Source organism: Streptomyces sp. NPDC020801 (genome assembly GCF_044334385.1).
In the GTDB taxonomy this organism is placed as follows: domain Bacteria; phylum Actinomycetota; class Actinomycetes; order Streptomycetales; family Streptomycetaceae; genus Streptomyces.
This window is the reverse complement of sequence record NZ_JBIRST010000012.1, coordinates 56,454-113,472: the sequence shown is the minus strand read 5'-3', so window position 1 is coordinate 113,472 and position 57,019 is coordinate 56,454. Positions and strand designations below refer to the sequence as shown.

The 57,019-nt window shown below is 71.6% G+C and carries 53 protein-coding genes, 1 pseudogene and 1 riboswitch (2 of these 55 only partly in view); of the genes and pseudogenes, 45 read left to right on the top strand and 9 right to left on the bottom strand.

Going from position 1 to position 57,019, the window contains the following annotated elements:
- Positions 1-632, bottom strand: the 5' portion of a protein-coding gene (locus ACH4UM_RS24725; RefSeq protein WP_398183194.1) for an HSP90 family protein. Its footprint begins 1,207 nt before the window's first position; 632 of the gene's 1,839 nt are visible here — the first part of the coding sequence; it begins with the start codon at positions 630-632; the stop codon falls past the left edge of the window.
- Positions 633-800: 168 nt separating this feature from the next.
- On the opposite strand from ACH4UM_RS24725, the gene recG reads away from it, so the two are divergent.
- The 9 genes from recG to ACH4UM_RS24680 all read left to right on the top strand — a co-directional run bounded on the left by recG (position 801) and on the right by ACH4UM_RS24680 (position 8,884).
- The gene (gene recG / locus ACH4UM_RS24720; protein ID WP_398183191.1) at positions 801-3,044 is read left to right on the top strand and encodes an ATP-dependent DNA helicase RecG; all 2,244 of its coding nucleotides are present in this window, start codon (positions 801-803) and stop codon (positions 3,042-3,044) included.
- 218 nt (positions 3,045-3,262) lie between these two features.
- Positions 3,263-3,850: a 16S rRNA (guanine(966)-N(2))-methyltransferase RsmD gene (gene rsmD / locus ACH4UM_RS24715; protein ID WP_398183188.1), complete on the top strand. Its 588-nt coding sequence runs from the start codon at positions 3,263-3,265 to the stop codon at positions 3,848-3,850.
- Between the two features lie 26 nt (positions 3,851-3,876).
- Positions 3,877-4,356, top strand: coding sequence for a pantetheine-phosphate adenylyltransferase (gene coaD / locus ACH4UM_RS24710; protein ID WP_398183578.1), 480 nt, complete (start codon positions 3,877-3,879; stop codon positions 4,354-4,356).
- 99 nt (positions 4,357-4,455) lie between these two features.
- Complete coding sequence (locus tag ACH4UM_RS24705) at positions 4,456-5,550, top strand: cell division initiation protein (protein WP_398183185.1); 1,095 nt, start codon at positions 4,456-4,458, stop codon at positions 5,548-5,550.
- Between the two features lie 131 nt (positions 5,551-5,681).
- A complete protein-coding gene (locus ACH4UM_RS24700; protein WP_398183182.1) occupies positions 5,682-6,326 on the top strand; it encodes a YceD family protein in 645 nt (214 codons plus the stop codon).
- 2 nt (positions 6,327-6,328) lie between these two features.
- Positions 6,329-6,502, top strand: coding sequence for a 50S ribosomal protein L32 (gene rpmF / locus ACH4UM_RS24695; protein WP_003951102.1), 174 nt, complete (start codon positions 6,329-6,331; stop codon positions 6,500-6,502).
- A 7-nt stretch (positions 6,503-6,509) separates the two neighbouring features.
- Positions 6,510-7,406, top strand: a complete 897-nt coding sequence (rnc, locus tag ACH4UM_RS24690; protein ID WP_398183179.1) for a ribonuclease III — start codon at positions 6,510-6,512, stop codon at positions 7,404-7,406.
- 303 nt (positions 7,407-7,709) lie between these two features.
- Positions 7,710-8,573: a bifunctional DNA-formamidopyrimidine glycosylase/DNA-(apurinic or apyrimidinic site) lyase gene (gene mutM, locus ACH4UM_RS24685; RefSeq protein WP_398183176.1), complete on the top strand. Its 864-nt coding sequence runs from the start codon at positions 7,710-7,712 to the stop codon at positions 8,571-8,573.
- Positions 8,574-8,605: 32 nt separating this feature from the next.
- Complete coding sequence (locus tag ACH4UM_RS24680) at positions 8,606-8,884, top strand: DUF6924 domain-containing protein (RefSeq protein WP_398183173.1); 279 nt, start codon at positions 8,606-8,608, stop codon at positions 8,882-8,884.
- A gap of 102 nt (positions 8,885-8,986) precedes the next feature.
- Here the strand turns inward: ACH4UM_RS24680 and ACH4UM_RS24675 are convergent, their stop codons facing one another.
- A complete protein-coding gene (locus ACH4UM_RS24675) occupies positions 8,987-9,382 on the bottom strand; it encodes a winged helix-turn-helix transcriptional regulator (RefSeq protein WP_398183170.1) in 396 nt (131 codons plus the stop codon).
- Positions 9,383-9,516: 134 nt separating this feature from the next.
- Here ACH4UM_RS24675 and ACH4UM_RS24670 point away from each other — a divergent pair, with 134 nt between their 5' ends.
- Positions 9,517-10,101 carry a flavodoxin family protein gene (locus ACH4UM_RS24670; RefSeq protein WP_398183167.1) on the top strand — a complete coding sequence of 195 codons (585 nt, stop codon included), beginning with the start codon at positions 9,517-9,519 and terminating at the stop codon, positions 10,099-10,101.
- A gap of 33 nt (positions 10,102-10,134) precedes the next feature.
- Here ACH4UM_RS24670 and ACH4UM_RS24665 read toward each other — a convergent pair whose 3' ends face one another.
- Positions 10,135-11,274, bottom strand: a complete 1,140-nt coding sequence (locus ACH4UM_RS24665; protein ID WP_398183164.1) for a CAP domain-containing protein — start codon at positions 11,272-11,274, stop codon at positions 10,135-10,137.
- A 168-nt stretch (positions 11,275-11,442) separates the two neighbouring features.
- On the opposite strand from ACH4UM_RS24665, the gene ACH4UM_RS24660 reads away from it, so the two are divergent.
- The 4 genes from ACH4UM_RS24660 to ACH4UM_RS24645 all read left to right on the top strand — a co-directional run bounded on the left by ACH4UM_RS24660 (position 11,443) and on the right by ACH4UM_RS24645 (position 18,315).
- Positions 11,443-11,724 (top strand): acylphosphatase, encoded by a 282-nt coding sequence (locus ACH4UM_RS24660; RefSeq protein WP_398183161.1) that lies wholly within the window; start codon positions 11,443-11,445, stop codon positions 11,722-11,724.
- Between the two features lie 379 nt (positions 11,725-12,103).
- Entirely contained in the window at positions 12,104-12,307 is a 204-nt protein-coding gene (locus tag ACH4UM_RS24655; protein WP_058922942.1) for a hypothetical protein, read from the top strand.
- A gap of 216 nt (positions 12,308-12,523) precedes the next feature.
- Entirely contained in the window at positions 12,524-16,456 is a 3,933-nt protein-coding gene (locus ACH4UM_RS24650) for an AAA family ATPase (protein ID WP_398183158.1), read from the top strand.
- Positions 16,457-16,896: 440 nt separating this feature from the next.
- Positions 16,897-18,315, top strand: coding sequence for a sugar porter family MFS transporter (locus tag ACH4UM_RS24645; protein WP_398183155.1), 1,419 nt, complete (start codon positions 16,897-16,899; stop codon positions 18,313-18,315).
- A gap of 81 nt (positions 18,316-18,396) precedes the next feature.
- On the opposite strand, the gene ACH4UM_RS24640 is transcribed toward ACH4UM_RS24645, so the two are convergent.
- A complete protein-coding gene (locus ACH4UM_RS24640) occupies positions 18,397-19,368 on the bottom strand; it encodes an LLM class flavin-dependent oxidoreductase (protein ID WP_398183152.1) in 972 nt (323 codons plus the stop codon).
- Positions 19,369-19,510: 142 nt separating this feature from the next.
- Positions 19,511-20,101, bottom strand: a pseudogene (locus ACH4UM_RS24635) (cytosine permease); the annotation flags it as partial.
- Here ACH4UM_RS24635 and ftsY point away from each other — a divergent pair.
- Positions 20,073-21,284 carry a signal recognition particle-docking protein FtsY gene (ftsY, locus tag ACH4UM_RS24630; RefSeq protein WP_398183149.1) on the top strand — a complete coding sequence of 404 codons (1,212 nt, stop codon included), beginning with the start codon at positions 20,073-20,075 and terminating at the stop codon, positions 21,282-21,284. The pseudogene ACH4UM_RS24635 and the gene ftsY sit on opposite strands and share 29 nt — an antisense overlap.
- A gap of 360 nt (positions 21,285-21,644) precedes the next feature.
- Here the strand turns inward: ftsY and ACH4UM_RS24625 are convergent, their stop codons facing one another.
- Positions 21,645-22,307 carry a bifunctional DNA primase/polymerase gene (locus tag ACH4UM_RS24625; protein WP_398183146.1) on the bottom strand — a complete coding sequence of 221 codons (663 nt, stop codon included), beginning with the start codon at positions 22,305-22,307 and terminating at the stop codon, positions 21,645-21,647.
- Between the two features lie 446 nt (positions 22,308-22,753).
- On the opposite strand from ACH4UM_RS24625, the gene ACH4UM_RS24620 reads away from it, so the two are divergent.
- From ACH4UM_RS24620 to ftsH, 6 genes are all read left to right on the top strand, one after another.
- On the top strand, positions 22,754-24,238 hold the full coding sequence (locus ACH4UM_RS24620; protein WP_398183143.1) for a hypothetical protein: 1,485 nt from the start codon (positions 22,754-22,756) through the stop codon (positions 24,236-24,238).
- A 290-nt stretch (positions 24,239-24,528) separates the two neighbouring features.
- A complete protein-coding gene (locus ACH4UM_RS24615) occupies positions 24,529-25,872 on the top strand; it encodes an ammonium transporter (protein WP_398183141.1) in 1,344 nt (447 codons plus the stop codon).
- Entirely contained in the window at positions 25,869-26,207 is a 339-nt protein-coding gene (locus ACH4UM_RS24610; protein ID WP_030990174.1) for a P-II family nitrogen regulator, read from the top strand. Before ACH4UM_RS24615 ends, ACH4UM_RS24610 begins: the two co-directional genes overlap by 4 nt.
- A 26-nt stretch (positions 26,208-26,233) precedes the next feature.
- Positions 26,234-28,720 carry a [protein-PII] uridylyltransferase gene (locus tag ACH4UM_RS24605; protein ID WP_398183138.1) on the top strand — a complete coding sequence of 829 codons (2,487 nt, stop codon included), beginning with the start codon at positions 26,234-26,236 and terminating at the stop codon, positions 28,718-28,720.
- Between the two features lie 81 nt (positions 28,721-28,801).
- Positions 28,802-30,352: a signal recognition particle protein gene (gene ffh / locus ACH4UM_RS24600; RefSeq protein WP_398183135.1), complete on the top strand. Its 1,551-nt coding sequence runs from the start codon at positions 28,802-28,804 to the stop codon at positions 30,350-30,352.
- 251 nt (positions 30,353-30,603) lie between these two features.
- Positions 30,604-32,547, top strand: a complete 1,944-nt coding sequence (ftsH, locus tag ACH4UM_RS24595) for an ATP-dependent zinc metalloprotease FtsH (protein ID WP_398183132.1) — start codon at positions 30,604-30,606, stop codon at positions 32,545-32,547.
- 57 nt (positions 32,548-32,604) lie between these two features.
- Here ftsH and ACH4UM_RS24590 read toward each other — a convergent pair whose 3' ends face one another.
- Positions 32,605-33,459 carry a methyltransferase domain-containing protein gene (locus tag ACH4UM_RS24590; protein WP_398183129.1) on the bottom strand — a complete coding sequence of 285 codons (855 nt, stop codon included), beginning with the start codon at positions 33,457-33,459 and terminating at the stop codon, positions 32,605-32,607.
- 610 nt (positions 33,460-34,069) lie between these two features.
- On the opposite strand from ACH4UM_RS24590, the gene ACH4UM_RS24585 reads away from it, so the two are divergent.
- From ACH4UM_RS24585 to ACH4UM_RS24505, 17 genes are all read left to right on the top strand, one after another.
- Complete coding sequence (locus ACH4UM_RS24585) at positions 34,070-34,666, top strand: hypothetical protein (RefSeq protein ID WP_398183126.1); 597 nt, start codon at positions 34,070-34,072, stop codon at positions 34,664-34,666.
- Positions 34,667-34,934: 268 nt separating this feature from the next.
- Entirely contained in the window at positions 34,935-35,357 is a 423-nt protein-coding gene (gene rpsP, locus ACH4UM_RS24580; protein ID WP_398183123.1) for a 30S ribosomal protein S16, read from the top strand.
- A gap of 5 nt (positions 35,358-35,362) precedes the next feature.
- Positions 35,363-35,602, top strand: a complete 240-nt coding sequence (locus tag ACH4UM_RS24575) for an RNA-binding protein (protein ID WP_003973401.1) — start codon at positions 35,363-35,365, stop codon at positions 35,600-35,602.
- Positions 35,603-35,685: 83 nt separating this feature from the next.
- The gene (gene rimM, locus ACH4UM_RS24570) at positions 35,686-36,240 is read left to right on the top strand and encodes a ribosome maturation factor RimM (protein ID WP_398183120.1); all 555 of its coding nucleotides are present in this window, start codon (positions 35,686-35,688) and stop codon (positions 36,238-36,240) included.
- Entirely contained in the window at positions 36,240-37,073 is an 834-nt protein-coding gene (gene trmD, locus ACH4UM_RS24565; RefSeq protein WP_398183117.1) for a tRNA (guanosine(37)-N1)-methyltransferase TrmD, read from the top strand. Before rimM ends, trmD begins: the two co-directional genes overlap by 1 nt.
- Positions 37,074-37,209: 136 nt before the next feature.
- Entirely contained in the window at positions 37,210-37,560 is a 351-nt protein-coding gene (gene rplS, locus ACH4UM_RS24560; protein ID WP_398183114.1) for a 50S ribosomal protein L19, read from the top strand.
- Positions 37,561-37,607: 47 nt separating this feature from the next.
- Positions 37,608-38,348 (top strand): signal peptidase I, encoded by a 741-nt coding sequence (gene lepB, locus ACH4UM_RS24555; RefSeq protein ID WP_398183111.1) that lies wholly within the window; start codon positions 37,608-37,610, stop codon positions 38,346-38,348.
- Complete coding sequence (gene lepB / locus ACH4UM_RS24550; RefSeq protein WP_398183108.1) at positions 38,341-39,435, top strand: signal peptidase I; 1,095 nt, start codon at positions 38,341-38,343, stop codon at positions 39,433-39,435. Before lepB (ACH4UM_RS24555) ends, lepB (ACH4UM_RS24550) begins: the two co-directional genes overlap by 8 nt.
- A complete protein-coding gene (gene lepB, locus ACH4UM_RS24545) occupies positions 39,323-40,333 on the top strand; it encodes a signal peptidase I (RefSeq protein WP_398183105.1) in 1,011 nt (336 codons plus the stop codon). Before lepB (ACH4UM_RS24550) ends, lepB (ACH4UM_RS24545) begins: the two co-directional genes overlap by 113 nt.
- Positions 40,334-40,520: 187 nt before the next feature.
- Positions 40,521-41,297 (top strand): signal peptidase I, encoded by a 777-nt coding sequence (gene lepB, locus ACH4UM_RS24540; RefSeq protein WP_398183102.1) that lies wholly within the window; start codon positions 40,521-40,523, stop codon positions 41,295-41,297.
- Positions 41,287-41,787, top strand: coding sequence for an NUDIX hydrolase (locus ACH4UM_RS24535; RefSeq protein ID WP_398183099.1), 501 nt, complete (start codon positions 41,287-41,289; stop codon positions 41,785-41,787). The genes lepB (ACH4UM_RS24540) and ACH4UM_RS24535 overlap by 11 nt, the downstream gene beginning before the upstream one ends.
- 56 nt (positions 41,788-41,843) lie before the next feature.
- Positions 41,844-42,152 (top strand): DUF2469 domain-containing protein, encoded by a 309-nt coding sequence (locus ACH4UM_RS24530; RefSeq protein WP_018102380.1) that lies wholly within the window; start codon positions 41,844-41,846, stop codon positions 42,150-42,152.
- Between the two features lie 134 nt (positions 42,153-42,286).
- Positions 42,287-42,688: a YraN family protein gene (locus tag ACH4UM_RS24525; protein WP_398183096.1), complete on the top strand. Its 402-nt coding sequence runs from the start codon at positions 42,287-42,289 to the stop codon at positions 42,686-42,688.
- Complete coding sequence (locus tag ACH4UM_RS24520; protein ID WP_398183093.1) at positions 42,688-44,313, top strand: YifB family Mg chelatase-like AAA ATPase; 1,626 nt, start codon at positions 42,688-42,690, stop codon at positions 44,311-44,313. Before ACH4UM_RS24525 ends, ACH4UM_RS24520 begins: the two co-directional genes overlap by 1 nt.
- Entirely contained in the window at positions 44,310-45,470 is a 1,161-nt protein-coding gene (gene dprA / locus ACH4UM_RS24515) for a DNA-processing protein DprA (protein WP_398183090.1), read from the top strand. Before ACH4UM_RS24520 ends, dprA begins: the two co-directional genes overlap by 4 nt.
- A 271-nt stretch (positions 45,471-45,741) precedes the next feature.
- Complete coding sequence (gene whiG, locus ACH4UM_RS24510; RefSeq protein ID WP_398183087.1) at positions 45,742-46,584, top strand: RNA polymerase sigma factor WhiG; 843 nt, start codon at positions 45,742-45,744, stop codon at positions 46,582-46,584.
- Positions 46,585-46,691: 107 nt separating this feature from the next.
- Positions 46,692-47,249 carry a TetR/AcrR family transcriptional regulator gene (locus ACH4UM_RS24505; protein ID WP_398183575.1) on the top strand — a complete coding sequence of 186 codons (558 nt, stop codon included), beginning with the start codon at positions 46,692-46,694 and terminating at the stop codon, positions 47,247-47,249.
- A 27-nt stretch (positions 47,250-47,276) separates the two neighbouring features.
- Here the strand turns inward: ACH4UM_RS24505 and ACH4UM_RS24500 are convergent, their stop codons facing one another.
- The gene (locus ACH4UM_RS24500; protein WP_398183084.1) at positions 47,277-47,732 is read right to left on the bottom strand and encodes a murein hydrolase activator EnvC family protein; all 456 of its coding nucleotides are present in this window, start codon (positions 47,730-47,732) and stop codon (positions 47,277-47,279) included.
- Between the two features lie 517 nt (positions 47,733-48,249).
- On the opposite strand from ACH4UM_RS24500, the gene rpsB reads away from it, so the two are divergent.
- From rpsB to ACH4UM_RS24475, 5 genes are all read left to right on the top strand, one after another.
- Positions 48,250-49,164, top strand: a complete 915-nt coding sequence (rpsB, locus tag ACH4UM_RS24495) for a 30S ribosomal protein S2 (protein WP_398183080.1) — start codon at positions 48,250-48,252, stop codon at positions 49,162-49,164.
- 187 nt (positions 49,165-49,351) lie between these two features.
- The gene (tsf, locus tag ACH4UM_RS24490; protein ID WP_398183077.1) at positions 49,352-50,197 is read left to right on the top strand and encodes a translation elongation factor Ts; all 846 of its coding nucleotides are present in this window, start codon (positions 49,352-49,354) and stop codon (positions 50,195-50,197) included.
- 200 nt (positions 50,198-50,397) lie between these two features.
- Positions 50,398-51,156, top strand: a complete 759-nt coding sequence (gene pyrH, locus ACH4UM_RS24485) for a UMP kinase (RefSeq protein WP_398183074.1) — start codon at positions 50,398-50,400, stop codon at positions 51,154-51,156.
- A 190-nt stretch (positions 51,157-51,346) separates the two neighbouring features.
- Entirely contained in the window at positions 51,347-51,904 is a 558-nt protein-coding gene (gene frr / locus ACH4UM_RS24480) for a ribosome recycling factor (RefSeq protein ID WP_014675285.1), read from the top strand.
- Positions 51,904-53,196: a phosphatidate cytidylyltransferase gene (locus ACH4UM_RS24475; RefSeq protein ID WP_398183071.1), complete on the top strand. Its 1,293-nt coding sequence runs from the start codon at positions 51,904-51,906 to the stop codon at positions 53,194-53,196. The genes frr and ACH4UM_RS24475 overlap by 1 nt, the downstream gene beginning before the upstream one ends.
- 82 nt (positions 53,197-53,278) lie before the next feature.
- Here ACH4UM_RS24475 and ACH4UM_RS24470 read toward each other — a convergent pair whose 3' ends face one another.
- Positions 53,279-54,469 carry a PP2C family protein-serine/threonine phosphatase gene (locus tag ACH4UM_RS24470; RefSeq protein ID WP_398183068.1) on the bottom strand — a complete coding sequence of 397 codons (1,191 nt, stop codon included), beginning with the start codon at positions 54,467-54,469 and terminating at the stop codon, positions 53,279-53,281.
- A 306-nt stretch (positions 54,470-54,775) separates the two neighbouring features.
- On the opposite strand from ACH4UM_RS24470, the gene rlmN reads away from it, so the two are divergent.
- On the top strand, positions 54,776-55,882 hold the full coding sequence (gene rlmN, locus ACH4UM_RS24465) for a 23S rRNA (adenine(2503)-C(2))-methyltransferase RlmN (protein WP_398183065.1): 1,107 nt from the start codon (positions 54,776-54,778) through the stop codon (positions 55,880-55,882).
- 34 nt (positions 55,883-55,916) lie between these two features.
- Positions 55,917-56,024, top strand: a riboswitch (TPP riboswitch).
- Positions 56,025-56,109: 85 nt separating this feature from the next.
- Positions 56,110-57,019 carry the 5' portion of a thiamine ABC transporter substrate binding subunit gene (locus ACH4UM_RS24460; protein WP_398183063.1) on the top strand. It continues 206 nt past the right edge of the window, so only the first 910 of its 1,116 coding nucleotides appear in the window; its start codon is at positions 56,110-56,112; the stop codon falls past the right edge of the window.

Sequence of the window (57,019 nt, the reverse complement as noted above, 5' to 3'; positions counted from 1 at the left end):
CCGACCCGGACGTCGTACGGCAGCAGTGACCCGAAGTCCCGCGCCAGCGCGAGCACCCGCTGCTCGGCCAGCCACTCGCCCGCCCCGGCCCGCGCCTGCAGGTGCACGGTGGTGCCGGGCTCCGGGCGGGCCGAGTCGGGCAGGGTTCGCACCGTGTACGAGCCGTCGTCGCGCGCCGTCCACTCCACGGGCGGCGCCTGCGGAGTGCGGGCGCTGCGGCTGACCACCCGTATCCGATCGGCGACCACGAAACAGGCCAGCAGGCCGATGCCGAACTGCCCGAGGAAGTCCGAGCGGGCCTCGCGCAGCCCGTCCGCGCGCTTGGAGCTGCGGCCGATGGTCGCCAGCAGGTCGTGCACGTCGGACTCGGTGAGACCGACGCCGGTGTCCTCCACGCGCAGTGTGCCGCCGTCCGCCAGCAGCCGTACCCGGGCGGGCGCGTCGGGCTCCTCGGCCCGCCGGGCGGTGATGGCGTCCACGGCGTTCTGCAACAGCTCGCGCAGATAGACCCTGGGGCTGGAGTACAGGTGGTGCGAGAGCAGGTCCACCAGACCGCGCAGGTCGACCTGGAAGGTGTGGGCCGGCTGGGGTGCCGGGGATGACGTTGAGGTCTTGGAGGTCTGGGAGTCCATCGTCACAGCGCCGGTGGGGGGAGGGGCGACGGCGCGGGGTCGGGCGGTCCCTGATGGGGCGGTGACCGCGGAAGGGATGGCCGGAGCGCGTCATCCTAGAGCCGGGACGACCCGTCTGACCAGGGGTTTCCCGGGACGTATACGGCAATGTCAGCGCGGTGGTGTGCAATGGATCTCGTGCCCGCACTGGAAGAACCGCTCAAGAAGGTGCTCGGCCCCGCCACCGCGAAGGTGATGGCCGAGCATCTCGGCCTGCACACCGTGGGCGACCTCCTCCACCACTACCCGCGCAGATACGAGGAGCGCGGCCAGCTCACCCACCTCGCCGACCTGCCCATGGACGAGCACGTCACGGTGGTCGCCCAGGTCGCCGACGCCCGCCTGCACAGCTTCGCCTCCGCCCGGGCGCCCCGCGGCAAGGGCCAGCGCCTGGAGGTCACGATCACCGACGGCAGCGGCCGGCTCCAACTGGTCTTCTTCGGCAACGGCGTGCACAAGCCCCACAAGGAACTCCTGCCGGGCACGCGCGCGCTGTTCGCGGGCAAGGTTTCCGTCTTCAACCGCCGGCTCCAACTGGCCCACCCGGCCTACGAACTGCTGCGCGCGGACGGCGACGGCGCGGAGGAGACGGTGGAGACCTGGGCCGGCGCCCTGATCCCGCTCTACCCCGCCACCGCCAAGCTGGAGTCCTGGAAGATCGGCAAGGCCGTCCAGACCGTCCTGCCCAGCGTCCGGGAGGCCGTCGACCCGCTGCCCGAGTCGCTCCGCGCGGGCCGTGGCCTGGTCGCCCTTCCCGAGGCCCTGCTCAAGATCCACCGCCCGCACACCAGGGCGGACATCGCCGACGCCCGTGCCCGCCTGAAGTGGGACGAGGCCTTCGTCCTGCAGGTCGCCCTCGCCCGCCGCCGCCACGCGGACGCCCAACTCCCCGCCGTCGCGCGCGAACCCCGCCCGGACGGTCTCCTCGCGGCCTTCGACGACCGCCTCCCCTTCACCCTCACCGACGGCCAGCGGAAGGTCTCCGCGGAGATCTTCGCCGACCTGGGGACCGAACACCCGATGCACCGGCTGCTCCAGGGCGAGGTCGGCAGCGGCAAGACGCTCGTCGCCCTGCGCGCCATGCTCGCCGTCGTCGACGCGGGCGGGCAGGCCGCGATGCTCGCCCCCACCGAGGTGCTGGCCCAGCAGCACCACCGGTCGGTCACCGAGATGATGGGCGAGCTCGCCGAGCAGGGCATGCTGGGCGGGGCCGAGCACGCCACCAGGGTGGTGCTGCTCACCGGCTCCATGGGCGCCGCCGCCCGCCGCCGGGCGCTGCTCGACCTGGCCACCGGCGAGGCCGGGATCGTGATCGGCACCCATGCGCTGATCGAGGACAAGGTGCAGTTCCACGACCTCGGACTGGTCGTCGTCGACGAGCAGCACCGCTTCGGCGTCGAGCAGCGCGACGCGCTGCGCGGCAAGGGAGACTCCTCCCTGGGGGAGAGGCGGACCCCGCACCTGCTGGTCATGACAGCCACGCCCATTCCGCGCACGGTGGCGATGACGGTCTTCGGCGACCTGGAGACCTCCGTCCTCGACCAGCTCCCGGCGGGACGCTCGCCCATCGCCAGCCATGTCGTCCCGGCCGCCGACAAGCCGCACTTCCTCGCGCGCGCCTGGGAGCGGGTGCGCGAGGAGGTGGCCAAGGGCCACCAGGCGTACGTGGTCTGCCCGCGCATCGGGGACGACGCCGACGAAGCCGGCGGCCAGGGGAAGGCCACCAGCAGGAAGTCGCCCGAGGACGAGGCCGAGAAGCGCCCGCCGCTCGCCGTCCTGGACGTCGCCGAGCAGTTGGCGAAGGGCCCGCTGCACGGTCTGACGGTCGAGGTGCTGCACGGCCGTATGCACCCCGACGACAAGGACGCGGTCATGCGCCGCTTCGCCGCCGGGGAGACCGACGTCCTGGTCGCCACCACGGTCATCGAGGTCGGCGTCAACGTCCCCAACGCCACCGTCATGGTGATCATGGACGCCGACCGCTTCGGCGTCTCCCAGCTGCACCAGCTGCGCGGCCGCGTCGGCCGCGGCTCGGCGCCCGGCCTGTGCCTGCTGGTCACCGAGATGCCGGAGGCGAGCGCGGCCCGCCAGCGGCTGAACGCGGTGGCCTCCACCCTCGACGGCTTCGAACTCTCCCGCATCGACCTCGAACAGCGCCGCGAGGGCGACGTCCTCGGCCAGGCACAGTCCGGCGCCCGCTCCAGCCTGCGGGTGCTCGCCGTCATCGACGACGAGGAGATCATCACCGAGGCCCGGGAGGAGGCCGCCGCGGTGGTGGCCGCCGACCCGGACCTGGAGCGTCTGCCCGGTCTGCGCACGGCTCTGGACGCCCTGCTGGACGACGAGCGGGAGCAGTACCTGGAGAAGGGCTGACAGACTGGGAGCGAGGGCCACCCGAGCCGAGGCGAACCGACAACCGAGGCGAACCCGCACCCGCGCCGTACCCAGGCGGCGCCGCCACCCGAGCCGAACCGCACCCCGAGCCGAACCGGCACACGCGCCGCACCGACGACTGATCCGCACCGACGACTGATCCGCACCGACGACCGAGCCGCACCGACGACCGAGCCCACCGACAAGGACCCAAGGACATGACCCGCGTGATCGCCGGCCGGGCCGGCGGACGCCGTCTCGCCGTACCCCCGGGCAGTGGGACCCGGCCCACCTCCGACCGGGCGCGCGAGGGACTCTTCTCCACCTGGCAGTCACTCCTCGGCGGCCCGCTCGACGGCGAACGGGTCCTGGACCTGTACGCCGGATCGGGCGCCGTCGGCCTGGAGGCCCTGTCCCGCGGCGCCGGGCACACCCTGCTGGTCGAGGCCGACGCCCGCGCGGCGCGCACCGTCCGGGAGAACGTGAAGTCGCTCGGCCTGCCCGGCGCCGAGGTACGGGCGGCCAAAGCGGAACAGATCGTCCAGTCACCGCCCCCGGCCCAGCCGTACGACATCGTCTTCCTGGACCCGCCGTACGCCGTCTCCGACGACGATCTTCGCGAGATTCTGCTCACACTCCGCACTCAGGGCTGGCTCGCGGAGGAAGCCCTCGTCACCGTGGAGCGCAGCACCAGAGGCGGCGAATTCCGTTGGCCGCCCGGGTTCGACGCGATCCGGGCCCGTCGCTACGGCGAGGGAACGTTTTGGTACGGTCGCGCCGCCTCTACGTGCGAAGACGCACGATGACCGGACCGGAGAGCGAGGGATCTCAAGTGCGCCGCGCCGTCTGTCCCGGGTCGTTCGACCCGATCACCAACGGACACCTCGACATCATTGCCCGCGCCTCCCGCCTGTACGACGAGGTCTACGTGGCGGTGATGATCAACCAGTCCAAGAAGGGCCTGTTCGAGATCGAGGAGCGGATCGAGCTCATCCGCCAGGTCACCGCCGAGTACGGCAACGTCCGGGTCGAGGCCTTCCACGGCCTCCTCGTCGACTTCTGCAAGCAGCGCGACATCCCCGCCATCGTCAAGGGGCTGCGCGCCGTCAGCGACTTCGACTACGAGCTGCAGATGGCCCAGATGAACATCGGGCTATCCGGCGTCGAGACCCTCTTCGTGCCCACGAACCCCACCTACAGCTTCCTGTCCTCCTCCCTGGTCAAGGAGGTCGCGGCCTGGGGCGGAGACGTCTCCCACCTGGTGCCGCCAACGGTCTTCAAGGCGCTCACCCGGCGCCTGAAGAAGGACTGAGCCGCTGACAGTCCGTCACCCGCTGTCCGGCGATCACCTCATGGCCGTACAGTCGTCCCGTCCGTCTCCAACACATCGGTAGAGAGTGGCGAGCACACGGTGGACGTGCAGAAGAAGCTCGACGAGATCGTGGCCGCGGTCTCCAGTGCCCGGTCCATGCCCATGTCGGCGTCGTGCGTGGTCAACCGCGCCGAGCTGCTCGCGCTGCTCGACGAGGTGCGCCAGGCGCTGCCCGGCTCGCTCGCCCAGGCACAGGAGCTGATCGGCGACCGTGAGCAGATGGTCGAGGAGGCCCGGCTCGAGGCCGAGCGGATCATCGGGGCCGCGCACGCCGAGCGCGGCTCGCTGATCTCCGACACCGAGGTCGCCCGCCGCTCCCAGAACGAGGCCGACCGGATCCTCGCCGAGGCCCGCAAGGAGGCCGAGGAGGTCCGCGCCGAGGCCGACGACTACGTCGACTCCAAGCTCGCCAACTTCGAGGTCGTCCTCACCAAGACCCTCGGTTCCGTCGGCCGTGGCCGCGAGAAGCTGCTGGGCACCGGACCGGGCCTGGACGAGAACGGCTACGAGGACGAGGACGCCCCCGAGCGCAGCCAGGACCCGGAGACCCTGCGCCACAACGCCGACGCGTACGTCGACGCCAAGCTCGGCGCCTTCGAGGCGGTCCTCGCCAAGACCCTGGACGCCGTGGGCCGCGGCCGGCAGAAGCTGCACGGCCGCATCGCCAGCGACGACCTCGGCGCCCTCGCCGACGACAGCTCGACCGTCCAGCACTCCAGCGACGCCGACTACCTCGCCGGCCTCGCCGCCGTCGCGGACACCCCGGCGGCCCCGGCATCCGCCCCGGCCGCGCCCGTCGAGCCCCCCGCCCAGCCGCAGTACGAGCCGCAGCCGGCCTACGGCTACCAGCAGCCCGCCCAGGCCGATCCGTACGCCGGCTACCAGCAGGCCTACGGCCAGCAGGACCCCTACGGCGGCTACCAGCAGGCCGATCCGTACGCCTACCAGGGCTACGAGGCCCAGCAGGCCGCGTACGACCCCAACCAGGCCCAGCAGGGGCACCAGGCCCAGCAGGGGCACCAGAGTCAGCAGGGGCACCAGCAGGGCTACGCGCTCGACGAGACCAGCCTCTTCGACACCGGCATGATCAGCGCCGAGCAACTGCGGGCCTACGAACAGGGCCGGGGTCTGTAGCCGGGCCACCGGATTGGGCCGAGAGCGAAAGGTCAAGTATCCTGGCTCTTCGGTCGCGCGTACGTCCGCGATCAACGCTGCCCCGGGACACCGACGGGCGGCGTCCCCGAGCTTGGAAACCGAAAGCAGGAATGGCCCTGAACGCCCGCCTCGACCACCGCAACCCTCTCGTGTTCGACACACACGAGCTGGGGCGGCGTCCTGGCGCGCTGCAGCGCCTGACCCGCACGGTCTCCGCTCCCCGGGACTTCGGTATCCAGGGAGTGGTCGGAGTGCCGGAAGGCGCCCCGGTGGAGCTCGAACTCCGGCTCGAGTCGGTCATGGAAGGTGTGCTTGTCACCGGCACCGCCCGTGCACAGGCCGAGGGGGAGTGCGTAAGGTGTCTGGAGCCGCTCGAGCTCGAGCTCGAAGCGGACTTCCAGGAGATGTTCTCGTACCCTGACGCCGACGACCGGGGCCGTGTGATCGCGGAACCGGGCGACGACGCCGAGGACGACGAGGACAGGCTCTTTGTCGAGGACGGTCTCATCGGCCTCGAGCCCGTGCTGCGCGATGCGGTGGTGCTCGCACTGCCGATGCAGCCGGTGTGCCAGGAAGACTGCCCGGGTCTGTGCTCCGAGTGCGGAGCACGGCTCGCGGACGACCCGGACCACCACCACGACGCCGTCGACATCCGTTGGGCGGCTTTGCAGGGACTCGCCGGCACCATGTCGGACGGCGAGAAGGACGAGATGAGCGGCGCCGAAGCGGGCGTCGACGAGAAGCAGGAGAAGTAGCCGTGGCTGTTCCGAAGCGGAAGATGTCGCGCAGCAACACGCGCCACCGCCGGTCGCAGTGGAAGGCTGCGGTCCCCACCCTGGTTGCGTGCGAGCGCTGCCACGAGCCCAAGCAGCAGCACATTGCGTGCCCGTCTTGCGGCACCTACAACAAGCGCCAGGTCCTCGAGGTCTGAGCGGCTGGTGAGAGGCACCGTGTCCACTGCCAAGAAGGCGGCTGACGCCGACGCCACCAGTCCCCGCCGGCGCGGGGGCGTTTCGTCGGACAACACGGCCTCGTCCCACACGCTTCTGGAAGGGCGGCTCGGCTACAAGCTCGAGTCCGCCCTTCTGGTGCGCGCGCTGACCCACCGTTCCTACGCGTACGAGAACGGCGGTCTGCCGACGAACGAGCGGCTGGAGTTCCTCGGTGACTCCGTCCTCGGCCTCGTCGTCACGGACACGCTGTACCGCACCCACCCGGACCTGCCCGAGGGCCAGCTGGCCAAGCTGCGGGCCGCGGTGGTCAACTCTCGTGCGCTGGCGGAGGTGGGCCGTGGGCTCGACCTGGGTTCCTTCATCCGGCTCGGCCGCGGTGAAGAGGGCACGGGCGGCCGGGACAAGGCGTCCATCCTCGCCGACACCCTGGAAGCGGTGATCGGCGCGGTCTATCTCGACCAGGGCCTCGACGCGGCCTCCGAACTGGTGCACCGCCTGTTCGACCCGCTGATCGAGAAGTCCTCGAACCTCGGAGCCGGCCTGGACTGGAAGACATCCCTCCAGGAGCTCACCGCGACCGAGGGGCTCGGTGTGCCCGAGTACCTGGTCACGGAGACCGGCCCCGACCACGAGAAGACCTTCACTGCTGCCGCCCGCGTCGGAGGCGTCTCGTACGGCACCGGCACCGGCCGCAGCAAGAAGGAGGCGGAGCAGCAGGCTGCCGAGTCCGCATGGCGGTCCATCCGGGCCGCGGCGGACGAGCGTGCCAAGGCGGCCGAGCGTGCCGAGGCTGCCGAGGCCGCCGAGAACGCAGAGGCTGCCGAGGCCGCCGAGAACGCAGAGGCTGCCGAGAACGCCGACGAGGCGTCGGCCTCCGCCTGACCGACAGCACGATTCGAGCGCCCGTCCCTGCCCGGGGCGGGCGCTCGGCCCTTGCGGCGGCCGGCGGCTGTCCGGACCTCGCGGGCCCGGGCCGGCCGTGCCGGGCGTCCCGAGGCCGGGCGGCTGTTCGGCCCACCCGGGCCCGCGGGCCCGGCCCGGCAGGACGGCCGGTGGCCGTCGACCCGCACGGGCCGGCGGCGGCCGTGTCCGCCCATGTCCGACTGTTGCGACTGTCCGGCGGCCGACAGCGGCCGCTCGGCCCATACGACGGCCCGTCGCGGGCCGCGGAGATACGGGGGAGCCATGCCCGAGTTGCCCGAGGTCGAGGTCGTGCGGCGCGGTCTGGAACGGTGGGTGGCCCACCGGACCGTCGCAGAGGTGGAGGTGCTGCACCCGCGCGCGGTCCGGCGTCACCTCGCCGGACCGGACGACTTCGCGCACCGCCTCAAGGGCCACCGCGTCGGCGTGCCCAGCCGCCGCGGCAAGTATCTGTGGCTGCCCCTTGAGGACGGCGGCCAGGCGATCCTGGCCCACCTGGGCATGAGCGGCCAGCTGCTGGTCCAGCCGCACGAGGTGCCCCGCGAGAAGCACCTGCGCATCCGCATCGGCTTCGCGGACGCCCTCGGCACCGAACTCCGCTTCGTCGACCAGCGCACCTTCGGCGGCCTGTCGCTGCACGAGACCGGGCCCGACGGCCTGCCGGACGTCATCGCGCACATCGCCCGCGACCCCCTCGACCCCCTGTTCGACGACGAGGCCTTCCACCAGGCACTGCGCCGCAAGCGGACCACCATCAAACGGGCCCTGCTCGACCAGTCGCTGATCAGCGGGGTCGGCAACATCTACGCGGATGAGGCGCTGTGGCGGGCGCGGCTGCACTACGACCGCCCCACCGCCACCCTCACCCGCCCGCGCACGGCCGAACTCCTCACCCACATCAGGGACGTGATGAACGCGGCCCTCGCCGTGGGCGGCACCAGCTTCGACAGCCTGTACGTCAACGTCAACGGCGAGTCCGGCTACTTCGACCGCTCCCTGGACGCCTACGGCCGCGAGGGCCTGCCCTGCCGCCGCTGCGCCACCCCGATGCGCCGCCGCCCCTGGATGAACCGCTCCAGCTACTACTGCCCGCAGTGCCAGCGGGCGCCGCGGGCGCGTACCGCCTGAGCCGGCCGGCCCCCGGCGAGCGGAGTATCGCCATGGCCCTGCCCCAGCCGGGCGATGATCGAGGAGGACACCGCCGCGGAGGGCGACGCGCAGGTCCTCCAGGTGTTCCTCGCGGACGCGACCACCATGGCCGACCCGAGCGGAGGCTGCTGGCCGTCGACCTGCACGACGAGCCCGGCCGGACCTTCCGTCTGCCGCCGCGGTGGTTTCCGGGGATCTCCGCGAACCTCAGCATCGCGAACATGGACTTCGCCGAGTCCGCCGACGCCACCGACGGCTCGGGCACGTACCGCGGCATCGGGGCCGGGTGACGCGCCGGGCCGGACGGGCGGGAAGGGTTGGGCAGGCGGACCGGCGGGAAGGGCGGGGCTGGCCGAACGGGTGGGAGTGGCCGGGACCGGGGAAACGGTCCCTCAGACCTGACGGGTGTCGTACGCCTCGCGGGCAGCGAGGACGTCGTCCATCCGGCCCTCCACACAGTGGATGAGGGCCAGCAGGCGCTCGGCGACCTCGTGGCCGAGCGGGGTGAGTTCGTAGTCCACGCGGGGCGGGTTCGTCGGCTGGGCCTCGCGGTGCACCAGGCCGTCGCGCTCCAGCGCGTGGAGGGTCTGGGACAGCATCTTCTCGCTCACGCCGTCGACACGGCGGCGCAGCTCGTTGAAGCGGAGGGAGCCCACGTGCAGGGCGCCCAGGGTGAGCGCGCCCCAGCGTCCGGTGACGTGCTCCAGCGTGCCGCGCGAGGGACAGGCCTTGGCGAACACGTTGTACGGGAGGTCCTGCTCCTCCGTGCGCTCCTGCGTGATGCTCATGTCTCAAGCGTACTCGAACGCAGCGCTAGCCCGCAGCTTGCGCTAACCAAAAGTTAGTGCTTTCCTTCTCTCATCGCCGGTGAGCTGCATCCCCTGCGGCTCCCGTCCGCGCTGACTTCTGAGGAGAACGAACCGTGACCACCCCTGTTGTCTCCATCGCCTACCACTCCGGCTACGGCCACACCGCCGTCCTGGCCGAGGCCGTCCGGGCGGGTGCCGTCGAGGCCGGTGCCGAGGTGCATCTGATCAAGGTGGACGAGATCACCGACGAGCAGTGGGCGGCGCTCGACGCCTCCGACGTGATCGTCTTCGGCTCGCCGACCTACATGGGCACCGCGTCCGGCGCCTTCCACGTCTTCGCGGAGGCGTCCTCCAAGCGCTGGTTCGGGCAGGACTGGAAGGACAAGCTGGCCGCGGGCTTCACCAACTCCGGCTCCAAGAGCGGCGACAAGCTGCACACCCTGCAGTTCTTCCAGGTCCTCGCCGGGCAGCACGGCATGCACTGGGTCAACCTCGGCCTGCACCCGGGCTGGAACAACAGCGCCGGCTCCGAGCACGACCTCAACCGCCTCGGCGTATTCGCCGGCGCCGCCGCCCAGACCAACGTCGACGAGGGCCCGGAGGGCGTGCACAAGGCGGACATCGCGACCGCCGAGCACCTCGGCCGCCGGGTCACCGAGACGGCGAGGACCTTCCTGCTCGGCCACGCGGCCGCCTGATCCGAGGGCCGCTCACGGCCGCTCGGACCGGATTCAGTACCCGAAGTCCTGCGTCCACCAGGGGCCGCCGGAGCCGAGGTGGACGCCGACACCCAGGGTCTTGAAGTCGCAGTTCAGTATGTTGGCGCGGTGGCCGGGGCTGTTCATCCATGCGTCCATCACCGCCGCCGCGTCGGCCTGGCCGCGGGCTATGTTCTCGCCGCCCAGGCCGGTTATGCCGAGCTTCGCCGCCCGGTCCCACGGCGAGGCGCCGCTGGGGTCGGTGTGGTCGAAGAAGTCCTGCGTGGCCATGGCCGAGCTGAAGTTCTCGGCCAGGCCGGTGAGCGCGCTGTTCGCGGCCACCGGGCTGCAGCCCACCTTCGCCCGCTCCTGGTTGACCAGCTTGAGCACCTCCGCCTCGGCGGCGGCCTCGGCGGAGACGGCCGCCGGGGCGGGCTGGCTCTTGTGCGGCGCCTTGGCGGCCGCGTGGCCCGGCGTGGTCTTCGGCTTCTTCGTCTTCTCCGGGGCCGACGTCGGCCCCGTGCCGGCCGGCTTCGTGGGCGTGGCCGACGGCGCGGCGGAGGCGGAAGCCGAGACGGAGCCCGAGGCCGGGGCGGACTGCGCCGGTGATGTCGACCGGTCCGCGTCGCGGCTCGTGGACGAGCCCCCCGACCGGCCGCCCGCCTGCGCACTGCCCGACGTGCCGCCCTGCTCGCTCGCGCTGTTCGTGGGGGAACCCGCGGCCTGCACCTTGTCCGCGCCGCTGCTGCTGGAGCCGCCCAGCTTGTAGTTCTGCAGTCCGGGCACCGCGCCGGTGGCGACCGCGACGGTACCGATGGCGACCGCGGCCGAGACTCCGAGCAGGCCGGTGCGGACCGGCGTCGCGGCCTTCCTCTTCCGGCGGTGCCCGCGCTCGCGGTGCGGACCGACCGCGGGGCTGAAGCCCCCGGCCGGGAAGGTCACGGTGTCGGTCGCCCGGGCGTAGTCGTCGTCCGTCGCGAAGAGGTACTCCTGGGCCCTGGTGTAGGCGTCGCCGTACAGCTCCGGGTTGAGGTAGGGCGCGATGCCCATGCGGTCTCCGGCGTACGAGTCCAGCGGGTCGTGGCGCTGCGTGTACGAGCCGTGCGCTTCTGTGACCCCCGTGGCACGGTCCGTGGCGGCGCGGCCGGCGTCCGAGCGTCGGTGGCGTCCCATGTCCTGGCCTTCCTCGTCCCTGCGGTCGACGCGCGCCCTGAGCCGTGGCGGTCAACCTGACCCACTCGATCGAGTGAGTTTCATATGAGATTCATTGGGTGGGGACGGTACCGCATGGCGCGAGGGGAGGAAGTGTCCCGAGAGACATTGGCCGGTTAGGTTGCACCCATGAGCGAGGATGTGCGACTGGTCGCCTGGGTGCGCGGACGCGTCCAGGGTGTGGGTTTCCGCTGGTTCACACGGGCAAGGGCGCTGGAGATCGGCGGCCTGAGTGGTTTTGCTCTCAATCTGGGCGACGGACGCGTGCAGGTGGTCGCCGAGGGGACACGCGAGGCCTGCCAGAAACTGCTGGACTGGCTCCAGGGCGGCGACACGCCCGGACGCGTGGAGGGTGTCACCGAGATCTGGGACACACCGCGCGGGGGATACGAGGGCTTTGCGGTCCGCTGAGCCCGTCGCGCCCCGCCCCCGGACGAGGGCGCGGGAATCTGCCACCGGCAACTGCCCCGAGTGAAAAGGAGCAGGTGGTTGCCAAGAACCGCTTGCCGTGGCAGGCTCCGCACGGCAGGATGATCGCCACGCCCCCAGGGGCCCGCAGGAGTCGCAGTGCCACCGCTTTCCGGTCGCGCGCCCCCGGGACACCCGCTGATACGGGGTGTGATCGTGTTGACCGTCAAACTTTTTGGTGAGACGCTGAAAACCCGCGCACCTTAGCTGTTTGGCATGGATGAACGGCAGCACAAACTCAACAGTGCCAAGCACCACGGGTGCGAATCCCTCACGACCCACACCGCTTCGGTCGGTCACTCAGTGTGGAGGACCATCCATCATGGCAAAGGCGCTTCTCGGTTACGTCGGCGGCTCCGACCCTCGACTCCTCGCCGAGATGCGACGGCTCCAGCAGCGCGTACAGGACCTGGAATCCGAGCTCGTACGGATCCAGGCGGAGAACGACGCGCTGACGGCTGCCGCTTCTCACGACAGGATCATGGAGAGCATCGACGCACACCAGGCGGAGCCTGCGCTCACCTGATCACTGCATCGCACAACGGCACAGTGGTTGGGCCCGCCCGTATCAACCGCTCAGTTGTCAGAGTTGCAAGGGACGCTTCGGCGTCCCTTCTTTCTTGCCCCCGCGCATCCTTTCACCTTCTTTAACGTCTGGTGTGCCCTTCATGTTCATGCGTGAAACCGCGCGGTTGCGAAGGTTCATGGAGTGAGATAGCGGCGGCGGGTAGAGTCCGACGCCGTGCACCTCAAGGCCCTGACCCTCCGCGGGTTCAAGTCGTTCGCCTCGGCGACCACGCTCCGGTTCGAACCGGGCATCACGTGCGTCGTCGGTCCGAACGGCTCGGGCAAGTCCAACGTCGTGGACGCGCTCAGCTGGGTCATGGGCGAGCAGGGCGCCAAGTCGCTGCGCGGCGGCAAGATGGAGGACGTCATCTTCGCCGGCACCACCGGGCGTCCCCCGCTCGGCCGCGCCGAGGTGTCCCTGACCATCGACAACTCCGACGGCGCCCTGCCCATCGAGTACGCCGAGGTCACCATCACGCGGATCATGTTCCGCAACGGGGGCAGCGAGTACCAGATCAACGGCGACACCTGCCGCCTGCTGGACATCCAGGAACTGCTGTCCGACTCCGGCATCGGCCGCGAGATGCACGTCATCGTCGGCCAGGGCCAGCTCGACTCCGTCCTGCACGCCGACCCGACGGGCCGCCGCGCCTTCATCGAGGAGGCCGCGGGCGTCCTCAAGCACCGCAAGCGCAAGGAGAAGGCGCTCAGGAAGCTGGACGCGATGCAGGCGAACCTCGCCCGCGTCCAGGACCTCACCGACGAACTGCGCCGCCAGCTCAAGCCGCTCGGCCGCCAGGCCGCCGTCGCCCGCCGCGCCGCCGTCATCCAGGCCGACCTGAGGGACGCGCGCCTGCGCCTCCTGGCCGACGACCTCGTACGGCTGCGGGAGGCACTGAAGACGGAGGTCGCCGACGAGGCGGCCCTGAAGGAGCGCAAGGAAGCCGCCGAGCAGGAGCTGCGCAAGGCCCTCCAGCGCGAGGCGCTCCTGGAGGACGAGGTACGCCGGCTCGCCCCGCGCCTCCAGCGCGCCCAGCAGACCTGGTACGAGCTGTCCCAGCTCGCCGAGCGCGTCCGCGGCACGATCTCGCTCGCCGAGGCCCGCGTGAAGAGCGCCACCTCCGCTCCCCCGGAGGAGCGGCGCGGCCGCGACCCCGAGGACCTGGAGCGCGAGGCCGCCCGCGTCCGCGAGCAGGAGGCCGAGCTGGAGGCGGCCCTGGAGGCGGCGCAGCGGGCGCTCGACGACACGGTCGCCCACCGCGCCGAACTGGAACGTGAACTCGCAGTCGAGGAACGCCGCCTGAAGGACGCGGCACGCGCCATCGCCGACCGCCGTGAGGGCCTGGCCCGGCTCAGCGGCCAAGTGGGCGCGGCCCGTTCGCGCGCGGCCGCCGCCCAGGCCGAGATCGACCGCCTGGCCGCCGCCCGGGACGAGGCCCAGGAGCGGGCCGTCCACGCCCAGGAGGAGTACGAGGCACTCAAGGCCGAGGTCGACGGCCTCGACGCGGGCGACGAGGAACTGGCCGTTCGGCACGAGGCGGCCAAGAGCGCGCTGGCCGAGGCGGAGAGCGCCCTCACCACTGCCCGCGAGGCGGCCACGGCCACCGAACGCAGACGGGCCGCGACCCAGGCCCGGCACGACGCCCTCGCCCTGGGCCTGCGCCGCAAGGACGGCACCGGCGCGCTGCTCGACGCGAGGGACCGCCTCACCGGCCTGCTGGGCCCGGCGGCCGAGCTGCTGACGGTCACCCCGGGCCACGAGACCGCCCTGGCCGCCGCCTTCGGCACCGCCGCGGACGCCCTGGCGGTGACCACCCCCTCCGCGGCGGCCGACGCCATCCGTCTCCTGCGCAAACAGGACGCGGGCCGCGCCGCGCTGCTGCTGACGGGGCCACCGGAAGAGCCGGGAGCCGGACCCGGGACGACGACCTCGGAGGCGTCCGCCCCGCCCCACCCGGCCGGAACCGGCCCGACGGGCACCGGACACGCCGGAACCGGCCCGACGGGCACCGGACACGCCGGAACCGGCCCGACGGGCACCGAACACGCCGGGGCCGCCGGGAGCACGGCCGGCCCGCCGGACGGCACCGCCCCCGGGCACGCGCCGGCCGAGGACCGTACCGCGGCCGGCGCCGGCGGTGCTGCCGGGATCGGTGCCGGTGGCCCTGCCACGGCCCGTGCCGCCAGTCCCGCCGCGGCCGGCGCCGGCGGTCCTGCTGCCGCCGGTGCCGGCGCCTCCGCCGCGACCAACGCCGCCTCCGCCGCCGCCTGCGCGGCCGCCGGCACCGGTGACCGCGGGACCTTCCACCGCCCCTTCGCCGCGGACCTCGTACGCGGTCCCGCCGAACTCATGCCCGCCGTACGCAGACTGCTGCACGGTGTCGTCGTGGTCGGCACGCTGGAGGACGCCGAGGACCTCGTCCACGCGCGGCCCCACCTCACCGCCGTCACCGCCGAAGGCGACCTGCTCGGGGCGCACTTCGCCCAGGGTGGGTCGGCCGGGGCGCCCAGCCTCCTGGAGCAGCAGGCGGGGGTGGACGAGGCCGCCGCGGAGCTGGAGGAACTGGCCGTGCGGTGCGAGGAGCTGACCGAGGCACAGCGGCGGGCCGGTGAGCGGCGCAAGGAGTGCGCCGCGCTGGTCGAGGAGCTGGGGGAGCGGCGGCGGGCCGCCGACCGGGAGAAGTCGGCCGTCGCGCAGCAGCTGGGACGGCTCGCCGGGCAGGCGCGCGGCGCCGCCGGGGAGGCCGAGCGGTCCGCGGCCGCCGCCAGCCGCGCCCAGGAGGCGCTGGACAAGGCCCTCCAGGAGGTGGAGGAACTCGCCGAACGCCTCGCCGTAGCCGAGGAGATGCCGATCGATGAGGAGCCCGACACCTCCGTACGGGACCGGCTCGCCGCAGACGGCGCCAACGCCCGCCAGACCGAGATGGAGGCCCGCCTCCAGGCCCGTACGCACGAGGAGCGGGTCAAGGGCCTGGCCGGCCGGGCCGACTCCCTGGACCGGGCCGCCCGCGCCGAACGCGAGGCACGTGCGCGTGCCGAGCAGCGGCGCGCCCGGCTGCGCCACGAGGCAGCCGTCGCCGAGGCCGTCGCCTCCGGGGCCCGGCAGCTGCTCGCCCATGTCGAGGTCTCCCTGGCCCGCGCGGAGGAGGAGCGCGGGGCCGCCGAGGCCACCAAGGCCCGCCGGGAGCAGGAACTGAACGCCGCCCGTGCCGCGGGACGCGATCTCAAGGCCGAACTCGACAAGCTGACCGACTCCGTCCACCGGGGCGAGGTGCTCGGTGCCGAGAAGCGGCTGCGGATCGAGCAGCTGGAGACCAAGGCACTGGAGGAGCTCGGTGTCGAACCGGCCGGGCTGGTGACGGAGTACGGGCCGCACCAGCCCGTGCCATCGTCACCCCCCGCCGAGGGCGAGCAACTGCCGGACGACCCCGATCACCCGCGCAACCAGCCCCGCCCCTTCGTGCGGGCCGAGCAGGAGAAGCGGCTCAAGGCCGCCGAGCGCGCCTACCAGCAGCTCGGCAAGGTCAACCCGCTGGCCCTGGAGGAGTTCGCGGCGCTGGAGGAACGGCACAAGTTCCTCAGCGAACAGCTCGAGGACCTCAAGAAGACCCGGGCCGACCTGCTGCAGGTCGTCAAGGAGGTCGACGAGCGCGTCGAGCAGGTCTTCACCGAGGCGTACCGCGACACCGCCCGGGAGTTCGAGGGTGTCTTCGGCCGCCTCTTCCCGGGCGGTGAGGGCCGGCTGGTGCTGACCGACCCCGACAACATGCTCACCACCGGCGTGGACGTCGAGGCCCGCCCGCCGGGCAAGAAGGTCAAGCGGCTGTCCCTGCTCTCCGGCGGCGAGCGCTCGCTGACGGCCGTCGCGCTGCTGGTGTCGATCTTCAAGGCCCGGCCCAGCCCCTTCTACGTCATGGACGAGGTCGAGGCCGCCCTCGACGACACCAACCTCCAGCGGCTGATCCGGATCATGCAGGAGCTGCAGGAGGCCTCGCAGCTGATCGTGATCACGCACCAGAAGCGCACCATGGAGGTCGCCGACGCGCTCTACGGCGTCTCCATGCAGGGGGACGGCGTGTCGAAGGTCATCAGCCAGCGGCTGCGCTAGCTGGTGCTGCGACCGGAAAGGTTCACCGGCTCGCGACATCCGGCAGGGCACCTCGCCGCGTTGTCGCATCACCCGAGTACATATCCAGTACGCGGGCGCTACGCGGGCGATGCTCCGCCTTGCGATGCACCGCACCGGACGCCGCGAGCTTTCCGGCAAACCCTTCCGGCCACAGCACCAGCCGGTCCGCGCCCTTGCGTCTCCCCGCGGCTTCCGTATGCCCCCGCGACTTCGGGGTAGACGCTCCGTGTCCTGTATTTGATTACAGAACTTGAACACAGCCGTGCCGGCAGGTGGCGGAAACTCACAGCCGTGGGCCTATTGACTTCGAAACTTGAAGGCATAGTCTCTGCAACGTTGCTTTTACCTTCAGGTCCCGCCACCTGCAAGGGCTGACCCCCCCACCCCGGCAGCGCTGCCGGGGTGCCCGAGGAGTACACGTGACCAGCACAGCGCAGGCACCCCAGTCAGGAGCCCGTACGGCTCATCCCGATCATCTCGGGCATGTCATCTTCATCGCGGCAGCGGCCGCGATGGGCGGCTTCCTCTTCGGCTACGACAGCTCCGTGATCAACGGCGCCGTCGAGGCCATCCGGGACCGCTACGACATCGGCTCCGCGGCGCTGGCCCAGGTCATCGCCATCGCCCTGATCGGCTGCGCCGTCGGCGCCGCGACGGCCGGCCGCATAGCCGACCGCATCGGCCGCATCCGCTGCATGCAGATCGCCGCCGTCCTGTTCACCATCAGCGCCGTCGGCTCTGCCCTGCCCTTCGCGCTGTGGGACCTCGCCCTCTGGCGCATCGTCGGCGGCTTCGCCATCGGTATGGCGTCGGTCATCGGTCCCGCCTACATCGCCGAAGTCGCCCCGCCGGCCTACCGCGGCCGCCTCGGCTCCTTCCAGCAGGCCGCGATCGTCGTCGGCATCGCCATCTCGCAGCTGGTCAACTGGGGTCTGCTCAACGCGGCCGGCGGCAACCAGCGCGGCCGGCTGATGGGCCTCGAGGCCTGGCAGGTCATGCTCGGCGTCATGGTGGTCCCGGCCGTCCTCTACGGCCTGCTCTCCTTCGCCATCCCCGAGTCCCCCCGCTTCCTGATCTCCGTCGGCCGCCGTGACCGCGCCCGCGAGATCCTCGCCGAGGTCGAGGGCAAGGACGTCGACCTGAACGCCCGCGTCCTCGAGATCGAGACCGCCATGAAGCGCGAGGAGAAGTCCGGCTTCCGCGACCTGCTCGGCGGCGGCTTCTTCTTCAAGCCGATCGTCTGGGTCGGCATCGGCCTGTCGGTCTTCCAGCAGTTCGTCGGCATCAACGTCGCGTTCTACTACTCCTCGACGCTGTGGCAGTCGGTCGGTGTCGACCCGGCGAACTCGTTCTTCTACTCGTTCACGACGTCGATCATCAACATCGTCGGCACCGTGATCGCGATGATCTTCGTGGACCGCGTCGGCCGCAAGCCGCTCGCGATCATCGGCTCGGTCGGCATGGTCGTCGGCCTGGCGCTGGAGGCCTGGGCCTTCTCCTACGACCTGGTCGGCGGCAAGCTGCCCACCACCCAGGGCTGGGTCGCCCTGATCGCCGCCCACGTCTTCGTCCTCTTCTTCGCCCTCTCCTGGGGCGTGGTCGTCTGGGTCATGCTCGGCGAGATGTTCCCGAACAAGATCCGCGCCGCCGCCCTGGGCGTGGCCGCCTCCGCGCAGTGGATCGCCAACTGGGCGATCACCGCGAGCTTCCCGTCGCTGGCCGACTGGAACCTCTCCGCGACCTACATGATCTACACGGTCTTCGCGGCGCTCTCCATCCCGTTCGTCCTGAAGTTCGTCAAGGAGACGAAGGGCAAGGCGCTGGAGGAGATGGGGTAACCACCCCGCACAGGCTCGAGGAGCCGGGCCAAGTCCCCGCTGCCCGCTCCTCGACACCCCTGAAGGGCGTACTGCCCCGGCTCACGCAGCGAGCCGGGGCAGTACGCGTTCGCAGAACAGGTGCAGGCTGCGCCACCCCTCGTCGACCGGCATGCCGCCGGCCAGCGGGTGCAGCACACAGGTGTCCAGGTCCAGGGCGACGCACTCGTCCGGGGTGAGGACCCGGTACACGCCCTCGGCGCGCAGTTCCGCCACACTCGTCGCGGCCGACCTCACCGCCGAGCGGATGTCCCCGGACTGCCAGGAGGCGTACGTGCGCGCCTCGTGCAGGAAGTGCTCGCCGTACACCGCCCAGGCCCGGTCGGGATCCTCGGCGAGGTGCAGCAGCGGGGTCTCGGCGGCCGGCATCAACGTCCAGCCCTCGGTGCCGTACTCGGTCAGCCGCTCCTTGTAGTACGCCTCCAGCTCCGGCAGGTGCGCGCTCGGGAAGAACGGCAGCCCGAGCCGGGCGGCCCGGCGGGCGGCCGCCCGGGAGGAGCCGCCGACCAGCAGCAGCGGGTGCGGCTCGGAGCAGGGGCGCGGGGTGACGCGTACGGTACGGCCCCGGAAGGCGAACGGCTCGCCGGTCCACGCCTTCAGCAGGGTCTGCAGCAGCTCGTCCTGGAGTCTGCCCCGGCGCTTCCACTCGACGTCGAACAGCGCGTACTCCTCGGGCCGGTACCCGATCCCGGCGACCGTCACCAGCCGTCCGCCGCTCAGCAGGTCCAGTACGGCGATGTCCTCGGCCAGCCGCAGCGGGTCGTGCAGCGGGCCGATCACCGCCGAGACGGTGACCGCCAGACGCCGGGTCGTGCCGAGGACGGCGCCCGCGAAGGCGAACGGCGACGGCAGCCAGTTGTTCGCGACCCCGTGGTGCTCCTCGGTCTGCACGGTGGTGATCCCCCGGTCGTCGGCGTACCGGGCCATCTCCACGGCCGCCTGGTAGCGCGCGCCGAGCGAGGCGGGGGTGGCGCCGGGTTCGACGAGGTTGAAACGGACGACCGTGACGGACATGGCTGCGTCCCCCTTCACCGGACGGGTGTGCAGGGGGACGGTAGCTGACGGGCCGTCAGACGGCCAGGCTCTCGGGCTGCTCGACCGGCTGCGCCGGTTCCGCCGCCGGCGCGGCCGCCGGGGTACAGCAGACCCGAGATCACAGGAAGCTGGTCGCCACCAGCATCAGCACCCCGCCGAAGGCCGGCGAGATCACGGCGTTGACCGAGACCGCCCTGTGGCGCGGCACCCTGAGGCCGAGCGTCTGCGCGGTGAAGCCGGCCGACTGCATCGACATCGAGTTGATCAGCGGCATGCCGATCAGCGCGATCAGCGCGATCAGCAGATACTGCACCGCGATCCAGGTCGGCAGGATCTCACCGGGGAAGGAGACCGGGTCGGTGGCGGAGGCCAGGTCCGGCGTGGAGACGGCCACCACCGCGCCCATGAGCACCAGGGGCAGCACCACGATGCCCGCGCCGCCGGCCGAGGTGCCGGCGATCGCCTTCGAGGACGCCGTGCGCGGCAGGTAACGGGTGAAGTCCGGCGCCGACGGGATCCAGCTGACGCCGCCCGCCGCGATCATGCCGATGCCGACTGTGAGCGTCGGACGCGGCGCGGACCATAGTACTTTGAGCCTACTTGTTCCATTAAGTGGCGTTTGTCTCTTGGTGGAACGTACAAGCAGGCTCCAGCCGGGACCCATGGCTGATACTGGACGCGTTATGGAAACCATCATCCTTGCTGTAGTCATCGCCGTGGTCGTGCTCGGCGCGCTCGGCGGGCTCATCATCGGCAGCCGGCGCAGGAAGCCGCTGCCCCCGCCGCCGCCCTCGGCGCCCGACATCACCGCCCCTCCGGCCGAGCCGCACGTCGGCGACGAGGCCGAGACGCCGCGCGAGGAGCCGCGGCGGACGATCGAGGAGGTGGACCTGCCCGGCGGCCCGGCTCCCGTCGCCGTGGAGGAGCCGCCCGTCGTCGAGGAGCTTCCGGCACCCGCGATCGAGGTTCCCGAGCCCACCGCGGGCCGGCTGATCCGGCTCCGTGCCCGGCTCTCCCGCTCGCAGAACGCCCTGGGCAAGGGCCTGCTCACCCTCCTGTCCCGCGAGCACCTCGACGAGGAGACGTGGGAGGAGATCGAGGACACGCTGCTGACCGCCGACGTCGGTGTGCAGCCCACCCAGGAGCTGGTCGAGCGGCTGCGCGAGCGCGTCCGCGTACTCGGCACCCGTACCCCCGAGGAGCTGCGCACTCTGCTGCGCGAGGAGCTGCTCACGCTGGTCGGCACCGACTTCGACCGCACGGTGCGGACGGAGCCGGAGACCAGCAAGCCGGGCATCGTGATGGTCGTCGGCGTCAACGGCACCGGCAAGACCACCACCACCGGCAAGCTCGCCCGCGTCCTGGTGGCCGACGGCCGCAGTGTCGTGCTCGGCGCCGCGGACACCTTCCGTGCGGCCGCCGCCGACCAGCTGCAGACCTGGGGCGAGCGGGTCGGCGCCTACACCGTTCGCGGCCCCGAGGGCGGCGACCCCGCCTCCGTCGCCTTCGACGCGGTCAAGGAGGGCAAGGAGATGGGGGCCGACGTCGTCCTCATCGACACCGCCGGCCGCCTGCACACCAAGACCGGCCTCATGGACGAGCTCGGCAAGGTCAAGCGCGTGGTCGAGAAGCACGCCCCGCTGGACGAGGTGCTGCTCGTCCTGGACGCCACGACGGGGCAGAACGGCCTGGTCCAGGCCCGCGTCTTCGCCGAGGTCGTCGACATCAGCGGCATCGTGCTGACCAAGCTGGACGGCACCGCCAAGGGCGGCATCGTGGTCGCCGTCCAGCGCGAACTGGGCGTACCGGTCAAGCTGGTCGGCCTGGGCGAGGGCGCGGACGACCTGGCACCCTTCGAGCCGGAGGCGTTCGTGGACGCCCTCATCGGAGACTGACACCCACCAGGTGACAGCGCCCGCCCCGGATCCAGTGGGGGCGGGCGCTGCTGTCGTACGGGAGCGGACAGCGCCCCGTGTTCCGTGGGCGGGGCGCCCACGAGCCGACCGGCAGGCACGAGCCGACCGGCAGGCACGAGCCGGGTGGCAGGCACGAGCCGGGTGGCAGGCGCGGTCCGCGTGGCCGGCGGCTGCCCGGCCCCGGCCGCCCGGGCTCCGCAGGCCGCGCGCCCGTGGGGCCGCCGGCCGACCGGCCGATGCCGTCGACCGGCCTCCAGGGGCCCGGTGCCGGCCGTGCGTCAGGGTGTCAGGGGCCGCGCCGGCCGTCCTCGGGGTTGCCGTGCCGTCCGACCGTCAGGGCTACGCCCGTGACCGGTGGGCCACGTACGCCAGGGTGCCCAGCAGCAGGCGGGCCTGAGGGGGCTTGGCCGTGTCAAGGGCGGGCGGGCGGAGCCAGTGGGCCGGGCCGCGGCCGCCGCGGTCGGAGGGCGGGGCGGTGATGTGGGTGCCGGGGCCGAGGCCGTGCAGGTCCAGGGAGGAGGGGTCGTCCCAGCCCAGGCGGTAGAGGAGTCCCGGCAGCTCGTCGGCGGCGCCGGGGGCGACGAAGAAGTGGGCGCGGCCGTCCGGGGTCGCGGTCACCGGACCGAGGGGGAGGCCCATGCGCTCCAGCCGGGCCAGGGCGCGCCGCCCGGCGGACTCGGCGACCTCGATCACGTCGAAGGCGCGGCCGACCGCCAGCATCACCGCGGCCCCGGGCAGCTCGGCCCAGGCCCGGCTCACCTCGTCCAGCGTGGCTCCGGCCGGGATCGGGGGCGCGAACTCCAGCGGGTGGGCGCCCGGCGCGGGACAGTCGGTGCGGCCGCAGGAGCAGGCTCCGCCGACGGCCCGCGCGCCCCGCACCACGTCCCAGCCCCACAGTCCGGTGTACTCGGCCACCGCCGTGCACTCCGACGAGCGGTACGACCGGCCGCGCCGCCGCGTGCCGGTGCGAATGTCGCGCATGCCGCCGATCGTGAAGCCCATGCCCCCTCCAACTGGTCCGCCGCCTCGATGGTTACGAGGCGGATGCAGATCGTGACTCTGCGTTCCCACTCCTCCCCGGCTCCGCCCTCTTCAGGCGGCGCCCGGAAGCGCCCCGGGTGGTGTGCTCGGCAACGCGCGCCCTCGTCTGCACCGCTTCACCCGCTCACGGCCGGCCTATGTCAAGTGAATCGCGCCAAGGCCACCGAGAGTTCATTCGAAGGGGTGGCGAATGGTGGCGTTTCAGGGATCGCCGTGGCTGGACGGGTGATCGTAGGATTACTGTGAGTGTGCGGGTCCTGGGGGCACATGCACTTGTGGGTATGCCGGAGGCAAGTCGGCACTCCGTTCGAAGGGTGAGAACCGGCGACGAACGGCCGTATTGACGGGCATTCTGATAGGGCTTGGCGCACTCGGTGACAAGTGATCTCGGGAATGGGGGCGTTCCAGTGAGCGGCAACGGCGGTGGCGGGACGAACGCTGCGAGCGCGGACAAGCGCCCGAACGAGCTGCTCACTTCGTGGTTCGTGCGCAGCGGCTGGTCCAAGGGCGAGCTCGCCCGCCAGGTCAACCGCCGGGCCCGCCAGCTCGGGGCCGGCCACATCTCCACCGACACCTCGCGCGTACGGCGCTGGCTGGACGGGGAGAACCCGCGCGAGCCGATCCCCAGGATCCTGTCGGAGCTGTTCTCCGAGCGCTTCGGCTGTGTCGTCTCCGTGGAGGACCTCGGCCTGCGCACCGCCCGCCAGCTGCCCTCCGCGACCGGCGTCGACCTGCCCTGGGCGGGCCCGCAGACCGTGGCCCTGCTCGGTGAGTTCTCGCGCAGCGACCTGATGCTCGCGCGGCGCGGCTTCCTCGGGACCTCGCTGGTGCTGTCCGCGGGCCCGTCCCTCATCGAGCCGCTGCAGCGCTGGCTCGTGCCCTCGCCCTCCTCCCCGCTCCAGGAGCCCGAGCCGGCGGCCGCGACCCGCCGCCCCGGCCGGCTCTCCCGGCCCGAGCTGGAGCTGCTGGAGGCCACCACGGTGATGTTCCGGCAGTGGGACGCCCAGTGCGGCGGCGGTCTGCGCCGCAAGGCCGTGGTCGGCCAGCTGCACGAGGTGACGGACCTCCTCCAGGAACCGCAGCCCGAGGCCACCACCAGGCGCCTGTTCAAGGTCGCCGCCGAGCTCGCCGAGCTGGCCGGCTGGATGAGCTACGACGTGGGGCTGCAGCCCACCGCGCAGAAGTACTTCGTACTCGCGCTGCACGCCGCCAAGGAGGCCGGCGACAAGCCCCTCGGCTCCTACATCCTGTCCAGCATGAGCCGCCAGATGATCCACCTCGGCCGCCCCGAGGACGCCCTGGAACTCATCCACCTCGCGCAGTACGGCAGCCGAGACTGCGCCGGCCCGCGCACCCAGTCCATGCTGTATGCGATGGAGGCCCGCGCCTACGCCAACATGGGCCAGCCCGGCAAGTGCAAGCGCGCGGTGCGGATGGCCGAGGACGCCTTCGCCGACGGCGAGGACTGGGACGAGCCCGAGCCCGACTGGATCCGCTTCTTCTCCGAGGCCGAGCTCTACGGCGAGAACAGCCACTCCTTCCGCGACCTCGCCTATGTCGCCGGCCGCAGCCCCACGTACGCCTCGCTCGCCGAGCCCCTGATGGAGAAGGCCGTACAACTGTTCGCCGAGGACCAGGAACACCAGCGGTCGTACGCGCTGAACCTCATCGGCATGGCCACCGTCCACCTGCTCCAGCGTGAGCCCGAGCAGAGCACGCGGTACGCCGCGCAGGCCATGCAGGTGGCCAAGAAGGTCCGCTCCGAGCGGGTGAACACCCGTATCCGAAAGACCGTCGACAACGCCGTGCGCGACCACGGGGACCTCGGTGAGGTCATCGACCTCACCGAGCAGCTCGCCGTCGAGCTGCCGGAGACCGCCGAGGCGGTCTGAGACACCGGCGACCTCCCTGACCCCGGCCGCGGCCGGCCCTCCCGAACTGCCCGACTCGGCTCCCCCATGCCAGGTCATCGGAGGGCCGCCCGCGGCCGGCCTTCTGTGCGCACGCAATTCATCGACGCGTAACACGCAGGGCGCCTTCGTCACCCCGGCGAAACAACGAGGGGCTTCCACCGAAACCGCGCTGCGCCAGTCTCATGGCGCATAACCGGCCCACCCCTCACTGACCGGACCGCTCAAGGCTTCGCCCGCACGGGGCCGTACCAACCGACGAGGAGACGCCGATGGCTCCAGCCATCATGCTTGCGGCGGACGCACCCAAGCTGTCGTCCGCCAATACAGGCTTCATGCTGATCTGTTCCGCCCTGGTGTTGCTGATGACCCCGGGCCTGGCCTTCTTCTACGGAGGCATGGTCCGCGTCAAGAGCACGCTGAACATGCTGATGATGAGCTTCATCAGCCTCGGGATCGTCACCATTCTGTGGGTGCTCTACGGCTTCTCCATGGCCTTCGGCACCGACAAGGGCTCGATCGTCGGCTGGACCTCCGACTACGTCGGCTTCAGCGGGATCGGCAAGATGGATCTCTGGCCCGGATACACCATCCCGGTCTTCGTCTTCGCCATGTTCCAGCTGATGTTCGCCATCATCACACCCGCCCTGATAAGCGGCGCCCTGGCCGACCGGGTGAAGTTCAGCGCATGGGCGCTCTTCCTGGTGCTGTGGGTGACGGTCGTCTACTTCCCGGTCGCCCACTGGGTCTGGGGCACCGGCGGCTGGGCCTTCGACCTCGGGGTGATCGACTTCGCCGGCGGTACCGCGGTCCACATCAACGCCGGTGCGGCGGCGCTCGGCGTGATCCTCGTCATCGGCAAGCGCGTCGGCTTCAAGAAGGACCCGATGCGCCCGCACAGCCTCCCGCTGGTCATGCTCGGCGCGGGTCTGCTGTGGTTCGGCTGGTTCGGCTTCAACGCCGGCTCCTGGCTCGGCAACGACGACGGCGTCGGCCCGCTGATGTTCGTCAACACCCAGGTCGCCACCGGCGCGGCCATGCTCGCCTGGCTCGCCTACGAGAAGATTCGCCACGGCGCCTTCACCACGCTGGGCGCCGCCTCCGGCGCGGTCGCCGGTCTGGTCGCGATCACCCCCTCCGGCGGCGCGGTCTCCCCGCTCGGCGCCATCGCGGTCGGCGCCATCGCCGGTGTGCTGTGCGCCATGGCGGTCGGCCTGAAGTACCGGTTCGGCTACGACGACTCGCTCGACGTCGTCGGGGTCCACATGGTCGGCGGTGTCATCGGTTCGCTGCTGATCGGCTTCTTCGCCAGCGGCAAGGGCCAGTCCGACGTCAAGGGCCTCTTCTACGGCGGCGGGCTGGACCAGTTCTGGAAGCAGTGCGCCGGTGTCTTCGCGGTCCTCGCCTACTCCCTGATCGCCTCCGCGATCCTCGCCTTCCTCCTGGACAAGACGATCGGGATGCGGGTCACCGAGGACGAGGAGATCTCCGGCATCGACCAGGCCGAGCACGCCGAGACCGCGTACGACTTCAGCGGCGCGGGCGGCGGTGTCGTCGGCTCGGTCGCAGCAGCTCCCGCCCTGGCCGCCACGCAGAGCAAGAAGGTGGACGCATGAAGCTCATCACCGCCGTCGTCAAGCCCCACCGGCTCGATGAGATCAAGGAGGCCCTGCAGGCCTTCGGCGTCCACGGCCTGACGGTCACCGAGGCGAGCGGCTACGGTCGTCAGCGGGGACACACCGAGGTGTACCGCGGTGCCGAGTACACGGTCGACCTGGTGCCCAAGATCCGTATCGAGGTACTGGCCGAGGACGACGACGCCGAGCAGCTGATCGAGGTCATCGTCAAGGCGGCCCGCACGGGCAAGATCGGTGACGGCAAGGTCTGGTCCCTCCCGGTCGAGACGGCCGTCCGGGTGCGGACCGGTGAGCGCGGCCCGGACGCGCTCTGACACGGCACGAGAACAGGAGTCGCTGGGTGACGAGTACGGACGTGCAGAACGAAGCAGAGGACTCGGGACCCAGCGGCTACGCGGCGGCCCGGCTGCGCCTCCTCACCGAGGGGGCGCAGTCCGGGCCGCCGCGCCGTGCGGCCCTCGCCGAACTCACCGACGACTGGCTGGCCGGCCTGTTCGACGCGGCGGTCGGCGCGACGGAGGGGGGCCTGAGCGGTGTCTGTCTGGTTGCCGTCGGAGGCTACGGCCGCGGCGAGCTGTCCCCGCGCAGTGACCTCGACCTGCTCCTGCTGCACGACGGCGGCGACCTGGACGCCGTCGCCGCCCTCGCGGACCGCCTCTGGTACCCGGTGTGGGACCTCGGGCTCGCCCTCGACCACTCGGTGCGTACGCCCGCGGAGGCCCGCAGGACGGCGGGGGAGGACCTCAAGGTCCAGCTCGGGCTGCTGGACGCCCGGCACCTCGCGGGCGACCGGGGCCTGAGCGCCGGACTGCGCACCGCGGTCCTCGCCGACTGGCGCAACCAGGCGCCGAAACGTCTCCCCGAACTCCAGGAGCTGTGTGCCGAGCGCGCCGAACGGCAGGGCGAGCTGCAGTTCCTCCTCGAGCCGGACCTGAAGGAGGCCCGCGGCGGCCTGCGCGACGCCACCGCCCTGCGCGCCGTCGCCGCCTCCTGGCTGGCGGACGCCCCGCGCGAGGGCCTCGCCGAGGCCCGGCGCCGGCTGCTCGACGTACGGGACGCCCTGCACCTGACGACCGGCCGGGCCACCGACCGGCTCTCCCTGCAGGAGCAGGACCAGGTGGCCGCCGAGCTGGGCCTGCTGGACGCCGACACGCTCCTGCGCCAGGTCTACGAGGCGGCGCGCCTCATCTCGTACGCCAGTGACGTCACCTGGCGCGAAGTGGGGCGCGTGCTGCGGTCGCGCGCCGTGCGGCCGAGACTGCGCCAAATGGCAAGAAGGGTGGTGGCGGGCGACGGGCGGGCGGTCACGGAAAGGTCTCCGCTCGCCGAGGGCGTGGTGGAGCAGGACGGAGAGGTGGTACTCGCCCGCGCCGCGCGCCCCGAACGCGACCCCGTCCTTCCGTTGCGTGCCGCGGCCGCCGCCGCGCAGGCCGGCCTGCCGCTCTCCCTGCACGCCGTACGGCGCCTGGCGGCCACCGTGCGTCCCATGGCCACCCCCTGGCCCGCCGAGGCCCGCGAGCAACTGGTCACCCTGCTCGGCTCCGGCCGCCCGACCGTCGAGGTCTGGGAGGCGCTGGAGGCGGAAGGGCTGGTCACCCGGCTTCTGCCCGACTGGGAGCGGGTGCGCTGCCGCCCGCAGCGCAACGCCGTCCACGTCTGGACGGTCGACCGCCATCTGATCGAGACGGCCGTACGCGCCTCCGAGTTCACCCGCCGGGTCAGCCGCCCCGACCTGCTCCTGGTCGCCGCGCTGCTGCACGACATCGGCAAGGGCTGGCCCGGCGACCACTCCGTGGCCGGTGAGATCATCGCCAGGGACGTGGCCGGGCGCATCGGCTTCGACCGCGCCGACGCGGCCGTGCTCGCCACCCTCGTACGCCACCACCTGCTGCTCGTGGAGACCGCCACCCGGCGCGACCTGGAGGACCCGGCCACCGTCCGCTCGGTCGCCGAGGCGGTCGGCACCCAGAGCACACTGGAACTGCTGCACGCCCTGACCGAGGCCGACGCCCTGGCCACCGGCCCGGCCGCCTGGTCCTCCTGGCGCGGCTCCCTGGTCGCCGAGCTGGTCAGGCGGGTCTCGGCGGTCCTCGCCGGGGACTTCCCCGACGAGCCCGAGCCGGCCGGCGCGCCCTCGGCCGAGCAGGAGCGGCTCGCCGTCGAGGCCTTCCGCACGGGCGGGTTGGTGCTGGCGCTGCGCGCGCAGACCGAGCCGCCCGCGACGGAGCCGGGAGAGGCGGCCGGCGAGCCCGAGCCGCTCGGCGTCGAACTGGTCATCGCCGTCCCCGACCAGCCGGGCGTGCTGCCCTCCGTGGCCGGTGTACTCGCCGTGCACCGCCTGACGGTCCGCACCGCCGAGCTGCGGGCCCTGGAACTGCCCGACGGCGTCGACGAGGGCTCCGTCCTGCTGCTGAACTGGCGGGTCGCCGCCGAGTACGGGTCCCTGCCCCAGGCCGCCCGGCTGCGCACCGACCTCGTCCGGGCCCTGGACGGCTCCCTGGACATCTCGGCACGCCTCGCCGAGCGGGACGCCGCCTATCCGCGTCGCCGCGGCGTGGTGGCGCCCCCGCCGCGCGTGACGGTGGCCCCGGCCGCCTCCCGGCACGCCACCGTCATCGAGGTCCGCGCCCAGGACGCGCCGGGGCTGCTGTTCCGGATCGGGCGGGCCCTGGAGGACGCCAAGGTACGGGTGCGCAGCGCGCATGTGTCGACCCTGGGTGCCAACGCCGTGGACGCCTTCTACGTCACCGGCCCGGCCGGCCTTCCGCTGCCGGCCGAGGAGGCGGCGTCCGTGGCGCGAAGGCTCGAAGAGGCGCTGCGCGCATGACCGTGACCCGGTTCTGCCCGGCCGGGATACCCTGGAGGGCGATTCCTTAAGCCATCCCCGACCCCGAGGACCGCGAGCGCCGTGTTCGACACTCTCTCCGATCGCCTGTCAGCGACTTTCAGGAACCTGCGCGGCAAGGGACGGCTCTCCGAGGCGGACATCGACGCCACCGCACGGGAGATCCGCATCGCGCTCCTCGAGGCGGACGTGGCGCTGCCCGTCGTCCGGACGTTCATCAAGAACGTCAAGGAGCGCGCCCTCGGCGCCGAGGTCTCCCGAGCGCTGAACCCCGCACAGCAGGTCCTGAAGATCGTCAACGAGGAACTGGTCACCATCCTCGGCGGCGAGACCCGGCGGCTGCGTTTCGCCAAGCAACCGCCGACCGTGATCATGCTGGCCGGTCTGCAGGGTGCCGGTAAGACCACCCTCGCGGGCAAGCTCGGCACGTGGCTCAAGGGGCAGGGCCACTCCCCGCTCCTCGTCGCCTGCGACCTCCAGCGGCCCAACGCCGTGAACCAGCTCAGCGTCGTCGCCGAGCGCGCCGGCGTCGCCGTCTACGCCCCCGAGCCGGGCAACGGCACCGGCGACCCGGTCAAGGTCGCCAAGGACTCCATCGAGTTCGCGCGGACCAAGGTCCACGACATCGTGATCGTGGACACCGCCGGCCGCCTCGGCATCGACGCCGAGCTGATGCAGCAGGCCGCGGACATCCGCGACGCCGTCTCGCCCGACGAGATCCTCTTCGTCGTCGACGCGATGATCGGCCAGGACGCCGTCAACACCGCGGAGGCCTTCCGCGACGGCGTCGGTTTCGACGGCGTGGTGCTCTCCAAGCTCGACGGCGACGCCCGCGGTGGTGCCGCCCTGTCGATCGCCTCGGTCACCGGCAAGCCGATCATGTTCGCCTCCAACGGCGAGAAGCTCGAGGACTTCGACGCCTTCCACCCGGACCGGATGGCCTCCCGCATCCTCGACCTGGGTGACCTGCTCACCCTGATCGAGCAGGCGGAGAAGACGTTCAGCCAGGAAGAGGCCGAGAAGATGGCCTCCAAGCTGGCGTCCAAGAAGGGCCAGGACTTCACCCTGGACGACTTCCTGGCCCAGATGGAGCAGGTCCGGAAGATGGGCAGCATCAGCAAGCTGCTCGGCATGCTCCCGGGCATGGGCCAGATCAAGGACCAGATCAACAACCTCGACGAGCGCGACGTCGACCGCACGGCCGCGATCATCAAGTCGATGACCCCGGGCGAGCGCCAGGACCCGACGATCATCAACGGCTCCCGCCGCGCCCGCATCGCCAAGGGCTCCGGTGTCGAGGTCAGCGCGGTCAAGAACCTGGTCGAGCGGTTCTTCGAGGCCCGCAAGATGATGTCCCGGATGGCCCAGGGCGGCGGCATGCCCGGCATGCCGGGGATCCCGGGCATGGGCGGCGGCCCGGGCCGCACCAAGAAGCAGCCGAAGAGGGCCAAGGGCAAGCAGCGCTCCGGCAACCCGATGAAGCGCAAGCAGCAGGAGCAGGAGGAGGCGGCCCGCCGCGCCGCCGCGGCCCAGGGCGGCGGTGCCTTCGGGCTGCCGCAGCAGGGCGGCCAGGACTTCGAGCTGCCGGACGAGTTCAAGAAGTTCATGGGCTGACACGGGCCGACGGCACCGCGCCGGCACGGCACTGTTCGTACGACCGCGCACGGCCGTTTCGCCGGGTGGCTGTCCGGTGACTGGTATCCGGTGGTTGTCCGGTGGCTGGGTCCGGTGGCTGGGTCCGGTGGTGGTTCGTCCGGCGGTCTCCGGCGGTCGTCCGGCGGTTTCACGGCACCGAGGGCGTCCCTTCTTCGCGAGGGACGCCCTCAGCGCGTGCCGGGGTGTGCCATGTGCCGTAACGTCCAGATATGAGCAATGCGGCGCCACCACGCAAGGCCCCTGACCAGCCGTGGCGCACCGAGGGCACCCCGGACGAGCCACCCAGGCGGCCCGGCGGCAGAAGGATGCGGGCCCGATGGTGGGGCCTGCTGGTCACCGCGGTGGTCGTCTTCCTGCTCGCCTACGCCGGGCTGACGTACTACAACACCGGCAACGAGCCGACGATCTCGTACACGGAGTTCAGCAGGCAGGTCGACGCCGGCAACGTCAGCACGATCTACTCCAAGGGCGACGCGATCCAGGGCCAGCTCAAGAGCGCCCGGGACAAGCCCGGGGGCGGCGGCACCTACACCAAGTTCAAGACACAACGCCCCGCCTTCGCCGACGACAAGCTCTGGCAGAGCCTGACCGGTCACCACGTCACGGTGACCGCGCAGCCGGTCGTGCAGGAGCGCGGCCTCGTGTCCAACCTGCTGCTCTCGCTGGCTCCGATCGTGGTCCTGGCGGTGCTGTGGATCTTCTTCGCGCGGCGGATCGGCCCGGGGCTGGGCGGTGCGGGCGGCCTCTTCGGCCGGAAGGCTCCGCCCCGGCCGGTCGAGCTGCAGCCGGGCACCCAGCGCACGACCTTCGCCGACGTGGCCGGAATCGACGAGGTCAAGGGCGAGCTGGACGACATCGTGGATTTCCTGGAGCACCCCGACTCCTACCGTCACATGGGCGCCAAGATGCCCCGCGGGGTGCTGCTCACCGGCCCGCCCGGCACCGGCAAGACGCTGCTCGCGCGGGCCGTCGCGGGTGAGGCGGGCGTGCCGTTCTTCTCGGCGTCGGCCTCCGAGTTCATCGAGATGATCGTGGGCGTCGGCGCCTCCCGGGTGCGCGAGCTGTTCGCCGAGGCCCGCAAGGTGGCCCCGTCCATCGTCTTCATCGACGAGATCGACACGATCGGCCGGGCGCGGGGCGGCGGTGCGTCGGTGGGTGGCCACGACGAGCGCGAGCAGACGCTGAACCAGATCCTGACCGAGATGGACGGCTTCTCCGGCTCCGAGGGCGTGATCGTGCTGGCCGCGACCAACCGCGCCGACGTCCTGGACCCAGCCCTCACCCGCCCGGGCCGCTTCGACCGGCTGGTCCACGTCTCACCGCCGGACCGGGGCGGCCGCGAGGCGATCCTCAGGATCCACACCCGTGAGATCCCGCTCGCCGCGGACGTCGACCTCACCCGGGTGGCCCGTACGACTCCCGGCATGACCGGTGCCGAACTGGCCAACCTCGCCAACGAGGCCGCCCTGCTCGCGGTGAAGCGGCGGCAGCGCCAGGTGACGCAGACCGACTTCTCCGAGGCCCTGGAGAAGGTCCAGCTGGGTGCGGAACGTGCCCTGGTGATGCCCGAGGAGGAGCGCCGGCGCACCGCGTACCACGAGAGCGGCCATGCCCTGCTCGGCATGCTCCAGCCCGGCGCCGACCCCGTCCGCAAGATCACCATCGTCCCGCGCGGCAGGGCGCTCGGCGTCACCCTGTCGACGCCGGAGTCCGACAAGTACGCCTACACCGAGGAGTACCTGCGCGGCCGCATCATCGGCGCGCTCGGCGGCATGGCGGCGGAACACGTGATCTACGACGTCATCACGACCGGTTCGGAGAACGACCTGGAGCAGGTCACCAACATCGCGCGCGGGATGGTGGCCCGCTGGGGCATGAGCGAGCACGTCGGCCGCCTGTCCGCCCTGCCCAGCGACGCCCAGCAGGCCTACGGGCTCTCCGCCGCCCCGCAGACCCTGGACTCCATCGACACCGAGATGCGCCGCATCGTCGACGAGTGCTACGAGGAGGCGTGCCGCAAGCTGCGCGACCACCGGGGGCAGCTGGACGCCCTGGCCCAGGCCCTGCTGGAGAACGAGACGCTGGAGGAGGCGGACGCCTACCGGGTGGCCGGGATCACGCGCCTGAAGAAGGACACCGAGACGGGCGTCTGAGGCGGGCGGCGTCCGAGGCGGACGGCTGTTCCGGGCGGACGGGCGTTCGAGGCCCGTTCAGGCCGTCCTTGCGATCAGGTAGCGGAAGACGTTCGGCATCCACACCGTGGCGTCCGGCCGCCGGTGCGCGTGCAGCGCCTCCGCCAGCTCCTTCTCGACCTGGTTGGCGTCGGTCGCCGCGATCGCCGCGTCGAAGAGCCCGGTGGACAGCAGTCCGCGTACCGCGCTGTCCAGGTCGGCGTACCCGAAGGGGCAGGAGACCCGCCCGGAGCCGTCCGGCCGCAGCCCGGCGCGCCGGGCCACCTCCTCCAGGTCGTCGCGCAGGGCGGCCCGCCAGCTGCCCGCGCCGTGCAGCGGATCGGCGAGCCTGGTCGCCACCCGCAGCACGGACGACGTGGCGCACCGTTCCGGCGGCCCCCAGCCGGCCAGCACCACCGGCGCCCCGCGCCCGGTGAGCGGCGTCGCCGCGGCGAGCAGCTCGCCCAGCCCCTCCGAGTCGCCCGCGAGGCACCCGATCGGCTCGAAGGCGGTCACCATGGTGTACGCGGGCGTCTCCGCGCCGGCCGCGTCCCCGGGTGAGCCGTCGACGATCCGGGCGCCCTTGCGCGCGCGCGGGTCCCACGGCTCGGGCAGCAGCCGCTGCCGTGCGAGGGCGAGCCGCTCGGGGCAGGAGTCGACACCGGTGACGGCCGCGCCTCTGGAGGCCGCCATGAGCAGGGCGAGCCCGGAGCCGCAGCCGAGTGCCAGCAGCCGGGTGCCGGAGCCCACTTCCAGTCGCTCGTAGACGGCCTCGTAGAGCGGAACCAGCATCCGCTCCTGGATCTCGGACCAGTCACGCGCGCGTGCACGCAGATCCACCCGGGCCACCGGTCCCGCGTGACGTACGTGCTGCCGCACGAGCGTAGGTGTCATGGATAAGCGCCCCAATCCGCCGAGAGTTGCCGCTGTGCCCGATTCCCTGGCCCCCGTGCAGTGCGCTCGCACTCCCCCCGTATGTCAGGTAACTCCCCGCTTCCCATCGCGTCCAGGGGTCGTGAGGCCCTGCTTGCGCCTTCCGCGCGCATGTGGCGAGATTTCACATTCCGGCAACCTGGACCCGTACAGTCGCGCCATGACCGAGGCACCTGCCGGCGTGCGGGGTCGATGGCCGGATCCTGACGCACGGCGTGACAGCGAGTGAGCCGTCCACCCGGCGCGACCGGGGCGGTGCCGTGGGCCGGTGCCGCGAGCGGTAACGTCGCGGGCGCCGCGCACGCTGACCGATACGAGGCCCTGTGGCGGGGAAGCGGCCGAAACGCCTCTTGCGCGGGGGCCGCCCCAGGCGCGCCGGAGTGCGCGAGGGGCGTACGCGCCGGTGCGTACGCGCTGCTACGCACCAGCTTGGTATGAGCTGTGAGGCTTCTCCGCAGATCAGCGCACCCGCCCTCGTCAGGACGCATCAGCGGCAACTGACGGGTACGTGCAAATTATTTGGGATGCCCCGGAATAGGAACACAGCGGCACCCAGGCTCGTTGTCATTACGTGAGCACGACACCACCTGTTCTCGCCGCAGAGCTGGCACAGGCGTGGGCCGACATTCAGCGGTACCACCCCGAGCTGCCGGATCTTGCCGCGCCCGAGTCCCTGATCGGAGAGTCGTCGTCCGCGTGCGGTCACGAACTCTCCTTCGAGCGACTGCTCCATGAAGCAGTCCACGGCATCGCCGCCGCACGCGGGGTACGCGACACCTCCCGCGCCGGCCGCTACCACAACCGCCGGTTCCTCGCGATCGCCGAGGAGCTGGGCCTGGACCACCCCGAGGAGCCGCACCCGAGCAGCGGCTTCTCCCTGGTCACGCTCAGCCCCGAGGCGAAGCGGCGCTACCGCCCGACGATCGAGCGCCTCCAGCGCGCCCTGAAGGCCCACACGGCCGCCACCTCCGCCGACACCAGCCGCACCTTCCGCGGCCCGGCCGCCCGCCACGGCTCCTCCGGCGGCGGGGTCAGGGTCAAGGCGGTGTGCGACTGCGGACGCAACGTCCGCGTCGTTCCCTCGGTCCTGGCCCAGGCCCCGATCATGTGCGGGGGGTGTGGCAAGCCCTTCCGGATCCCGGAGGTGGTGGGCGCGGCGGCAGGCTGAGACACGGCTGCTCGTGGCAGCCGTACCTCGCCTGCGGCCCGGGCGACGGCACCCGGACGCCGGGTGCCTCCCAGGCATGCCCCCGCGCACCCGGCTGCCCTCGGCCAGGAGCGCCCCGCCGGGTGTGGCACAATGGCTAGCTGTACTCGACAGCCGCACAGGACCCCTCTCTCCTCCGGCTGACGCGTCCGTCGGGCACTCGGGTACCGCAACCCCACGCGGCAGCTCCGCCGTGCCCAACCACGTCAATCCAGGAGAATCCACTCCCGTGGCAGTCAAGATCAAGCTGAAGCGTCTGGGCAAGATCCGTTCGCCTCACTACCGCATCGTCGTCGCCGACTCCCGTACCCGCCGTGACGGCCGGGCCATCGAGGAGATCGGTCTGTACCACCCGGTGCAGAACCCCTCGCGCATCGAGGTCAACGCCGAGCGCGTGGCGTACTGGCTCTCCGTCGGCGCCCAGCCGACCGAGCCCGTGCTCGCCATCCTGAAGAAGACCGGCGACTGGCAGAAGTTCAAGGGCGAGCCCGCCCCTGCGCCGCTGCTGCAGCCGGCGGAGAAGGCCGCGCGTCCGTCGTTCGAGGCCCTCGGTGGCGACGACGAGGGCAAGGGTGAGGCGATCACCCAGAAGAAGAAGGCCGAGAAGAAGGACGAGGCGGCCGCCGAGTCCTCCGAGTCGACCGAGGCCTGAGCAGCATGCTCGAAGAGGCGCTTGAGCACCTCGTGAAGGGCATCGTCGACAACCCTGACGATGTGCAGGTCGCCTCGCGCAACCTGCGCCGCGGACGCGTGCTCGAGGTCCGGGTGCACCCCGACGACCTCGGCAAGGTGATCGGCCGCAACGGCCGTACCGCACGCGCCCTGCGCACCGTCGTGGGCGCCATCGGCGGCCGCGGTGTCCGCGTCGACCTCGTCGACGTCGACCACGTCCGCTGACGCTTTTTCGCAACCGGCTCGGGCCGGGGAGGGCCACTGGGCCGTCCCCGGCCCGAGCCCGTTACGACAGGAGATGTTCACAAGTGCAGCTGGTAGTCGCACGGATCGGCCGCGCCCACGGCATCAAGGGCGAGGTCACCGTGGAAGTACGTACCGACGAGCCGGAACTCAGGCTCGCCCCCGGTGCCGTCCTCGCCACCGACCCGGCCTCCGTCGGGCCGCTGACCATCGAGACCGGCCGTGTGCACAGCGGCCGTCTGCTGCTGCGCTTCCAGGGCGTCGGCGACCGCACCGCCGCCGAGGCCCTGCGCAACACCCTCCTCATCGCCGAGGTCGACCCGGACGAGCTGCCCGAGGACGAGGACGAGTACTACGACCACCAGCTGATGGACCTGGACGTGGTGACCGCGGACGGCGTGGAGGTCGGCCGGATCACCGAGATCTCGCACCTGCCCTCGCAGGACCTGTTCATCGTCGAGCGCCCCGACGGCAGCGAGGTGATGATCCCGTTCGTCGAGGAGATCGTCGCCGAGATCGACCTGGAGGAGCAGCGGGCGGTCATCACCCCTCCGCCGGGCCTGATCGACGACCGCGCCGAGATCGCCTCCTCCCGGCAGTCCGCGGAGGACGAGGCCTGATGCGGCTGGACGTCGTCACGATCTTCCCCGAGTACCTGGAACCGCTGAACGTCTCCCTGGTCGGCAAGGCACGCGCGCGTGGACAGCTGAACGTGCACGTGCATGATCTGCGCACCTGGACCCACGACCGCCACAACACCGTCGACGACACGCCCTACGGCGGCGGTCCCGGCATGGTGATGAAGACCGGGCCCTGGGGCGACGCCCTGGACTCCGTCCTCGCCGACGGCTACGAGACGGGCTCCCACGCCCCCGCGCTGATCGTCCCGACCCCCAGTGGCCGCCCGTTCACCCAGGAACTCGCCGTCGAGCTCTCCGAGCGCCCGTGGCTGATCTTCACCCCGGCCCGCTACGAGGGCATCGACCGCCGGGTCATGGACGAGTACGCGACCCGGATGCCCGTCCACGAGGTGTCCATCGGCGACTACGTGCTCGCCGGCGGCGAGGCCGCCGTCCTGGTGGTCACGGAGGCCGTCGCCCGGCTGCTGCCCGGTGTCCTCGGCAACGCCGAGTCCCACCGGGACGACTCCTTCGCGCCCGGTGCCATGGCGAACCTCCTGGAGGGACCCGTCTACACCAAGCCACCCGAGTGGCGCGGCCGCGGCATCCCCGAGGTGCTGCTCAGCGGCCACCACGGGAAGATCGCCCGCTGGCGCCGCGACGAGGCCCTGAGGCGGACGACGGCCAACCGGCCCGACCTGGTCGAGCGCTGCGACCCCAGGGCCTTCGACAAGAAGGACCGCGAGATGCTGTCCATCCTGGGCTGGGCGCCGGACCCGGAGGGGGAGCCGTACGGCCGATTTTGGCGCAGGACCCAGGGCGTGGAAGAATAGGCGGCTGTTGTGCGCCGTCCGGTGTGCGCCCCTGCCACAGGGGGACACGACGCCCGCCCCGACCCCGTGCAGCGATCGTTTTCGAACTTCTAGTTCCCGTTGATGACCTGTGGCATCAGCGAAGAAAGCAGACGAAATGTCTCACCTGCTCGACACCGTCGACGCCGCGTCGCTCCGTCAGGACATCCCGGCCTTCCGCCCGGGTGACACCGTCAACGTGCACGTCCGCGTCATCGAGGGCAACCGCTCCCGTGTGCAGCAGTTCAAGGGTGTGGTGATCCGCCGCCAGGGTTCCGGCGTGCGCGAGACCTTCACGGTCCGCAAGGTCTCCTTCTCCGTCGGCGTCGAGCGCACCTTCCCGGTGCACACCCCGATCGTGGAGAAGATCGAGCTCGTCACCCGTGGTGACGTGCGCCGCGCCAAGCTGTACTACCTCCGTGAGCTGCGCGGCAAGGCCGCGAAGATCAAGGAGAAGCGCGAGAGCTGAGCGCGCTTTCCGGGGTTCTCAGCGGGGCCGGATACCATTCGGCCCCGATGGACACCGAAGCACAGCAGACGGAGCGCGACCGCTCCTCCCGCCCTTGCGCCGCCGGACCCGAACAGGCTCCGGACGCGCCGGGACCGGAGGAACGGTCGCGTTTCGCGTTGGTGGCACGGATCACGGACTGGCTCCCCGGTGGGCGGATCTCCCTGACCGTGCTGATCTGCCTGGTCTTTTTGCTGCTTCTCAACACGTTTGTGGTGCAACCGTTCCAGATTCCGAGCGGATCCATGGAGCAGGGATTGAGGATCGGGGACCGCGTTCTCGTAAATAAGTTGGCGTACCGTTTCGGTGCCGCGCCGCGGCGCGGCGATGTCGTCGTGTTCGACGGCAGCGGGTACTTCGGGGACGCCGACTACATCAAACGGGTAGTGGGTGTGGGGGGAGACCACGTGGTCTGCTGTGACAAGGAGGGGAGGCTCCACGTGAACGGCCGGTCGGTCGACGAGTCGACGTTCCTCTACCCCGGCGACAGCCCCTCCACGGTGCCCTTCGACGTCGTCGTGCCGGGCGGCACCCTGTTCGTCCTCGGCGACCACCGCGGCGACTCCAGCGACTCCCGCGACCACCTGGGCTCACCGGGCGGGGGCATGATCCCGGTCGGCGACGTGATCGGCCGCGCGGACTGGATCGTCTGGCCCTTCGGCCACTGGACCCGCCTGACCCGCCCGAGCGCCTACGCGCGCGTGCCGGAGGCGCGCGGGCCGGAGAACAGCGGCGGTCTTCATGGGTAACCGCGGCAGACCACGCGGCGCGTCGGTCAGCGCCGCCGAGAACCTCCTGCCCACCGGGGCCAGGCGCGCCTCCGCTCCGGCCGGCAGCGGCCGCACCCGCGCGGAGCGGCGCAAGCTGCAGCGCAAGGTGAAGCGGAAGCGCAGGCGCTCCGCCGTCCGGGAGATACCGCTTCTGGTCGGCGTCGCCGTGCTGATAGCACTGGTGCTGAAGACCTTCCTCGTGCAGGCCTTCGTGATCCCGTCGGGCTCCATGGAGCAGACGATCCGCATCGGCGACCGCGTCCTGGTCGACAAGTTCACCCCGTGGTTCGGCTCCAGGCCGCAGCGCGGGGACGTCGTCGTGTTCCACGACCCGGGCGGCTGGCTGGCGGGCGAACAGACCGCCAAGAAGAACGACCCGGTCGTCGTCAAGCAGGTCAAGGAAGGCCTCACCTTCATCGGCCTGCTGCCCTCCGACAACGAGAAGGACCTCATCAAGAGGGTCGTCGGCGTCGGCGGGGACCACGTCAAGTGCTGCGACGCGCAGGGCCGGGTGACCGTCAACGGCGCTCCCCTGAACGAGGGTGACTACCTCTATCCGGGCAATGCCCCGTCCGACACCCCGTTCGACATCACCGTCCCCAAGGGGCGGCTGTGGGTCATGGGCGACCACCGGGGCAACTCCGCGGACTCGCGCGCCCACCAGAACACCGCCTACGGCGGCACCGTCTCCGAGAACTCCGTGGTCGGGCGGGCCATGGTGATCGGCTGGCCCATCGGTCACTGGAACATGCTGCAGGAGCCAAAAACCTTCGCCTCGGTGTCCGACGCGGCCGCCGGGTCGACCGCCGCCGCCCGGCCGTCGCATAGGGTTGCTCCCGACGATCCGAACGGATCCGTTCAACTCCCGAGCCCTGCGGAACTCCCGCTCGTTATGGGAGTGGTGGGCCTGCGCCGCGCACGGTGCGGGCGGCGGCACGGCGTAAGGAGTTGGCGTGGGGGATGTGGCGGTTGGCGCACGGTCCGGACACGACGGCGAGGAGCACCGCGGACACCCCGTGGAGGCGGCGGACCCAGCTGCCGGCCACGCCGTGACCTCAGGGAGTGAGAGCGAAGCAGCCGAGGACGGCACGGTGACGGAGCACAACCACAGCGGTGAGCAGGGGACCGGTGGCACCCCCCCGGAAGCGAAGAAGCCGCGCTCCTTCTGGAAGGAGCTGCCCATTCTGATCGGCATCGCGCTGGTGCTGGCCCTGCTGATCAAGACGTTCCTCGTACAGGCGTTCTCGATTCCCTCGGACTCGATGCAGAACACCCTGCAGCGGGGCGACCGGGTCCTGGTCGACAAGCTGACCCCCTGGTTCGGCTCCCAGCCCGAGCGCGGCGAGGTCGTCGTCTTCCACGACCCGGACGACTGGCTGGCCGGTGAGCCGACGGCCAGGCCCAACGCCCTGCAGACGGTGCTCAGCTGGATCGGCCTGATGCCGTCCGCGGAGGAGAAGGACCTCATCAAGCGCGTCATCGGCGTCGGCGGCGACACGATCGAGTGCAAGAACTCCGGGCCGCTGATGGTCAACGGCAAGGCCCTGAACGAGCCGTACGTGTACCCGGGCAACACCCCGTGCAGCGTCGACGACCAGGGCGGCCAGTTCAAGGTCAAGGTGCCCAAGGGCTACATCTGGGTCATGGGCGACCACCGGCAGAACTCCCGGGACTCGCGCTACAACCAGACCGACAAGCACCACGGCATGGTCCCGGTCAAGGACGTCGTCGGCCGCGCCATCGTGAAGGCCTGGCCGATCAACCGCTGGGGCACACTGCCCGTGCCGGACACCTTCGACCAGCAGGGCATCAACCAGCAGTCCTCGGCGGCGGGCGCCCTGACGGCGGCCCCCGAAGGCGTGGCACTCACCCTGGTGGTGCCGGTGGCGCTGTGGCGGCGCAGGCGGTCGCCCAGGGCCGGGGCCGGGACGGGCACCCCGACGACGGCCACCGGGAGCCGCTGAGCCGGCCGAGCGCCGGCCGTCCGGTGACCACCTTCCGGGGGCGGCCTGACGGTACGGGTCATTCCGCTCGTACCGTCCGCCCCTGTGAAGCCCTCGTGGAGCTTGCGCCTCCGGCCCGGAAAGATGCGCCTCCGGCCCGGAAAGAGGGGCTGCCCCGTTTCGATACCGCCGGGTAGGGTGCGGGTCCATGGGTGGCGAGAGCACGACGCGTACGGCCCCGCGCAGCGGCGGCACAAGCAGGGGTCCGGTGGGCAGCAGGACCGGGCAGCGACTGTCCGGGCTGGCCGTCGCGCTGGGACTGGTGCTGTTCCTGGGCGGATTCGCGTGGGCAGCGGTGGTCTACCGGCCGTACACCGTGCCCACCAGTTCGATGACGCCGACGATCGACATGGGCGACCGGGTGCTGGCCCAGCGTGTCGACGGCGGCGAGGTGCGCCGCGGTGACGTCGTCGTCTTCCGCGACAGGACCTGGGTGCAGAACGCGGCCGTCGTCAAGCGTGTGGTCGCCGTCGGCGGCGACACGGTCTCCTGCTGCAAGCAGGGCAAGCTGAGCGTCAACGGCAAGGAGATCGACGAGCCGTACCTGAAGGGCGCCGCGGCCGAGATCAAGAATTTCCCGACCGTGAAGGTGCCCGCGGGCCGTCTGTTCCTGCTCGGTGACGAACGCCAGGGCTCCCTGGACTCCACCGCCCACCTCACGGACGCGGCCAGTGGCACCGTCTCCCGCGGTGCCGTGAGCGCCCGGGTCGACGCCGTCGTGTGGCCCATGAAGGGCATGCTGGAGCGTCCCACCGGCTTCGAGGCGCTCGGCACCCTCTCCCAGCCCGGTCCGCTGCGCACGATCGTCCTGCTGATCGCGGGTGGCGCCGTCCTCGTCCTGGCCGGTGGCGCCTACGGCCCCATCGCCAAGCGAGTGGGGGCCTCCCGCGCCCGCGCGCGGACGGAGCCGGCCGGTGCCCGCTGAGGCCACCGGCGAGCTGCGCAAGGTGGCCCGGGTGATCCTGCTCGACCCGGAGGACCGGATCCTCCTCCTGCACGGCCATGAGCCGGAGGACCCGGCCGACGACTGGTGGTTCACACCGGGCGGCGGACTGGAGGGCGACGAGACGCGGGAGGAGGCCGCGCTGCGGGAACTCGTGGAGGAGACCGGCATCACCGAGGTCGAGCTCGGCCCGGTGGTGTGGCGGCGCAGGTGCTCGTTCCCGTTCGCGGGCCGCCGCTGGGACCAGGACGAGTGGTACTACCTGGCCCGTACCACCCAGACGGCGACCGGGGCCACGACCCTGACCGAACTGGAGCGGCGCAGTGTCGCGGGAGCACGCTGGTGGACGTGTCGGGAACTGACCTGGGCACATGAGACGGTGTATCCGACCAGACTCGCCGAGCTGCTGCGCACACTGCTCGACGAAGGTCCCCCGGCCAGGCCCGTGACCCTCGACACCGAAATCGTCTAGGGCCTCATGGGACTGGCGCACAATGGTGGGACCGCACGGCTGAAGGGGAACATGCCATGAGCGCCGAGGACCTCGAAAAGTACGAGACCGAGATGGAGCTGAAGCTCTACCGGGAGTACCGCGACGTCGTCGGTCTGTTCAAATTCGTGATCGAGACCGAACGGCGCTTCTACCTCACCAACGACTACGAGATGCAGGTCCACTCGGTCCAGGGCGAGGTGTTCTTCGAGGTGTCCATGGCGGACGCCTGGGTGTGGGACATGTACCGGCCGGCCCGGTTCGTGAAACAGGTACGTGTCCTGACATTCAAGGATGTGAATATCGAGGAGCTGAACAAGAGCGACCTGGAGCTGCCGAGCGGGTGAGCCGCGGTCGGAGCCGCGGTCGGAGCCGCGGTCGGCGGGTGCCGGGGCGCGGCGGGGATTCCACCCGTGTGGGTGATGTGGTTGTCCACAACCGGTGAGTAACCCACCAAGATCCACTTCCTCCGGCCGGATGCGTGAGCGTTGGCGCCGGAGGTGGTGCCGACATGAACACGCATCGGGCGCGCAGCGCACTCGGCAGGTACGGAGAAGGCCTGGCCGCGCGGCGACTGGCCCAGGCCGGCATGACGGTCCTGGAGCGCAACTGGCGCTGCGGCAGGACGGGCGAGATCGACATCGTGGCCCGGGACGGTGACGTCCTGGTCGTCTGCGAGGTGAAGACCCGCAGGGCCGGGATCTTCGAGCATCCGATGGCCGCGGTGTCGCCGGAGAAGGCCGAGCGGCTGCGCGGCCTCGCCGAACGCTGGGTCCAGTCCCACGGCGGGGCGCCACCGGGCGGCGTCCGTATCGACCTGGTCGGCGTGCTGCTGCCCCGGCGCGGCGCGCCCGTGGTCGAGCATGTGCGGGGGGCGGCCTGATGGGGTTCGCGCGTACGTGCTCCGTGGCCCTCGTCGGCGTCGAGGGCGTGGTCGTCGAGGTCCAGGCCGACCTCGAACCGGGCGTCGCGGCCTTCACCCTGGTGGGTCTGCCGGACAAGAGCCTGATCGAGAGCCGCGACCGGGTGCGCGCGGCGGTGGTCAACTCCGGTGCCGAGTGGCCGCAGAAGAAGCTCACGGTGGGACTCAGCCCGGCCTCGGTGCCGAAGGCCGGCAGCGGCTTCGACCTCGCCGTGGCCTGCGCGGTGCTCGGCGCCGCGGAGCGGATCGACCCCCGGGTGCTCGCCGACATCGTGATGATCGGGGAACTCGGCCTGGACGGGCGGGTGCGGCCGGTGCGGGGCATCCTGCCGGCGGTGCTGGCCGCCGCGGACGCCGGCCACGAGCAGGTGGTCGTGCCCGAGTGCGCGGCGGCCGAGGCCGCTTTGGTACCCGGTGTCTCCGTGCTCGGCGTCCGCAGCCTGCGGCAGCTGATCGCCGTGCTGACGGACGAACCGGAGCCCGAGGAGGACCAGGACGAGCAGGGCCGGCCCGACCCGCTGCTCGCCGGGCTGCGCATGCCCGGCACCGGCGCGGCCACCGGCATGCACAGCGCGGGCTCCGCCCAGCAGGACCAGGGCCACGACCTCGCCGACGTCGTCGGCCAGCTCTCCGCGCGTACGGCGGTGGAGGTCGCCGCGGCCGGAGGGCACCACCTGTTCCTGGAGGGACCGCCCGGCGCGGGCAAGACCATGCTCGCCGAGCGGCTGCCCGCCGTCCTGCCCCCGCTCGGCCGGCAGGAGTCCCTTGAGGTCACGGCGGTCCACTCGGTGGCCGGACTGCTGCCACCGGGCAAACCGCTGATCGACCTCGCCCCCTACTGCGCCCCGCACCACTCGGCCACGATGCAGGCCCTCGTCGGCGGCGGCCCCGGCGTCGCCCGGCCCGGCGCCGTCTCCCTCGCCCACCGGGGCGTGCTCTTTCTGGACGAGGCACCGGAGTTCGGCAGTCACGCCCTCGACGCCCTGCGCCAGCCGCTGGAGGCGGGGCATGTGGTGATCGCCCGCAGCGCCGGAGTGGTGCGTTTCCCGGCGAAGTTCCTGATGGTGCTCGCGGCCAACCCGTGTCCCTGTGGTCGGTTCTCGCAGCGGGACACCCTGTGCGAGTGCCCGCCCTCGGCGATCCGCCGCTATCAGGCCCGGCTCTCCGGGCCGCTGCTCGACCGCGTCGACCTGCGGGTCGAGGTCGACCCCGTCACCCGGTCAGAGCTCGCCCGGCGCGGCGCCCGGGGCGAGGCCACGGCGACGGTGGCCGAGCGGGTGCGGGGCGCCCGGGAACGCGCGGCGGCACGGCTTCGTGGCACACCGTGGCTGACCAACAGCGAAGTGCCGGGACGCGAGCTGCGAAGCCGCTGGCACACGGCCGCGGGCGCGATGGACGAGGCCGAGCGCAGCCTGGAGCGCGGTGTGCTCACGGCCCGCGGGCTCGACCGCGTGCTCCGGGTCGCCTGGACGGTCGCGGACCTCGTCGGTCACGACCGGCCCGACGCGACGGACGTCGCCCTTGCCCTGCAACTGCGCACCGGAGTTCCGCGCGGTGTGCCCATGGCCATCGGGGCACTGACATGAGCGGCCCGGACGACCCCGACGGCGAACTGCTCGCCCGTGTCCTCCTCAGCCGGGTCCTCGAGCCCGGCGACCAGGTCGGGGGGAGATGGACGCGGGAGCTCGGGGCGGTGGAGGTGGCCCGCCGGCTGCGGGCCGGCGCACCACGGCTCGCCGGAGTGTCGGACAGACGGTGGTCGGGGCTGTGCGCGCGGGCCGCGCGGGCCGAGCCTGCCCGGGACCTGGCGCTCGCGCGGGACGCCGGCGTGCGCTTCCTGCGGCCCGGTGCTCCCGAGTGGCCCGCCCAGCTCGACGACCTCGGGGACGCACGCCCCACGGGACTGTGGGTGCGCGGCCGGCCCAGCCTGCGGATATGGGCGCTCCGGTCGGTCGCCGTGGTCGGCGCCCGGGCCTGCACCGAGTACGGCGCCCACATGGCCGCCACCCTCGCCGCCGGCCTCGCCGAACGCGGCTGGGTGGTGGTGTCCGGCGGAGCCTACGGCGTCGACGGCGCCGCCCATCGCGGCTCGCTGGGCAGTGGCGGAGCCACCGTGGCCGTCCTGGCCTGCGGCGTCGACCGGCCCTATCCGCGCGGGCACACCGAGTTGATCAGCAGAATCGCGCAACAGGGCCTGGTGATCGGCGAGTTGCCACCGGGCGACCATCCCACGCCGAGCCGGTTCATCGTGCGCAACCGAGTCATCGCCGCGCTCACCCGCGGCACAGTGGTGGTCGAGGCCGCCTACCGCAGCGGCTCGCTGGTCACCGCCCGGGCGGCGCAGCGGCTGGGCCGTCACACCATGGGGGTGCCCGGCCCGGCCACCAGCGCGCTCTCCGCCGGCGTGCACGAACTCCTGCGCGGCGGGGCCACGCTCGTCACCGACGCCGCGGAAGTCGTCGAGCTGGTCGGCGACATGGGCGAACTGGCCCCGGACCGGCGCGGCCCGGTGCTCCCTCGTGACCTGCTGGAACCGGACGCCCGGCAGGTCCTGGCCGCGCTGCCGGCGCGCGGCGCGGCGACGGCGGCCGAGATCGCCCGCGAGGCCCGGACCACGCCGGACGACGTGATCGCGAGACTGTACGAACTCCGCTCACTCGGCTACGTCGAACGACACGGCGAGGGATGGAAGTTGACACGCCAGGCGATGATCTCGGCCCGGGCGGTTCGGGACGGGTGCTGACCGAGCGTGTTCGCCCGTCCGGGGGAACGCCGATGCCTGCGCAAATTCCCGCAGTTGGGGGTCGCGCCGGTGACCGAGGGTGACGGGCGTGACCCGGCGGGGCGCCCCACGGAACGAATCTGCGCAACGTCCGCGCCCCGCCGTTCGCGCACCGCGACACTCCAGTCACGCTACGCTCACGTGGTTCCGACATCAAAGACCCCGATCCGGACCCAGACCGACAGTCCACCCAGACGCCCGCACTACACGGCAGAACGACACAAGGCGACGAATGCCCCAGCACACCTCCGGGCCCGACCGGGCGGCGATCCCCCCAGCCGCCCGTGACGGTGGCAGCGTGCGCCCGCCCGCTCCCTCGACGCTCGAGGAGCTGTGGCGGTCGTACAAGGCGACGGGGGACGAGCGGCTGCGGGAGCAGCTGATCCTGCACTACTCGCCGCTGGTCAAGTACGTGGCGGGACGGGTGAGCGTGGGGCTGCCGCCCAATGTGGAGCAGGCCGACTTCGTCTCCTCGGGGGTCTTCGGGCTGATCGACGCGATCGAGAAGTTCGACGTCGACCGGGAGATCAAGTTCGAGACCTACGCGATCACGCGGATCCGGGGCGCGATGATCGACGAGCTGCGTGCGCTGGACTGGATCCCCCGCTCGGTGCGGCAGAAGGCGCGCAACGTGGAGCGGGCGTACGCGACGCTGGAGGCGCGGCTGCGGCGCACTCCGTCGGAGATCGAGGTGGCCGCCGAGATGGGGATCGCGGTCGACGAACTCCACGCCGTCTTCAGCCAGTTGTCGCTGGCCAACGTGGTGGCCCTGGAGGAGCTGCTGCACGTCGGCGGCGAGGACGGGGACGGGCTCAGCTTCATGGACACCCTGGAGGACACCGCCGCCGACAACCCGGTGGAGGTGGCCGAGGACCGCGAGCTGCGGCGGTTCCTGGCCCGGGCGATCAACACGCTGCCCGAGCGGGAGAAGACGGTGGTCACGCTGTACTACTACGAGGGCCTCACCCTCGCCGAGATCGGCAACGTCCTCGGGGTGACCGAGAGCCGGGTCAGCCAGATCCACACCAAGTCGGTGCTCCAGCTGCGCGCGAAGCTGGCGAGCTTCGGGCGGTGACCTTCCCCGAACGGACGGCAGGCGGCGGGCGGCGGGCGCCGAGTCGCTCCCTTCGCGGCCGGCGCGTCCGTAGAGTGGTTGACGTGCCAAGGATTCGAGCGGCCTCCGTGGCCGAGCACCGGTCGATGCAGCGAGCCGCCCTGCTGGACGCGGCGCGCACCCTGCTGTCCGAGGGCGGGACGGAGGCCCTGACCTTCCCCGCCCTGGCCGAGCGGACGGGGCTGGCGCGGTCGTCGGTGTACGAGTACTTCCGGTCACGGGCGGCCGTGGTCGAGGAGTTGTGCGCGGTCGACTTCCCGGTGTGGGCCGCGGAGGTGTCGGCGGCGATGGCGGCGGCCGGAGGGCCGCAGACCAAGGTCGAGGCGTATGTCCGAAAGCAGCTGGAGCTGGTCGGGGACCGGCGGCACCGCGCCGTGGTGGCGATCTCGGTGAGCGAGCTGGACGCGGGAGCCCGGGAGAGGATCCGGGCCGCGCACGGCGGGCTGGTCGCCATGATCGTGGAAGCGCTGGGGGAGCTGGGGCACGGGAATCCCCGGCTGGCGGCGATGCTGTTGCAGGGGGTGGTCGACGCGGCCGTGCGGAGGATCGAGCTGGGAGCGGCGGAGGAGCCCACGGTGATTGCCGAGGCGGCGGTGGCGATGGCTCTGCGAGGCGTCCGGGGCTGAGCCGGGCCGGTCGTCGCCCGGTCCGGGCTACGGCAGGGGCTCGGGCACTCCCAGCACCGGCAGCAACCTCGACGGTCCCCCGTTCAGCAGCCATGGCGGCAGGAGCAGCAGGGGATTCAGGTACGTCTCCCCGCTCAGCAGGCCCCAGTGCAGGCATGCGCCGCCGCAGTGCGGCCCCGTGGCCTCCACCGTGCCGATCACCTCGCCGGCCGCCACTTCCTCGCCCTTCCTGACCGATGCGCTCACCGGTTCGTACGTCGTCCTCAGGGGCGGGTCGCCCGTCCCGGCCAGCTCCACCGACACCACGCCCCTCCCGGCCACGCGGCCCGCGAAGGACACCCGCCCCGCCGCCACCGCACGCACGGGAGTGCCCGGTGGGGCTCCCAGGTCCACACCCCGGTGCCCGGGCCCGTACACCGTCGCCGGTGGTTCCCAGCCCCTGAGCACCCGCGGACGCACCCCCACCGGCCAGAACCTGCCCACCGCCGGCACCGGACGCCCAGCCGGCACCGGCCCGCCCTCCGCGGACCCCGCCGGCGACGGCGCCGACACGACCGGCGGAGCCGGGCCGCCGCTCCCGCCGCCTCCGCCGCTCCCGCGAACCCCGTCATGTCCGACACCCCCGCCCGCCCACGCCACCGAGGCCAGCAGGGCAGCCACCCATCCCAGCAGCACTCCGAGCCACCTCCACCCACTCACGCATCGCTTCCCACACGTCCGGAACATGCGTCCACCGTCCCGCACTCCCGCCGATCACGTCCGGGATCTGTGGACAACTCTCCGGTTGTGGACATTGGCGTCACCCGGTGCCTCGCGGGTCCCGTACACTTCTGGTGGCGATCCGGGTCACCGGGTCGACTTCGCACGCCCCGACATCCTGGCCGGCAACGGTCGGTGTCAGCGCCCCTCGGTCCCTCGTGGCACGGCGCACTGCGGGCGTCAGGCGCGGGAACCGTCCGGTTCCCGCGGCACAACCGAGAAACTCAAGGAGAGTACGGCCATGGCCGTCGTCACGATGCGGGAGCTGCTGGAGAGCGGCGTCCACTTCGGTCACCAGACCCGCCGTTGGAACCCGAAGATGAAGCGCTTCATCTTCACCGAGCGCAACGGCATCTACATCATCGACCTGCTCCAGTCGCTGTCGTACATCGACCGCGCCTACGAGTTCGTCAAGGAGACCGTCGCCCACGGCGGCACGGTCATGTTCGTCGGTACGAAGAAGCAGGCGCAGGAGGCCATCGCCGAGCAGGCCACCCGCGTCGGCATGCCCTACGTCAACCAGCGCTGGCTGGGCGGCATGCTCACCAACTTCTCGACCGTCTACAAGCGTCTGCAGCGCCTGAAGGAGCTCGAGCAGATCGACTTCGAGGACGTCGCCGCTTCCGGTCTGACCAAGAAGGAGCTTCTCGTGCTCTCGCGTGAGAAGGCCAAGCTGGAGAAGACCCTCGGTGGTATCCGCGAGATGCAGAAGGTGCCCAGCGCCGTCTGGATCGTGGACACCAAGAAGGAGCACATCGCGGTCGGCGAGGCCCGCAAGCTCAACATCCCGGTCGTCGCCATCCTCGACACCAACTGCGACCCCGACGAGGTCGACTACAAGATCCCGGGCAACGACGACGCGATCCGCTCCGTCACCCTGCTCACCCGTGTGATCGCCGACGCCGTCGCCGAGGGCCTCATCGCCCGCTCCGGCGTCGCGACCGAGGGCAAGGGTGAGAAGGCCGCGGGCGAGCCGCTCGCCGAGTGGGAGCGCGACCTGCTCGAGGGCGAGAAGAAGGCCGCCGAGGCCCCGGCCGCCGAGGCCGAGAAGCCGGCTGAAGCCCCTGCTGCGGAGGCCGAGAAGCCGGCCGAGACCCCTGCCGCGGAGGCCGAGAAGCCGGCCGAGGCCCCCGCCGCCGAGGGCGAGCAGGCCTGACCCGTCAGTCCGCGTTGACGGCGGGAGCGGTGGCATGATCCCCCATGGCCTTGACGGCATGGGAGGTGCCCCCATCGCTCCCGCCGTTCACCCGTAGGTCGGCGGTGCGTCAGCGGGCCCCGGCTGCATGGGGCCCGCAGCCCCCTGATCTTCGATCTCAAAGACTTCGAGAAAGATTCACAGACTCATGGCGAACTACACCGCCGCCGACGTCAAGAAGCTCCGTGAGCTCACGGGCGCCGGCATGATGGACTGCAAGAAGGCGCTGGACGAGGCCGAGGGCAACGTCGAGAAGGCCGTCGAGGCGCTGCGCATCAAGGGCCAGAAGGGCGTCGCCAAGCGCGAGGGCCGCTCCGCCGAGAACGGCGCCGTGGTCTCGCTCCTCGCCGACGACAACTCCTCCGGTGTCCTCGTCGAGCTGAAGTGCGAGACGGACTTCGTCGCCAAGGGTGACAAGTTCCAGGCCGTCGCCCGGGCGATCGCCGAGCACGTCGCCAAGACCTCCCCGGCCGACCTCGAGGCCCTGCTCGCCTCGGAGATCGAGGCCGGCAAGACCGTCCAGGCGTTCGTGGACGAGGCCAACGCCAACCTCGGCGAGAAGATCGTCCTGGACCGCTTCGCGCAGTTCTCCGACGGCTTCGTGACCGCGTACATGCACCGCACGATGCCCGACCTGCCCCCGCAGATCGGTGTCCTCGTAGAGCTCGACAAGCGGAACGACGAGGCCGCTGCGGTTGCCAAGGGCGTCGCCCAGCACATCGCCGCCTTCGCGCCGAAGTACCTCTCCAAGGACGAGGTCCCGGCCGACGTCGTCGAGTCCGAGCGCCGTATCGCCGAGGAGACCACCCGCGCCGAGGGCAAGCCCGAGGCCGCGATCGCCAAGATCGTCGAGGGTCGTCTCAACGGCTTCTTCAAGGACGCCACGCTGCTCGGCCAGCCGTACGCGCTGGACAACAAGAAGTCGGTCCAGAAGGTTCTGGACGAGGCCGGTGTCACCCTGAAGCGCTTCACGCGCATCAAGGTGGGCATCTGAGTCCGTACCGCGACGGACGCCCGGCCCGGATAGGGTCGTAAGCAGTCGTCGACGTCACGCGCGCATGCCGGCACGCACGCGCGCGTGGCGGACGACAGCAGATCTGACGAGGAGGCCATTGCCGCTGCATGGGATGCGAAACACGCCCCACCGGCAATGGCCTTCTTCGCATGTGCACCACGTAACAGAGGCGGGATCTCATGACCACCAAGGCCCAGAAGAGCGACGACGGCAAAGTACCCGGCCGGTTTCTGCTGAAGCTGTCCGGAGAGGCCTTCTCCGGCGGCGGGGGCCTGGGTGTCGACCCGGACGTGGTGCACGCCATCGCCCGTGAGATCGCGGCCGTCGTCCGGGACGGCGCTCAGATCGCGGTCGTGATCGGCGGCGGCAACTTCTTCCGCGGCGCCGAACTCCAGCAGCGCGGCATGGACCGCGCCCGCTCGGACTACATGGGCATGCTCGGCACCGTGATGAACTGCCTCGCCCTGCAGGACTTCCTGGAGAAGGAAGGCATCGACAGCCGGGTCCAGACCGCCATCACCATGGGCCAGGTCGCCGAGCCGTACATCCCGCTGCGCGCCGTGCGCCATCTGGAGAAGGGCCGCGTGGTCATCTTCGGCGCAGGTATGGGCATGCCGTACTTCTCCACCGACACCACCGCCGCCCAGCGCGCCCTGGAGATCGACGCCGAGGCGCTGCTCATGGGCAAGAACGGGGTGGACGGGGTTTACGACTCCGACCCGAAGGCCAACCCGGACGCCGTGAAGTTCGACTCGCTCGGCTACGGCGAGGTCATCACGCGCGACCTGAAGGTCGCCGACGCCACGGCGATCACGCTCTGCCGCGACAACAGGCTCCCCATCGTCGTCTTCGAGCTTCTGAAGGAGGGCAATATCGCCCGCGCCGTCAAGGGTGAGAAGATCGGCACGCTTGTGGGTGAACAGGCGGGCCGGGACTGACCGGAAAGCCCCCGGACCGCGGGTCCGCAGGGAGCCACCTGTCCGGGGGACGGACGGGACGGACCCGGACCGGGGGATGGACAATGTCCTGCCGGTCGGGAACCGTGCAGGAAGAAGACGCGACGCAGCCGGCCGTCGGCCCCGACGAGGAACCGCAGCCGGGCCTACTCAAGACACGCAGGAGCAAGTGGTGATCGAAGAGACCCTCCTCGAGGCCGAGGAGAAGATGGAGAAGGCCGTCGTGGTCGCCAAGGAGGACTTCGCCGCGATCCGCACCGGCCGTGCGCACCCGGCGATGTTCAACAAGATCGTGGCCGACTACTACGGCGCGCCGACGCCGATCAACCAGCTGGCTTCGTTCTCCGTGCCGGAGCCGCGCATGGCGGTCGTGACCCCGTTCGACAAGAGCGCGCTGCGCAACATCGAGCAGGCGATCCGCGACTCCGACCTGGGCGTCAACCCGAGCAACGACGGCAACATCATCCGTGTGGTGTTCCCCGAGCTCACCGAGGAGCGCCGCCGCGAGTACATCAAGGTCGCCAAGGGCAAGGGCGAGGACGCCAAGGTGTCCATCCGCTCGGTGCGCCGCAAGGCCAAGGACGCCATCGACAAGCTGATCAAGGACGGCGAGGTCGGCGAGGACGAGGGCCGCCGTGCGGAGAAGGAGCTCGACGACACCACCGCGAAGTACGTCGCGCAGGTGGACGAGCTCCTGAAGCACAAGGAAGCGGAGCTTCTCGAGGTCTGATGAACGACTCTTCCTGGGGAGCGCCGCAGCAGGCCGGGTACGGGGGGCCCGCGGGCCGGGCATCCGCCCGGGGGCCCGTCCCGGGGGCCGCCCCGGACGGTCCCGCGTACGATGCGCATGGCGCCCAGCAGACCCGCCCCATGCCCATCGTGCCCGGCGTACCCGCAGACGGCGGGAACCAGGATGACGTCCCGGGGGCCGCTCGCCCGAGCGGCCCCCCGTTCCGCGACGACACGCCGCGGCCACAGACACACCCGTACGGCACGCCGCACGCACAGCCGCTGACGCGGCCCCATCCACAGCCGCAGACGCAGCCGTACGGCAGCATGCCGCAGCCACACCCGCAGCCGTACGAAGCGCCGCAGCCCCGGCCGCGGCCCTACGACACGCCGCAGACGCCGCCCGCTCACCGGACGGCGCCGCAGAATCCGGAGCCCATGCCCGACGCCCCGCAGCAGGCGCCCGCCCCGCAGAAGAAGAGCGCGGGCCGGGACCTCAGCGCTGCCATAGGAGTCGGGGTCGGACTCGGCGTGGTGATCATCGCCTCACTGTTCATCGTCAAGGCCGTGTTCGTCGGCGTGATCGCGGTGGCGGTCGTGGTGGGCCTGTGGGAGCTGACCAAACGGCTGGAGGAGCGCAAGGGCATCAAGGCACCGCTCGTGCCGCTCGCGGTCGGCGGGGCGGCGATGGTGGTGGCCGGGTACGTCCGGGGCGCCGAGGGCGCCTGGGTGGCGGTGGCGCTCACCGCACTCGCGGTCCTGGCCTGGCGCATGACGGAACCGCCGGAGGGTTACCTCAGGGACGTCACGGCGGGGGTCTTCGCCGCGTTCTACGTGCCGTTCCTGGCCACGTTCGTGGCGATGATGCTCACCGCGGACGACGGCCCGTTCCGTGTGCTGACCTTCCTCGTGCTCACGGTCGTCAGCGACACCGGCGCGTACGCCGTCGGCTGGCGTTTCGGCAAGCACAAGCTCGCCCCCCGCATCAGCCCCGGCAAGACCCGTGAGGGCCTGGTCGGCGCCGTCACCTTCGCCATGGTGGCCGGGGCCCTGTGCATGCAGTTCCTGATCGACGGCGGCGCCTGGTGGCAGGGCCTGCTCCTGGGCCTCGCGGTCGCCGCCAGCGCCACCCTGGGCGACCTCGGCGAGTCCATGATCAAGCGGGACCTGGGCATCAAGGACATGGGCACCCTGCTCCCGGGGCACGGCGGCATCATGGACCGCCTGGACTCGCTGCTGCCCACCGCTCCGGTGGTGTGGCTGCTGATGGTGATCTTCGTGGGGGCCGGCTGACGGAAGGGCACGACGCCCGTGCGCCCGTCGAAGGGACCCGCCGCCACCGGCAGCGGGTCCCTTCTTCCATGTCCCTCACATGTCAGGCGGTGCTTCGCGCCTGCATCAGCTCGGCGGCGCGCTCCCCGGCGGGGGCGGGGACGGGGGAGAGGGACCGCTGGACGACCACCATGGCCACGTCGTCGGTGAGCCGTGAACCCACGTGCTGCCGCAGATCGGCGCGGACGGCGGCCAGCAGGGCCTCCGGGGGCAGAGCGGTCCAGTTCCGCAACCGGTCGGCGAGCGGGTAGAAGTCTCCGGCCGGTCCTCGCGCCTCGGTCACACCGTCGGTGTAGAGCACCAGGGTGGCGCCCGGCGGGAAGTCGACGTTGTCCACCACCACGTCCCCGTCGTTCAGATCGTCGAGGCCCAGCGGCGGCACCGGGACCGTCGGCTCCAGCGCGGTGACCCGCCCCTCGTGGAGGAGCAGCGGTGCCGGATGCCCCAGGTTCGCCAGGCGCATGGGGCCGTCGTCGGGCAGTTCGAGCACGACGGCGGTCACGAACGACTCCTCCGCGTACCTGCCGACGCGGCCGGGGTCCGTGTCCGCGGCGGTCGACAGCTCCTGGACGTCCTCACGGAACGCCGCTTCCAGCTCCCGCACCACCTCCTGCAGCGGGCTGCCGTGCCGGACCGACTGCCGGAAACCGTTCAGCACACAGCTGACGATCTCCAGCGCCGCCAGCCCCTTGCCCTGCACGTCGCCGAGCAGGACCCGCGAGCACTGCCCGTTGCGGGCGACCGCGTAGAGGTCCCCGCCGATGGCGGCCTCCTCGTCCGCCGCCAGGTACAGCGAGGCGAGTTCGTAGGGTCCGATCCGGCGTGGCAGCGGATGCAGCAGCACCCGCTGGGTGACCTCGGCGACCCAGCGGGACCGTGCCAGCTGGCGCTCCCGGCGCACCCGCACCGCCCCCGCCGCGACCGCGGCCACGCTGATCAGCACGATGGTGCCGATCTGCACCGGGAAGTTCGCGCTGTCCAGCTGCTGGTTCACGACAGCGGCCAGGATCACGCAGGGCACCGTCACTGCGAACACCGCGAGGACGCCGACCGGACCGCAGAAGACGGCCGCGAACGTGGGAGCCGCCACCATCAGAGGACCCAGGCGGATGGCCGGCGGTGTCAGCAGATCCACCACCAGCAGGATCACCGGGAACAGTGACAGCGCCACCACCCGGCTCACCGGACCCGGCCGGTCGCCGACGCGTGACAGCCAGCCGACCACATCTGGCACTCCGACCACCTCCGGCCCCCGCGTCCCTGTCACCCGCGCGTCATCCCTTCAGGGCCCCCTCAGGGAACGGCCTGTTCCCACCACACGGCAACGGCCTGATTGGCCCCTCATTGGGTCGATTATCCCAACATGCTCCCCTTCGTGGCTCGACAGCCCTGCGGATGCACGCCGACCACGGATGGGCCGGCGACCGCGGATGCACGCCGACCACGGCTGCCCGGCGACCACGGCTGCCCGGCGACCGCGGCCGGAGGCGACCGCGGGCCGGGAATGATCAGACCGCGCGTCTGCGACACTGGTAGCACCATGCCCAAGCCCGGAGAACTCACTTTCGTCGCCCCGCGCGGAGCCAAGAAGCCGCCGCGGCATCTTGCCGATCTCTCGCCTGCCGAGCGCAAGGAGGCGGTCGCCGCGATCGGGGAGAAGCCGTTTCGTGCCAAGCAGCTCTCGCAGCACTACTTCGCGCGGTACGCGCACGACCCGGAGCAGTGGACCGACATCCCCGCCGGATCGCGCGCCAGGCTGCGCGAGGCCCTGCTGCCGGAGCTGATGACGGTCGTCCGGCATCTGTCGACCGACCAGGGCACCACGCGCAAGACGCTGTGGCGGCTGTTCGACGGCACGCTCGTCGAGTCGGTGCTGATGCGCTACCCGGACCGGGTGACCATGTGCATCAGCTCGCAAGCGGGCTGTGGCATGAACTGCCCGTTCTGCGCCACCGGGCAGGCCGGCCTCGACCGGAACCTGTCGACCGCCGAGATCGTGCACCAGATCGTGGACGGGATGCGGGCGCTGCGCGACGGCGAGGTCCCGGGTGGTCCGGCCCGGCTGTCCAACATCGTGTTCATGGGCATGGGCGAACCGCTCGCCAACTACAACCGGGTCGTCGGTGCCGTCCGCGCCCTGACCGACCCCGAGCCGGACGGGCTCGGGCTGTCCCAGCGCGGGATCACCGTCTCGACGGTGGGTCTGGTCCCGGCGATCCACCGGCTCGCCGACGAGGGCCTCAAGTGCCGGCTCGCCATCTCCCTGCACGCGCCGGACGACGAGCTGCGCGACACCCTCGTACCGGTCAACACGCGGTGGAAGGTACGGGAGGTCCTGGACGCCGGGTTCGAGTACACCGTGAAGTCGGGGCGCCGGCTGTCCATCGAGTACGCGCTGATCCGGGACATCAACGACCAGGCCTGGCGCGGCGACCGGCTCGGCCGGCTGCTCAAGGGCAGGCCCGTGCATGTCAACCTGATCCCGCTCAACCCGACGCCCGGCTCCAAGTGGACCGCCTCCCGGCCCGAGGACGAGAAGGCGTTCGTCGAGGCGATCGCCGCCCACGGGGTGCCGGTGACCGTCCGGGACACCCGCGGGCAGGAGATCGACGGTGCGTGCGGACAGCTGGCTGCCACCGAGCGATAGCCGGGCGGTAGTCTGATCCCGTCAGTACATCCACATATTCCGACAGGGGAGCGCCACAGCGCTGAGAGTGCGGCAACCGGGCCGCAGACCCTCTGAACCTCGCCCAGGTCATTCTGGGTAGGAAGTTCGGTCATCACTCGAGCTGTTGCGCCCTGCCCGGGCATCCCGCGCGGATGATCCCGGGCAGGGCCGCGTCTCTTCCTGGTCAACCCCAGGAGGAAAATCCAGTGCACACCAAGACGTTCGTCGCCGCGGCGGTCGGACTTGGCCTGGTCACGCTGTCCGCGTGCGGGTCGTCGGGCGGAGGCGGGAGCGACTCGCCGTCCGCCGGCCCCAGGACGGTGACCCTCGTCAGCCACGACTCGTGGGCCGCCTCCAAGAGCGTCATCTCGGCCTTCGAGAAGAGTTCCGGCTACACCGTCAAGGTCCTCGAGGACGGCGACGCGGGCCAGGCCGTCAACAAGGCCGTCCTCACCAAGGACAACCCGCAGGGCGACGTCTTCTTCGGCGTCGACAACACGCTGCTGTCCCGGGCCCTGGACAACGGGCTGTTCCAGCCGTACGAGGCCAAGGGCCTCGGCCAGGTCGGGTCCGCCTACCAACTCGACAAGGACAAGCACCGGGTCACGCCGGTCGACTACGGCGACATCTGCGTCAACTACGACAAGAAGTACTTCGCCGACCACGGGCTCACCCCGCCGGCCTCCTTCGACGACCTGGTCAAGCCGCAGTACAAGAACCTCCTCGTCACCGAGAACGCCGCCACCTCCTCGCCCGGCCTCGGCTTCCTGCTCGGCACCGCCGCGAAGTACGGCGATGGGGGTACCTCCCGGGGCGGAGCCGCTGGGGGAGGCTGGCAGGGCTACTGGAAGAAGCTCAAGGACAACGGCGTCAAGGTGGTCGACGGCTGGGAGCAGGCCTACAACCAGGAGTTCTCCGGCTCCGCCGGCGGCAGGAAGGCCAAGGGCGACCGGCCCCTCGTCGTCTCGTACGCCTCCTCGCCGCCCGCCGAGGTCATCTACGCCGAGCCGCAGCCGAAGACCGCGCCGACCGGGGTCGCGGGCGGCACCTGCTTCCGCCAGATCGAGTTCGCCGGGCTGCTCCGCAACGCGAAGAACACCAAGGGCGGCAAGGCGT

Bases quoted from the DNA above. Each gene is read 5' to 3' on its own strand.
- recG (WP_398183191.1), top strand. From the start codon at position 801: ATGGATCTCGTGCCCGCACTGGAAGAACCGCTCAAGAAGGTGCTCGGC.
- rsmD (WP_398183188.1), top strand. From the start codon at position 3,263: ATGACCCGCGTGATCGCCGGCCGGGCCGGCGGACGCCGTCTCGCCGTA.
- ACH4UM_RS24700 (WP_398183182.1), top strand. From the start codon at position 5,682: ATGGCCCTGAACGCCCGCCTCGACCACCGCAACCCTCTCGTGTTCGAC.
- mutM (WP_398183176.1), top strand. From the start codon at position 7,710: ATGCCCGAGTTGCCCGAGGTCGAGGTCGTGCGGCGCGGTCTGGAACGG.
- ACH4UM_RS24680 (WP_398183173.1), top strand. From the start codon at position 8,606: ATGGCCCTGCCCCAGCCGGGCGATGATCGAGGAGGACACCGCCGCGGA.
- ACH4UM_RS24675 (WP_398183170.1), bottom strand. From the start codon at position 9,382: ATGAGCATCACGCAGGAGCGCACGGAGGAGCAGGACCTCCCGTACAAC.
- ACH4UM_RS24665 (WP_398183164.1), bottom strand. From the start codon at position 11,274: ATGGGACGCCACCGACGCTCGGACGCCGGCCGCGCCGCCACGGACCGT.
- ACH4UM_RS24660 (WP_398183161.1), top strand. From the start codon at position 11,443: ATGAGCGAGGATGTGCGACTGGTCGCCTGGGTGCGCGGACGCGTCCAG.
- ACH4UM_RS24655 (WP_058922942.1), top strand. From the start codon at position 12,104: ATGGCAAAGGCGCTTCTCGGTTACGTCGGCGGCTCCGACCCTCGACTC.
- ACH4UM_RS24640 (WP_398183152.1), bottom strand. From the start codon at position 19,368: ATGTCCGTCACGGTCGTCCGTTTCAACCTCGTCGAACCCGGCGCCACC.
- ftsY (WP_398183149.1), top strand. From the start codon at position 20,073: ATGGAAACCATCATCCTTGCTGTAGTCATCGCCGTGGTCGTGCTCGGC.
- ACH4UM_RS24625 (WP_398183146.1), bottom strand. From the start codon at position 22,307: ATGGGCTTCACGATCGGCGGCATGCGCGACATTCGCACCGGCACGCGG.
- ACH4UM_RS24615 (WP_398183141.1), top strand. From the start codon at position 24,529: ATGGCTCCAGCCATCATGCTTGCGGCGGACGCACCCAAGCTGTCGTCC.
- ACH4UM_RS24610 (WP_030990174.1), top strand. From the start codon at position 25,869: ATGAAGCTCATCACCGCCGTCGTCAAGCCCCACCGGCTCGATGAGATC.
- ftsH (WP_398183132.1), top strand. From the start codon at position 30,604: ATGAGCAATGCGGCGCCACCACGCAAGGCCCCTGACCAGCCGTGGCGC.
- ACH4UM_RS24590 (WP_398183129.1), bottom strand. From the start codon at position 33,459: ATGACACCTACGCTCGTGCGGCAGCACGTACGTCACGCGGGACCGGTG.
- ACH4UM_RS24575 (WP_003973401.1), top strand. From the start codon at position 35,363: ATGCTCGAAGAGGCGCTTGAGCACCTCGTGAAGGGCATCGTCGACAAC.
- trmD (WP_398183117.1), top strand. From the start codon at position 36,240: ATGCGGCTGGACGTCGTCACGATCTTCCCCGAGTACCTGGAACCGCTG.
- rplS (WP_398183114.1), top strand. From the start codon at position 37,210: ATGTCTCACCTGCTCGACACCGTCGACGCCGCGTCGCTCCGTCAGGAC.
- lepB (WP_398183111.1), top strand. From the start codon at position 37,608: ATGGACACCGAAGCACAGCAGACGGAGCGCGACCGCTCCTCCCGCCCT.
- lepB (WP_398183108.1), top strand. From the start codon at position 38,341: ATGGGTAACCGCGGCAGACCACGCGGCGCGTCGGTCAGCGCCGCCGAG.
- lepB (WP_398183102.1), top strand. From the start codon at position 40,521: ATGGGTGGCGAGAGCACGACGCGTACGGCCCCGCGCAGCGGCGGCACA.
- ACH4UM_RS24530 (WP_018102380.1), top strand. From the start codon at position 41,844: ATGAGCGCCGAGGACCTCGAAAAGTACGAGACCGAGATGGAGCTGAAG.
- ACH4UM_RS24520 (WP_398183093.1), top strand. From the start codon at position 42,688: ATGGGGTTCGCGCGTACGTGCTCCGTGGCCCTCGTCGGCGTCGAGGGC.
- dprA (WP_398183090.1), top strand. From the start codon at position 44,310: ATGAGCGGCCCGGACGACCCCGACGGCGAACTGCTCGCCCGTGTCCTC.
- whiG (WP_398183087.1), top strand. From the start codon at position 45,742: ATGCCCCAGCACACCTCCGGGCCCGACCGGGCGGCGATCCCCCCAGCC.
- rpsB (WP_398183080.1), top strand. From the start codon at position 48,250: ATGGCCGTCGTCACGATGCGGGAGCTGCTGGAGAGCGGCGTCCACTTC.
- tsf (WP_398183077.1), top strand. From the start codon at position 49,352: ATGGCGAACTACACCGCCGCCGACGTCAAGAAGCTCCGTGAGCTCACG.
- pyrH (WP_398183074.1), top strand. From the start codon at position 50,398: ATGACCACCAAGGCCCAGAAGAGCGACGACGGCAAAGTACCCGGCCGG.
- ACH4UM_RS24475 (WP_398183071.1), top strand. From the start codon at position 51,904: ATGAACGACTCTTCCTGGGGAGCGCCGCAGCAGGCCGGGTACGGGGGG.
- rlmN (WP_398183065.1), top strand. From the start codon at position 54,776: ATGCCCAAGCCCGGAGAACTCACTTTCGTCGCCCCGCGCGGAGCCAAG.